A 55,103-nucleotide genomic window follows, 5' to 3' on the forward strand; every position below is an offset into this window, starting at 1 on the left:
TTGCAGAAAATTTCACGTCTCACAGATGGGCTGAACCTCGTTGTCAGCTGGATCGTCGGACTGTTCCTAGCGATCTCCAGCGCTGCGGTCTTCGCACAGGTCCTAATCCGCTTTGTCTTGCCGTCCTTCGGAATCATCGTTGCGGCACCGTGGACCGAAGAAATTTCTCGGTACCTCATCATCTGGGTCGTCTTTCTCGGCGTCGCCGTCCTGTGCCGAAACTTCAGGCTGATCGCGGTCGAGATCCTAGCACTAATGGTACCGCGACCCATTGGAAACGCTTTCAAATTCTTCTCGATCGCCGTGAGTCTCTGCTTCTTCGCGCTTACAGCGAGCATCGGACTCTCCTGGACGCAGATGAGCGCGATCGAGCTTTCGCCGGTGATGCGTTTCCCAATGAACTGGGTCTACTTCGCAATGCCGGTCGGCTCTCTACTGGCCATCTTTAATCTTCTCGTACTCGCTGCTGAAGCCATGACCGGACAACGAGACCTTCTGGAAGCTCACCCGGACGCGGAGGATTAAGACCGATGCTTCTCGCCCAGGTTCTCTTCGCGCTTCTGGCCCTTCTGGCGTTGACCGTTCCTGTCGGCATTGCGATTGGCATGCTTTCTTTCGCCGGCCTCTATGCACGGGGGCTGCCGATGGTCGCTTCGGCGCAGACCGTCTTCGAGAACCTCGACTCGTTCTCGCTGATGGCCGTGCCCTTCTACATCCTCGCCGGCAGCATCATGCAGGCAGGCGGTATTTCGCAGCGGCTCGTCAATCTCGCGAATGCGATGATCGGCTGGCTTACGTATCACACCGCTAGAAAGAGTAATGCACCATGTATGATCTCGACGACGAGACCAAGCTCATCCAAAACACGGTCCGCCAGTTCGTCACCGACGTCGTCATGCCCACGGCTGCCGACATTGATATCAAAGACGAGTTCCCCCGGGAGATCTATCGGAGTCTCGGCGAACTCGGTCTGCTTTCGATGACGCTTTCCGAACCTTATGGCGGTGCAAATGCATCGACGTTCGCCTGGTCCGTCGTGCAGGAGGAACTCGCCAGAGGTTCCGCAGCAGTTGCCGACGCGCATATGGTCAACAAGCTTATGTGCGACGTTCTCCTGTCTAACGCAAATGAGGAGGATCGCGAGCATTTCGTCCCGAAGATGGGACGTGGCGAGGTCATTTGTGCGATCGCACAGACGGAGGCCGACACTGGTTCGGACGTTGCAGCGATCAAGACAGCGGCGAGAAAAGTTGATGGTGGATATCTGCTCAAAGGTGCGAAACAATTCATCACTTTTGCGGGCATCTGCGATATCGCGATTGTCGTAGCAACCATCGACCGAAACCTGGGTCGTAAGGGCATTGGCCTCTTCCTTGCTGAAGCCACATCAGAAGGCTTCCATCGCGGCGCAAAAAACAAGCTGATGGGGACTAGGGGTCTCGAAACAGGCGAGCTTGTTTTTGAAGATTGCTTCGTTCCCGACCACCGCATGATCGCACCCCCGGGCGAGGGCATGAAGCGCTCGCTTAGCTCCTTGAATTCCGGGCGCATCGGAATGGCCGCCCAGTCGATCGGCATTGCCCAGGCCGCCTTCGAACTTTCACTACGATTCGCCAAGGACCGCACTGCGTTCGGAGGTCCGATCGCGAACCTCCAAGCGATCCAGTTTATGCTGGCCGACATGTCGGTGTCGATCGAGGCTGGACGCCTCATGACGCGCCGTGCCGCGCATGCACGTGACGCAAACCGCCCTCTAATCCGAGAAGTCGCCGAGGCTAAGCTCTTCGCTTCGGAACTTGCCGCAAAGGTTGTGGACGATGCCCTCCAAATCCACGGGGCGCATGGCTTCTCCCAAGAGGCGACGATCGAGCGTCTCTACCGCGACGCACGCGTCTACCGGATTTGGGAGGGAACCAGCCAAATCCAAAGGATCGTTATCGCGCGCCAGCTTCTCGCTGCTTGACACACGATTGCCCCGTGATGGGTGGGAGCCATCAAACTCACAGGAACGACTGAAAATGAGGATGACATCGAACGACCCGCAGGCACCGCGCCTCTTAGAAGGCATGCGGGTCCTGAGTTTTTGCCATTACCTGCAGGGCCCGGCCGCAGCCCAGTATCTTGCCGATCTCGGCGCCGACGTCATCAAGGTCGAGCCGAAAACCGGCGCCTTCGAACGCCATTGGGCGGGCGCTTCGACCTTCATCGAGGATGTCAGCGCCTTTTTCCTTTCTGCAAACCGCAACAAGCGATCCATCGCGATTGACCTGAAACATCCCAGTAGCGCCGAGGTGCTGCGGAGGCTAATCGAGACCGCCGACGTCATCGTGGAAAACTACCGACCCGGCGTCATGGATCGGTTGAACCTTGGCTACGAGGCGACAAAGGCGATCAAGCCGGACATCATCTACGCCTCGGCGACCGGGTTTGGCGCTGACGGGCCGTTGCGCGACCGGCCTGGCCAAGACCTTCTCGTTCAAGCGCGGTCCGGACTGGTCGCCGCGTCCGGCGCGACGCCGACCGTCACCGGTTGTGCGGCGGTCGACCAGCACGGCGCAGCCCTGCTCGCCATGGGAATTGCCGCCGCGTACGCGTCAAGACTCCAGAACGGCAAGGGCACGCGAATCGAAGGAAGCCTGTTCAACGCCGGCATCGACCTGCAAGCCGAGGCGCTGACGCTGTATTACTCCGGCAACCGCTCACGCGAGCGGTTTCAACGCGATTCCCATCTTGGAACGTGGTTTCACGAGGCACCTTACGGGGTCTATCAGCTGAAGGATGCTTTCGTCGCCGTGTCGCTGACTACCGTGGAGAAAATTGCTGCGGCGCTTGCCAGCGACCGCCTCGCCGAGCTTGCCTCCAAGGATCCCTATGCGGAGCGAGACCTGATCGCTGCAACGTTCGCCGAGGAGCTAGCGGGTTGGACTTTTGACGATCTAGAGAAAGTCTTCGAGGCCGCAGGGATTTGGCACGAGAAAGTGAACGATTACGACGATCTTCTGGTCGATCCGCAGGCCGTCCACAACGGGATCTTCCGCAGGATTCCGGTTCGCTCGGGCGAGGCGACGATCGTAAACCACCCCCTGAAATACGACGGCATGGTGCCCGAGCTCCGAACGTTGCCGCCAGACGTGGGAGAGCATAGCGAGGAGATTCTTCGGTCCCTCGGCTTCACTGTGACGGAGATCGCAGCGTTCTTGGAAGCAGGCGCCCTAATCAGTTCACCCTATAAATCCAACCAGAACGGAGCGTCCCGATGAACTATATGAACGTAAAGATCGGAGAAAGCGTCCGCTTCTCCAAAACGGTGTCCGAGAGCGATGTTTACCTTTTCGCTGGTATCACCGGCGATCTCGGCGGCAATCATGTCGATGAAGAGTTCATGCGTACGTCCCACTACGGGCATCGCATCGCCCACGGGGCGCTGATGATCGGCTTCATGTCGACGACATCATCGCTGCTGATCGAGCGCAGCCTCGAACGAGGTATCGATTCGACGCCGGTCTCGCTCGGCTATGACCGAATCCGGATGCTGAAGCCTGTTTTCTTCGGCGACACGGTAACAGTGTGTTACACAGTGGCGGAGATCGACGAGGATCGGCTTCGCACGCGCGCCAAGGTCGAAGTCAAGAACCAGCACGGCGATGTCGTGACAGTTGGCGAGCACATCCTTAAATGGGTTCCGCGCGTCGAAATCGCTGCCCCGGAACCTGCGGGAGGACCGCGATGACCGACGACGACCACAAGCCGATGATCGAGCTTGCGAACGACGGTCGGGCAGCGCTCGTCGCACGCATCTGTCAACGGCGGAGCAAACTCCGGCCACGTGGCGGCGTAAAAGTCGGCCACCTGGCGTCGCAAGCGGGGAACGTCGGGAGGGCGTAGCCCGACCAGAGTTTCGCGCTTGCGGCGTCGGCGAGTGTCGTGAGGGTTTTCAGCCGGCTCTTCGGGCTCGGCTTTGGGCGAGACGATAGCTTTCGCCGTTCATCTCGAGGATGTTGACGTGGTGGGTGACGCGGTCGAGCAGCGCGCCGGTCAGGCGTTCGGATCCGAACGTTTCCGTCCATTCATCGAATGGCAGGTTGCTGGTGATCAGGGTGGAACCGCGCTCGTATCGTTGCGAGATCAGCTCGAACAGCAACTCCGCTCCGGTTTTGGAAAGCGGCACGAAGCCCAGTTCGTCGATGATGAGGAGCTTGTAGCCGGCCATCTGCTTCTGGAAGCGCAGAAGTCGCCGTTCGTCGCGGGCCTCCATCATCTCACTGACCAGGGCGGCTGCGGTTGTGAAGCCGACGGACAGGCCCTTCTGGCACGCCGCCAGGCCGAGACCGAGGGCGACATGCGTCTTGCCCGTGCCGCTGGGTCCAAGCGCGATGACGTTCTCGCGGCGCTCGATCCATTCGCAGCGCGCCAGTTCCAGCACCTGCATCCTGTTCAGCTTGGGGATGGCGTCGAAGTCGAAGCTGTCGAGGCTTTTGACGACCGGGAACCTGGCCGCCTTGATGCGCCGCTCAACCTTGCGGCGATCCCGCTCGATCATCTCCCGCTCGGCCAGCCGGGTCAGATAGCCGACATGGTCGACACCCTCGGTGGCACATAGCCGGGCCAGCTTCTGATGTTCGCGCTGGAAGGTCGGCAACTTAAGGGTTTTGAGGTAATGGGAGAGCAGGATCTCGGGAACCTCGGCGTTCATGCTGCTTCTCCCGCATCCGATGACAGGAGACGCATGTAGGCCTTCGCCGACGTCTTCTCGACCGTCGCCCTCGGCAGGTAGGGGTAGATCGACAGGTCCAGCCGTGGCGGCCGGCGTTCCACCCGGCACAGGAGAAGATGTTTGACGGCGTCGAAGCCGATGGCCCCGAGATGCAGGGCCTGCTTCACCGCCGCGTGCAGATCGCCAATGTCGAAGCTTTCCAGCAGCCGCAGCACCTGCACATACTCGCGCCGGCCGTGCTTTGCCATGCGCGCTTCCATCAGGCGACGCAGCGTGGCGAACTCTCCGGGCAGGTCCCAGCCCTGGAGAGGAGCGGCCTGATCCAGCGCATTGATCTTCTGCTCGAGCAGCGGCAGATAATGGATAGGATCGAAGACGACGTCTTCCCGCTCCCAACTGCGGGGATGACGAGCAATGATCTCGCCGCGGCAGCCGATCACCACTTCATCGACATAGCCCCGGACCCAAACGTCCTGATGGCCATAGGCGACGGGGACGGAATAATCGTTGGTCTTGTAGCGGACCAGAGATTGCGCCGTGACACGGGCGCTGGCCTGGTCGCAGGCATCGAAGGGGGACGCCGGCAACTGGCGCATGGCGGCGAGATCGCGTTGCAGCCGCTCCCCGATCGTCTCGCTCTCACCGCGCAATCTGTCGCGCTGGCGCTTGCGGCATTGCTCTTCCAGCCAGGCATTGAACGCACCCCATGTCGCAAAGTGCGGGATCGGCACCATGAAGTTGCGCCGGGCATAGCCGACAAGCCCTTCGACGTTCCCCTTGTCGTTGCCTTTCCCCGGACGGCCATAGCGATCCCGGATCAGGTAATGGGACAGGAAGCCGCTGAACAGCGCCGCCCGCTTGCGCGTGCCGTCGGGCAGGATCTTCGCCACCAGGCAGCGGTCATTGTCGTAGACGATCGACTGCGGAACCGCCCCGAAGAAGGCGAATGCATGGATGTGGCCATCCACCCATGCCTCCGACACCGCCGCCGGATAGGCCCGCACATAGCAGGCGTCGCTATGCGGCAGGTCGAGCACGAAGAAGCGGGCCTTCTGCTCGACACCGCCGATCACCACCATCGCCTCGCCAAAGTCGGCCTGGGCGTGGCCAGGCGGGTGCGACAGCGGCACGAACACTTCCTGGCGGCGCTGCTCGCGCTCGCGCATGTAATCCTTGATGATCGTGTAGCCGCCGGTGAACCCACGCTCCTCGCGAAGACGGTCGAACACCCGCTTGGCCGTATGGCGCTGCTTGCGCGGAACCTTCAGATCCTCATCAAGCCACTGCTCGATGGTCGAAACGAATGCGTCCAGCTTCGGCCGACGCACCGGTGACCGCCGCCGGTAGCCCGGAGGCGTCGAGTAAGCCAGCATCTTGGAAACGCTGTCGCGCGAGATGTTGAAATGCTTCGCCGCCTGGCGCTGGCTCATCCCTTCCGAAACAGCCAGGCGGACCTTCAGATAACGTTCCACGGTATAGATCCCCTGTCCCTCCTGCGCTCGTTGCAGAAGGAAAATAGGTGGCCGGATTTTACTCCGCCCGCAGCCGGACTATCCCGCCGCTACCGTGGCAGACTTTCTCACCGCCGCTCTCAGTAGCTCTTGAAATGCTCAAGGATTCGCTTTCGCGACGCTCCTTGGGAGGCAATTATGCCCACGAGCGAGTTGAACTCATTCACCACAACTCGGGGAAGGCCTCCGGGCGAGTCGTATCTCCAGGCCGCGTCGAACTGCATGCCGATCCCCGCTACGGCGCTCGTGGCGCGGGATCGATTGGAAAGAACCCGTATCGGCCCGTGCCTTCGATTTTCGTGAACTTTAGGGTCTGCGCTGATGCCTGAATGTTGGCCGGAGGATCGGTATTTTCGACAACCAAAACCTGCCTATCGTCATCGAGCTCAGCCAGATATTCGAAGAAATGAGTATTGAGGTCCGTACCGCTGAGGTCGTCGCCATCTCCTTCCGGCTCTCGGTATGAAAGCAGCGGCGAGTCAAGAACGATAAAACCGGGATGCGGCGTGTCGGATTGCCTGCAATATTGCAGAAGGCTGACGGTGAATGCTGCTTGCGTAATGGCGCGTAAGCCTTTGCCGAACGAGATTCGGTTCTTGCCGTTGATGACAAGGTCGCGCGTCTTGGCATCGAAGTGGACACGGTCGATCTCCGGAAAGTGCCAAGCCTTCAGAGTGTCGAGGACGATCGTCGCAAACTTGTCTGCGGTGCTGCTGGGAAGGTCGACATCGCTGAGACTATTCCCGCCATCGCCCGACTGATCGCCTTCTCGCTCGAGCGCGGCCTTTCTGTTCTCAAGGTCCGACAGGCCGCGATAGATCGCGAGCGCTTCGCGCACTTCTCCATCCTTGTCGGCCAATTGTCTGTAAGCTGTTCTGAGCTGACGTAGATTGGGAGCTACGATACGGTCTATCTCGCCCGACACTGAGGCGAGCTGATCCTCAAGAACCGGAAGGCGCCGCTCGAAGCTGACGGCTTCTTTCCGCAGCGTTTCAATCGTCCGTGTCAGTTCGCTTTGCCGCAGTTCAATCTTTCGAATCTCGGACTGGGCGGCGGCGACCGCCTTGTCGACGTCGAAATCGCATTCTGCCTTTCGATGATGTTCTGGAGCTGATCCGCAGAACGGACAATTGCCGGCACCAAGAGCGGCAAAAAGGCTGCCGGCCTCCTCAATCCCGCGCAATCGTTCCGTATCGGAACGATAATGTGCGTCGAGCAAAGTGAAGCGGTCCAGCAGGGCGGTTATTTCGGTGAGCCGATCCCTTCCTTCTTCAACGCGGCGCGCGATACCTCTGCGGCGTCCGGCGGCATCCTTGAACTCGGATTCCGTGACCGCGAGAAGCTCGCCTTGCGAGCGCATGGAGTCTTCAAGCCGCTCACGCTGGGCTTCCAGCTCGTCCGGCGGACCGGCGAGCTCTTTGACCTGGCGGCGGTGGCTTTCGATTAACTGGTCCAACAGATCGAGCTGGGCGCTGCGGCTTTGTTCTTCCGGGGTGCGCGGCTGGGTGGTCGAGATCGTCGAGTCGTCAACCCCGGTCAGCAGAAGCTTGAAGACGGACGTGTTGGTCGTGTCGGCCGTGTAGTTGCCGTCCGACAGCGGCGAGCGCTGCTGGATGATCTCTTCTTCGTTGATGATCACAAGGCGGGCAAGATTGCGAAAGCTCAGGCTGTTTGTGTCGCCGCGCTTGTTCCGTCTCACGCGTCTGTGGGCAAGGTCCAGCTTTGCAAGCAGGTAGGCGGAAAGGTTGTCCTCATTCCTCTCGTTGTGGACATCCCCAAGCGTCTTGCCTTCGCCCTCGGGAAGCGTGTCTGAATAGAGACCGTCGAAGAGACGAAACGCTCCGCCCTCGGTACTTCTCACCAATGTGAATTGTTGCCCTTCCAGCGTTTCCATTGCGAGCAGGATCTTATCGTATCCAACCCGTTCCGGAATATCGCGCAGCGGCCCCTTGCCGCCGAGCATGAAGTCAATGGCGTCGACGATGAAAGACTTTCCGGTGTTCGAAGCGCCATGGATGACATTCAGTCCAGCGCCAAAGGCGATGGTGGCGGGCTTTCGCGCCGGGCCATGGAAACTGAGATGCCGCAGGCGCACCCCCTTTGTCATGCGCGCGCACCGAGGCTCCGTTCGATATTCTGGAACTCCACGACCCAGGTATCGAAGAACTTGCGCATCAACGCATCGAGCGCTGAATCCGTATAGTCGGCGAGATGATAGACGAGCCAGTCCGCACGGCTCTTCAGGGCAGTGAGATACGGCCTTTCCAGCGAATCGAGAAACATCGCGGCCGACTCACCGGCGCGATAGGAGATTCCGTTCTCGTCGACGACGCGCACGACGAGATCGCGGGTCATCATCAAGTGCAGCGCATCCTGAACCACGCGGCGCCGAACTTCCGTTGCCGGCGTCTGGATCGGTGTTGCCGGATGAAGATCGTCGGGTCCGCCCAGCTGATGCGTTCGGACCAGAAGATAGTCGAAAGCCGTCAACCGCTGGATGTCGTAGGCGCGAGGAAATGCAAAGCCCAGGACCGCAACCGCGCGAACGCCCGCCTCAAGGGGGCCGTTGAATGTCAGCGAAAACTGGTCGCGGGCTACTTCGTCCATTTAAGGCGGTCTTCGTTGGCAAGCTGGTGGCAGATCCCGCGCTTGTCTTTTACGAGGGCGCTCGCGCCCAGCGGGTGAGCGTCGAGCGAAACATTCTGCGCCGCCTGTGTTACAGCCTTGACCCGCTCAAACCCGTCAGCATGGTCGCTCTCTGCGGTGTCCGCTACACCATGATAGATTTCATCTTGCAACCCTTCGAATGTGCCGGGCTCCACTTTGTCCCGAACAAAAACGCGCAAAGACTCAGCGTGATAGAAGCATTCGCGCTGCCGCTTGAAATGATCTTCAAGGGGTTTCCAGGCCTTCAGCGCGGCAAGGCCCGCAACTTCTTGCTTGGTATGATCGGCATAGGCCGCGAGCAGGCGCGCCACATAGACGCTCTCGTGATCAGCAAGATCGGTCGGCGGCGCGCCAACGACAGGGCGCGGCGGCAGTCCGTCGCCGAAACGCGCGACGAAATACCTCGTGGCGCGATGTTGCTCGATGATTTCTCGCGGTGACACGGGCTGGAAGATCGAGAAGTCGAAGGCGTCGACATATTCGGCGAAATTGCCTTCGAGCTTCACGAGCTGCGTTGCGGTAATCTTGTCGGCAACGGCTTTCGGCCATGCCTCGATCAGAGCTGATTTTAGCGCGGGAGCATTTGTGAGGTATTGAGTGAGCGTCGTTCCGGTGCCGCGCGGGGCAACGAAGTAATAGGCGCGGGGTGGAGCGAAGTCGCCGCGAAACGAATACCAGAGCATCTTGCCGATTTCCGGCCACGCCGTGCCGGGCGTGATGGCGTCACGGTAGTGCTTGCACTGGTAGTTGTCCCAAACACCTTGCAGAAAACTCTTGTCTTCGAACCCGGCGACATCGATCCCGCGATCGTTCGCACCGGTGTAGCGCAGCACCTTATGGTACTTGGTTTTGAGCGATGAGACCCATTCGTCGATAAAGGTCTCCCATTGCGCGGGATCATAGGTGACGATGCGAACCAGCGGTTCAATCGGCGGCCCGCTTTGAATCTGGCTCGGAGAAAGCATGGTGGGGCTGGCAGGCGTGGCCAAAACTTCCGCAAAATCTGTAAGCCCGCCACCCTTCGAAGGCGCGTCGATATCGTGACGTGCAGCGTAAGTTTCTGAGTCGCCCACCATGCTTCTATAGGAAGTCTACACTAAGTTGTTGTCAACAATCGTTGATTTCGGTCGGCCTCGAAATACGGGAGTACATGTGGCCATCGTAAGGTGATCCACGGCGGTGCGATAGATTAGAGCTCGCAGCGAGCGGAAGCAACGTCGGCTTTAAGGCCTGTGATAGGTCTCTCGTTACGACCGAAATGGGGGCGCAAACCTGCTATGAGGACGATGCCAAAGCGTGTCACAGGGATTGCCTTGTGGTTCGGTGACGATCTCCATTGTCCGTCGCAGCTTCATGCCTTTGAAGCGTTGAGGAATTTCTCAATTGCTTCGATGCTCGCCATAACAGCCTCGAAAGATGGCGGCGTGCCGAAAATCATTGCCGACATCCGCTCGTAATCGGCGGTTAGTCGAAACCCTTTGCCGTCTTCGACGCGATACCGTTTGACGACATCAGCAGGCAGCATCAGTCATTCCTTTGCCAAGGCTATTGCGCAGGCATAAAAACGATTTTCCAGTCATTTTTCATGTCGACGATCGTCCAGCCCTTTTTCGTTCCCTCGTCGAGCGCCTTGTCCAGCTTGCCAATGTGCGAATTCCGATCATAGGCCCATTCCCGTTCGGCGTAGGTGTGGTGGACGATGCCCATGAAGCGAGCCCCTTCGCCGGCAGCGGTCCACTCCAACATCTGCTGGTCGCCGTCCGAATTGCCAAACGCGAAGATCGGAGGGTGACCGATAAAGCGGTTGATCCCCACCGGCTTGCCGGGGCCATCATCCACAAACTCCACCTTCGGCTCCTTAATCAGCACCGGTGTGGGGGTATCGAGTGCGATCCGCTGGATCGCCCGGGCGAAGATCGGCGAGTTGTCGCCACGCCCGCAGGGCCGCAAGGGCGGCTCGCGGCTCGATGCGTATGCGGACTTCGTCTTTAGCATGATCGATGAGCGCAAGGACAATCACGCTGAACGAGATGGTGGAACCGTCTCGAGGCGGAACGCTCGATGCGCATCGGCCGCAACGCCCTGAGCGACTGGCTCTGCGGCCATGGCTGGACGTTCAAAAAAAAGACCGCACACGCACTGGAGCAGGACCACCCCGACATTCTGAACCGGCGGCGGGACTGGTTCGACGGCCAGCTCGATCTCGACCCGGCAAAGCTGGTCTTCATTGACGAGACCGGTCTCTCCACGAAGATGGCGCGGCTGCGCGGGCGAGCGCCGCGCGGCGAGCGTTGCCGGGCCGGCCTGCCGCACGGCCATTGGAAAACCACCACCTTCACCGGCGCGCTCAGGCTGACCGGCATGACCGCGCCCTTCGTCTATGACGGCGCCATGAACGGCCATGTGTTCCTGGCCTATGTCGAGCAGGTGCTGGTGCCCACCCTGGCGCCAGGCGATGTCGTCGTCATGGACAACCTGCCGGCCCACAAGGCGGCCGGCGTTCGCGACGCAATCGAGGCGGCCAGCGCGAGCAGCTTGCTCTACCTGCCGCCCTACAGTCCCGACTTCAATCCGATCGAGAACGCCTTCTCGAAGCTCAAGGCGCTGCTGCGCGCAAAGGCCGAGCGGACAATCGCCGCCCTTTGGGACACCGTCGGCTCTCTCATCGATCTCGTCACGCCGACCGAATGCGCAAACTACTTCAAAGAAGCAGGCTATGATCCCGAATAAACCGGACACACTCTAGATGCGCGACAGAAATCGTCTCAAGCTAAGGCTTGCGAACAAAACATAGGGAGGAATGGAGAGCGAATAGTGACCACAGCTCAATTCCAGAATATTTAACTTCGCTCCAGCGCCCATCAGCCTCTCTAAGAAACTCTCCGATATCGCCGGCAAAACTACTTTGTCCCTCTTAGCCAACACGACGTGAAGATCGAGACCAAGCCGTGCCAGACTATGCGCAAAGTTCTCCAAGTTTAGGGGACCCCAAGCCCTTCTGAGGTCCGTCAGACCAATCGCTGGCTCAAGGCTATCACGTATCGATCGTGTTGCGCGCCCAGTCCAAACCATATCCGCGAGACTACCCGCAGTCAGAAACAACGAGGCTTTGGACACCGCGAGGTCTTGCGCCGCGATTATTCCTGCGACCCAGGAACCTAAGCTCATACCGAGAACCGAAATGTCTCGATAGCCTTCGCGCTTCAACCAGCGAATGAGCTTTCGACCGTCCAATACGGCCTGCCTTACGGATTGGATCGTTCTTCCAAGGTTAGCGCTAAGCATATAATCGGCGTGCAGGGATCCGGGTCGGCTGCGCTCGAAATGATACGGCATGGCAATCTCGACAACCGTGATGCCACGTTTCGAGAAAAAGCTGGCTATCTGGCGATTCCGCGCTCTCGCATTCCAATGGTGGAAAACCACCAAAGCCTGATCTAGGGACCCGCTGTCTGTGATACTTGCCCAGACAACATTGTTCTCTTCGACATCAGTTGAAATGTCCGATGGAAATCTGAGCCATTCACCTTGTCTTTCAAAACCCTGATCATCTCCGCTCAGATTATCGAAAAAGGTTGGGTCGGCGGTGGCATCGTCCGCGAGGACACAAAATTCTGCGATACCTGCTACAGTTTTCGCATCCGGAAAGGCACGCTCTGCGTCAAGTTCGAAATCGGTCGCCTTCTTCCCTTCGTCACCGCGCCGCGCCCGCTGCTCATCCCATCGATCAAGCCAACTATGGTACACTCTGATCGCTTTCTGCTACGTTTGATCTACCGAGCCTAGGGTCGAACAGGCTGAATATCCCAAGCAACGCTGCTAAGCCCAGAAGAATTGAAAAGCCTGTAAATGCGTCGGTTAATACGTAGGCGGCGAAGAGCATAGCCACGACCGCCGACATCGCCCAATAGCCGGTATAACGTGGGGATGATCTCCCACCTAAGCGGACGGAGGCATCCACAAAAACGAAGCAGGCGGAAAGGGCGACAAGAAAGCTACTATAGTGCGTCGGACTTCGATAGCTCATTCTGGCATCGACGTTATCGTGTCCATAGAAAGCTGAAGACGCATCGCCGGCCAGCCAAGCTACAATGTCTTCTCCTCGCGATAGCAGATAAGCGCTTTGGAGCTTCATGGCTATGGCGATCAGAAGCCCCAAGATCGTGCATCGAAAAATTGCATGCATCACCCTGTGACCGACTTTATGGAACGCGTCGTGCTGCTGAACTGACTCCGACCAGTGCTTCGAATCTCGTCGAATTTTCCATAAATCGTGTGCCACTGTATAAAGCAAAATGAAGCCTACAAAAAACAGATAAAAACACAGACACATGTAAAGGTAAGCAAATCCCGTGAATGCGACGGCTACGGGCACCGATATGACCTCAGGGCGCACAATCGCTATTTTTCCCCAATCGATAGCGTAGTTTCCACCACCCTCTAGGAGTGGAACCAAGCACACGCCAACCCACTGAAGAAGACCGGCAAACAGCACACAGATCAAAAACACCGCCCAGTACGAATACGCCGACGATTCGACGTTGCGCGCCCATCCGTCGTCGCTTTCCAATCGGTCGACCTCGGGCAAGAGCGTTACACGCCCTTCTTGTTTCCAAAAGGTGACCAACTCGGCCACGACAGCAACAAAGAGTGGCAAGAACGCCATGAAGACGAATGTCCAATTCGCTGTCCACAGAAACCCAACCTGCTTGAGGACGCCGTCGGCCCGGGCATGCGTCACGCTGTGAATTCCTAAAATGTAGGACAAGAAACCAAGGGCAGTGAAACCCGCAAACACCGACGCCGGCAAGTTCAATGGGGATCCGCGGCTAAAGAGCGCCTCAGATCTCTGCGCCAAACCAAAACGCCGCGCGGCCCCCTTTGCATCAGTATCCTGCTCCGGTGAGTGGCCTGACTGATCTACCAAGCTCGCAGATGTTGATAGCTCTGGAACCGACCCGGCAACGCCGGCGCCGGCGTTCTTCAATTCTCGCCTCTTCGCCGTCAGCTTCGATTGTGCCGCGCTCAGTTCGATCTGCCATTGGCTGGTCGCACCCGGATCATCGCAGCCGCAGACCCTGGCAAGCCAACGGATATTGGCAGCGCTGATTCCCTTGTCGTTCTCCTGAAACCAGAGCTGAACCGTCCGGAGATCGACCCCAATCCCATTGGGTTCGATCCGAGAAATTGCCTCCGCAAGAAGCTCCGGCGTCCATGGACCTGCAGGAAATCCATCGCTGCCCAACGGCCGCCCCGCTCCCGCAGCGGCCAACCGCTTGAACAACTCCTTAAAGTCACTCCCATCCTGCGGCGGCGGGAGAAATAACTTTCCGTTTAAAAACAATATCTTACATGCTCTGATTTCGTTCCGTTTCGCTACTCTTCATATCGTATCGTGTCATCCGTCTCGATCAACGATTTTATGGTGCCTCGATTGGCGGTGGGAAAGGATCGAATCAAGGGACGGGCAAACCAGTCCAACACTTCCAGGAACGAGAAAATGGGCGGACGTTTCGATGCCTCGGAAAGCACGATTTCGCCGATGATCGAAAACCATAAACGGGCACACGCTCAACGGGCAGCGCTCGAACAACGCGGATGGCTCGGCCGTTCGCTTCTATGTCGCCCCATGTTGGTCTTTGTGCGATGGCGCGAGCGAAGGGCTTTGGCGAAACTGGTCGCCATCGTTCCATCGACTGCGGAAGACGCTCGCTGCAAGCTCATTTACGTTATGGCCAACATGATCGCGGATCGATCCACAGGGCAAATGGAAGATGTCGCGACCGTTATGGAAACGCTTCGTCCTCACAAGCACAGTCTGATCCGCTTCCTCCGCAAATGAGATGCAGGGTTCATCGAGTAAGTCGCAGTTCCGGCAGTTGGGAAGCTAACGCGATGTTGTGGGAGGATGGAAACACAAGTCGCGTCCGGGGCGGCTAGCGCCTAAGGTTGAACCAATGGCGCGTGAAATTGCCGGCGTCGTCCCGAATGTCGAAATAATAGGGATCTTCCCGGAGTGGGCGGGGCATCGTCACGGTTTGCTCGCAACCGTCACGCCGGCCGAAGCCCGCGGCGCAGGTATTGCGAACCTGCAAACAGATATCACCTTGGCCACCGCCATGATCCTGATTGCTGGATCCTGCGCCCCAACCTGCGGGACATTCGTCGTAAGCTTGGTGGCCGGGTTTGCCGGTCCCGGCCTCGGGGCAGGTGGGCCACGAAAACGCCCAGCCCTTCATCGCCGAGATCAGCCGATACATCGGAGGGTGACAGGCCGGCACACCTCGCCAAGCCGGGTTTGAGGATGACGCGCACAGGAGCACCTCGCATCCCCACTCGCTCGCCTCAGCACGATCCGTAAATGACATCCACGTCGCCGCGGAGAGGATTGTTGCTGTCGCGATCAGCCTGACGCTCATGGGGTTAGCTCCTTCGATCAGCCTATCGGTCTGTTCGCTTCGGGCGCCGACGCGCGTCGGCGAAAGGCGGTGAGATCTCGCTTTCACGTTCGGTGAGCAGGTTGAAATCAGCGATCGGTCGTCTTGCGAGCGTCCGGTCCACCGCCTTCCGCCGCCACTCCGGCATGTCGAGCACGTAGGTTGCCCACATGCCGTGCCGGGCCGACACGGCGTAGTTCTGCCAGGTCAGATATCCGACCGGCGCTGGCGTGGTCACCCGGGCCCAACCCACGCGCACCATCTCCAAGGCCAGATCGCGGCCGCGCGCCGAGCAGTGGCCGAGGAGTGCGCCGTCGGCATCATGATTCCGAACGATACAGGTCACTTGTGCGCTGCCAACCGTGCGCTTCAGCCACGCTTTTGCGAGAGGCCCGCACGGCACCGGCTTCGGGATTTCGCTCCCGCCGTGGCGACGAGGATCGTAGGACCATTGCGGCAGTTCACAGGCGTCGATCGAGGCCAGCAGCACCTTGTGTCCGCCGTTTGGGAACCAAAGCGTTCTGCCATCGATAACAGATGTCCGGCCGACGATTCGTATCGTCTCGCGCAGTTCGAGAACGGAGCTTGCTTCGACGGAAGATTGTCCTTGACCGCGGACGACGTCCGCGGAATGGCCCGGATAGGATAGGGCGGTCAGCAGCAAAGCCGCGACTTTCGACCTGACGGCAACCGACGTCATGGCGAGGTCTCCCCACCGGCTGCACGCTGAGTGAGCAGGAGCGCCGGATGCTGGACATCGTCGAATTGCCAGAGACCGACCTTCTTTTCCCGGGCGGCCTGCTCCACCACCGCGTAGGGCGTGTGGAGTGGCAGGCCGCGTTCGTCCAGGGAGGCAAAGGCAAAGCCCGAGGAAATCAGCAAATTGGCGAGATCGAGCCGGTCGGTGCCGATCGGGGCGTAGCAGGACACAAAGACCGTTCCGATCGCTTGAGCCACCTGCGCACAAACGGGACGGGTATCTGCGATGTAGGCCGCCAACACGGCCAAAGACGCCTCGCCACAGTCGCGACGAGTGCCCGACCTATCGGTGTAAAATGTTCCGCGCAGGCAGGCCTGCACGCCGAAGAGACGGAAGTGTCGGCCGCCGTGCTGCCAGCTGTCTCCGCTTTCGAGCGTCACGCCTGGTTTCAGCTCGAAGTAGCCGTCAGGCGGCGCGGCCGTTGTCGGCGTCAAGCTGACGGTCAGCGAGATGAAGAGGGCCGGGGACTTCATCGGCCCGCAACCCTTGGATCGGCCCACATGCCGTAGCCGCGGCGACCGATGTCCTCGGCCTCTTTCAAATCGGCCCTTGTGGGTGTCCCGTCCGGCCACTTTGCAACGCGGTGAGTGCCGAGCGAAACCAGTTGCTCCTCGAACATGTCGATCGAGTCGAGGCTGCCCGGGTAGTTGTAATAGCCGTAGCAGGTTGCGTCCTGCGCCTGCGCGCCGGTCTCGCTGACAAACGCACGGCAGTAGATCACGCGGGGCGACTGGAGCAGCGTTGCCAGACCCTGGCGAGCATAGTCGTCGCAGGATCCGGCAAACCCTTCCTTGCGATTGACCATGTCGCCCGTGCAAGGCTCGATGCCGTAGAGGTGCACCGTCAGATTGGCGTCGACGCGGAAGTCAGTAGGCGACACCGCCTTGAATCCGGAAGCCGACGCATAGCCTTTGCGCTCCGACACGTTCCCCTGACCGTCATAATATTCCATCACCAGAACGGTCTTTCCGGGCGCCGCGAGCGAACGGACATAGGCCTCGTCCACCGGTCCGGTGGCATAAGCCGGCAGGCATGCGCAGATCGCCGCCATGAATCCGGCTGCTTGTCTCATTTGTAGTCGCCTCCAAGTTGTCACATCGGTCCACATTGGCCTGCCTCCTCTTTCCTTGCAAGAAAAATCACATTCAAATTGACATTGTTTTTTCTGTCGCCTAACCATTCGTGCATCTGTCGCGTCAAGGCTTTGGATGCGGACCCATGGGAAACCAAGCAAAATCACCATCGATAGCGCCGCTTCTGGCCGTGACAATCCTCACGAGCATATGCATTGTCCCGGGCCTGGCAGCATTGGCGTCCGAACTGGCTGCATCCACACCTCTCAGGCATCAAGAGGCTGGAAAAGATCGGCAAGAGGATGACGTTCCGTCCTCGGCCGACACGGTTGCCGAAGCCCGTTGGGCGCGGATGCCGGACGACTATGTGTTGGGTGATGGTGGTCAGATCGTTCCTCGGCACCAGGGGATCGAACCGATCGGCGTACCGGCATCTGAGGCCGCCGCCCTTGGGCAAAAAGACGATCAGTTTGATAGTGCCTCTCCGTCCGGGATGCCCGAGTGCGGGCCGTCGCCGGCAACGCCTGCTGAGATCACCCGCCTCGTCATCGAAGCGACGCAGCGGCATGATGTCGACGCGGAATTCGCCGTCGCGGTTGTGACCGCTGAAAGCAGGCTCGACCGGCTGCGCAACTCGCCCAAGGGCGCGCGCGGACCGATGCAGCTTATGCCGGCGACGGCCGAGCGATTCGGTGTGACCGATATCTGCGATCCGGAAGAGAACATCGATGGCGGGGTGCGCTATCTCCGCGAGCTCACCGACGAGTTCCGCAATCCGCTTCTCGTCGCCGCCGCCTACAACGCCGGCGAGGGACGTGTGCGTGAGCATGGCGGCATACCGCCATTCAAGGAGACTCTTCGGTACGTCGCCGAGGTCGTCAACATCCAGATGGGCCTTGAAGGAACTGGCGCGACTGCGACCAGGGCGCGTGATGTTGCTGACGAGCAGCAATCAACCCCCCCTAGCGGAGTCATCACATCGCGCGAACGCCGCCAGTGGGTCGGCGGCGTCATGCATTTTTAGCCGGAGGCCATCATGAACAACGTTTCCAATTCTCTCGCTGCTCGGCCAGTGCCGATGCCGACAGCCTTCGCCACGATGCTGGCCATCTGTATGGTGTTCGCAGAGCCGGCATTCGCGCAATCCTCTGGCGCTTTTGCGCCGCTGGAAACCGCGGTCCAGATGATCGTGGATTTCATCACCGGCCCGTTCGGACGGCTTCTCGCGATCATCGCGGTGATTGCGCTCGGCTTCCTCGCTTTCGCAGGACGCCTCTCCTGGTTCACCGCCGGTGCGGTGGTGCTGGGCATCGGTCTCGTCTTCGGCGCGCCGGCGATCGTGGACGAAATGATCGCGGCAGTGGGGAACTGAACGATGGTCGAGTTCACCGACGAAAAGCCCAATCTGACCCCGCTCGTGATCGGCCTCACCCGACCGCCCATGATGTGGGGGATACCTCTCAACGCCTTTTACATCATCGTCGGGTTCACGCTGATCGCCTTCCTCGTCAGCACGAGCTTCTGGTCGGCGCTGATCGCACCGCTGATCTATCTCGCGCTCTTCGCGCTTTGCAGCCGTGACATCCGGATCCTCGATCTCGCCCAGGTGGTCGGCCGCCGCACACCGCGCACGCCAAACCGGCTGTTCTGGCGCACGAATTCGTACGGACCCTGACCATGTTGAACGTCGTCGCCGAAGAGCTGGGATTTGGCCGCGAGCGTCGGCGCGAACGGCCGATGTCGAACCACATTCCGTATCTGCGCCATGTCGCCGACACCGTGATCCGGCTCGAAAGCGGTGCAATCCTTTCGGTGATCAAGCTGGACGGTTTGTTCTTCCAGACTGAGGACCAGGCTGAGCTCAATATGCGTGCGGCCGTGCAGAACACGCTGATCCGAGCGCTCGGCTCGAGCCGCTATTCACTCTGGTCGACGGTGATCCGCAAGGAGGTCAAGCCCTCGATCGGCGGGGCCTTCTCCGACCCATTCTGCGATCTTCTGAACACCCGCTACATGGCATCGCTGCGCGACAAGCGCATGTTCACCAACGAGCTCTACCTCACGATCGTCCGTTCCGGGATGCGTGGCGCGCTCGGCGCCGCCGAAGGCTTTTCGCGACTGCTCGATCGCTCCTCCGGCAGAGAAGTCCTTGAGCGACGACTGCACGAACGTATCAACGAACTCGAAGAGATCGTGGGCAACGTCACGCGTGAACTGCAAAAATACGGCGCGCGTCCCCTCGGCGTCGTCTACCGCGACGGCGAGCCGTACTCGGAACCCTGCGCCTTCATCAACACGTTGCTCACCTGCGGCGTTTCGCGCGAGATGCGCCTGCCGCGCATGGGTATCCGCAGCTATGTCGGCACGTCGCGCCTTCATTTCTCGAAGCGGACATTGCAGGCTCAGGGTCCCACCGAGGCGGAGAACCGCTTCGGCGCGATGCTGTCGATCAAGGAATATCCCCCGTTTTCCGGGCCTGGGATGCTCGACGGGCTCCTGCAGATGAACCACGAGTTCATCTGCACCCAGTCCTTCACACTCGCCGACAAGCCGATCGCCCAGGAACGCATCTCGCGACTGCAGCGCCAGATCCACGCGTCGGACGAATCGGGCAGCACCATCGAGACTGATATCGACTTCGCGCTGAACAGCCTGCTCAACCAGGAAGCCGTGTTCGGCTATCACCATTTCAGCCTGTTGTGCCTGTCGCGCGACCTCGCTGGCCTCGACAAGGCCGTCGCCGAACTCGGCTCCTGTCTCACCGATATGAACATCAACTGGCTGCGCGAGGACCTCAACATGGAGGCCTCGTTCTGGGCGCAGCTGCCCGGCAACCACGCCTACATCGCACGCTCCTGCATGCTGTCCAGCGCGAACTTTTCCGGCTTCTCGTCTTTGCACAATTTCGCGACCGGCTCGGTCAGCGGCAATCACTGGGGACTGCCGATTTCGATCCTCGAAACGACATCGCAGACCCCCTACTGGTTCAATTTCCATCAGCGCGACATCGGCCATTTCTTGGTGACCGGTCCGACGGGCTCGGGCAAGACCGTTGCCCTGACCTTTCTGCTCGCACAAGCATTCCGGATCTCGCCGGAGCCCCGCGCGGTGTTCTTCGACAAGGACCGTGGCGCCGAGATTTTTATACGTGCCGTTGGCGGCGACTATGAGGTGCTCCAGCCGGGCGTCGTTACCGGATTCAATCCGCTGCAGCTCGAGAACACCGCGACCAATCGCGAGTTCCTGCATCGCCTCCTCAAGGCAATGCTCGACCCGGCCGATGGCCACGGCTTTTCCCAGGAAGAAGAGGACACGCTGGAGCGCGCGATCGGGCGCATTTGCCAGGAGCCGGTCGAACAGCGCACGATCCCCAATCTTTCCGGCTTGTTGATGGGTCGCGCGCGCTCCGACGCCAACGATCTGCAGTCACGCTTGCGTCCATGGTTCGAGGGCGAAAAGGCTTGGCTCTTCAATGCGCCCCAAGACCTCCTGTCCTTCTCGGGCCGGCGGATCTTTGGCTTCGACATGACGCACATCCTCGACAATCAGGACGTACGCACTCCAGCGCTGATGTACCTTTACCACCGGCTGGACGAACTGCTTACGGGCGAGCCGGTCCTCATCTTCATGGATGAAGGCTGGAAGCTTCTGCAGGATCCGGTCTTCTCCAACTACATCGTCGACAAGATGAAGACGATCCGCAAGCTCAACGGGATCGTCGGGTTCGGCACGCAGTCGGCGGCCGACATTGCTCGTTCGCCGCAGTCGCACACGCTGATCGAGCAGTCGGCCACCAATTTGCATTTCCCCAATCCACGCGCGGACGAGGAGAGCTACATCCGGCGCTTCGGGCTGACCGCCAAGGAGTACGCCTTTGTTCGCAACACGCCGCCCGAGCGGCGGACATTCTTGGTCAAGCACGGCAACGACTCCGTCATCGCCAGGCTCGACCTCACCTCCATGCCGGATCTCGTTCGCGTGATGTCCGGCCGCAAGGAGACGATCGAGCAGTGCGCTGCGCTTCGCGCGCAACTCGGTGACGATCCGAAAAAGTGGTTGCCTACTTTCTGCGGCTGGGAGATTCCAGCATGATCAAACGTCTTTCTCTCATTCTGGTCTTTACGGCATCGCCTGCGTTTGCCGATATCCCGACCATCGACGGCACCGTGCTCGACGAGCGCCAGGATCGCGACAAGAAGACCGCCGAGATCGAGAAGGTCGACGAGGAGCGCTACGTCAACAATCAGAGCGTCACCTGCTCGATGCACCGGCCAGGCCGGAAGGATGATCCCGTCGCAGCCGCGAATGCCAATCCGGCGATCGCCGGCCTGGTCCGCCGGATCGCGCGGGAGCAGGGCGTCGACGAAAACCAGTTCCTGGCCCTTGTCTACCAGGAGAGCCGGTTCAACCCCTGCGCCAAATCTCCAGCGGGCGCGATCGGGCTTGCCCAGCTGATGCCTAGCACGGCTGGCGACCTCAGCGTCGATCCCTACAATATCGAGCAGAACCTTCGTGGCGGGGCACGCTACTACAAGCAGCAGCTTCGGAAGTACAACGGCAACGTCTCGCTGGCACTTGCCGCCTACAATGCCGGCGCGGGCAACGTGAACAAATATGGCGGCATCCCGCCGTTCAAGGAGACGCAGGGCTATGTCGCCAACATAACCCAAAAATGGCTTCCGGCCTTAGGCGGCTCCGACAAGTCCGGCATTCCCCTCAACTATGGCGGTGGCGGCACCTATGCGGGCGCCCGAACCAGCACCATAAACGCCATGGGCCTAACCGCGGCGATCGGGGAGGGCTCCGGCGATGTCTCCTCCTGGCTGACGCAACTCGGCGACATGGGTGCCGGCACGATCCAGGACAGCTGGGATCACAATTCGGGCACGCGCAACGCCAACATCGAGCTGATCAACCGGCTGATCCTGCTTTCCACGGCTTTCGCCGATCTCACCAATTCCAGCAACGCCATGACGCTTGGAGACCTGTCCGGCGCAAACCGATCGACCCGGTACGATGCGGGCAACGAAGACGATGATCGGCCGGTGGGCGGCTTCTGCGACGAGCGCGAGGGCTTCGTCTGGGATGCCGACGCAAAGGCATGTGTCCAGCGCATCAATGCGCAGGCGGAACTGCTTCTCGAGACTCAATGATGGAGATCGACATGAGACGTTCATTGGCAATCCTGGCTTTCGTCGGCGCAGGCGTCGTGCCGGCCGCGGCAGATATCCCGGTCATCGACAAAACCAACTACGCGGTGGCGCGGGACACGGCCGAAAAGACCGGAAAGATTCTCGACACCAACAAAGAGATCCTCACAACGGTCGAGGAGACCCTGAAAGCCGTCACCGGCGATCGCGGCGGCGACGCGGGTCCGCTGAAGGATATCGCGATCGGCAACGGCTTTAGCGTCTCCACCCTGCCGTCCTTCGACAGCCTCCTCAAGGGCGGGATCGCCGATTTCGGGTCGCTCGATCGTAAGGTGGTGGAGGCCGCGACCCTGTTCATAAACGGCCTGCAGCTCGTGCGTTCTCTCTCCGGCAAGGACAACAGCTCGCTGGCGAGCGACAAATCCTATGAAGAGCTCATGAAGACGGTGATGGGCGTCTCGGCTCTGATCACCGGTTCCCAAGCTGCGGTCGAAACGCGCCGCTCCGCGCTTGAAACCGCCGGCGGCGACATCGGCAAGGCCGAGGACATCAAGGGCTCGATCGACCAGAACACGCAGCTTCAGGTCCAGACGGGCCTGACGTTGAACGAGATGATCGGCGTGCTGAATGCCGGCGTTCAGTCGCTGCACGCCGAGAACCAGCGCAAGCTGACCGACATGTCGAACACCAAAAAAGCGCTGCGGTACGAATGAGAGGGCGGCAGTGCATCTCGAGCGCTCTGGTGTTCGCACTGGCCGTTCTTGCCAGCGGGTGCGGCACACCGCACGAAAAGACGGCGCCATGCAAGCGACCGGCCAATCTGTCCGGCTATGTCAGCACGGGGGACGGATGCGGTCCGATGAGGTCGGTCAATGCGGACAGCGCCGCTGCATTGGCGGCGATCCAGGACCTGGCGCCGGCGGAAGAAGAATAGGGCAGGGCGGTGGACGACTTCATTGGCGAATTGCTGGATCGGATCGATGCGTCGGGGCAGAATTTTTCCCAGAGCGCCTACGAGGCGCTAAGCCAGGATCTCGAGCCGCTACTTCGCCTGCTCTTCGTCCTTGCGGTCCTGTTCTATGGCGTGCAGCTGTTCCTCGGAACGTCACGTCTCAGTGTTGCCGAGATCGTCGGCCGGCTGGTCCGCATCTTCGTCATTCTGATCCTGGTCGGAACCTGGTCCAATTTCAACGATCTCGTCTATGACTGGCTGACGACGGTGCCGGAGGCGGCAGGCCGCGCCATCCTGGCGGCATCGGGCACGGGCGTGACGGAACCCACCAATGGGCTTTCGCAAATCTGGAAGACCGCGAACACCGCCGCAGCGGCGTTCTCGGAGCAGGCGGGTTACCTGTCCGTTCTGCCCGCTTTGATCGGCATCGTCATCATGTTGTTTGCCGGCATCTTCGTCGCAATAGCCTTGGGCATTCTGGTTCTTGCGAAGGTGATCCTCTGGGTTCTGCTTGGTACTGCGCCGATCTTCGTTGCCTGCTTCTTCTTTGATTCGACCCGCAACTATGCCGTCGGCTGGCTGAATCAGTCGCTGCTCTATGCAATGATTCCTCTGTTCGTCTACGTGATCGCCGCCTTCCTGATCGCGGCGATGGAGCCGGAGCTGACGACGATCGACAGCATCTCCGGCAACCGCGAATTGAAGCTGAGCGATTTTGCGGCGTTCATCATGTTGTGCATCGCCGGCGCGTTCGTACTTTTCCAAGTTCAGTCCCTGGCGCAAGGCATCGTGGGAGCATTTGCGACTGCGATTGGCCACGAGTCACGCCGTCACGCGTATCGCGGCGTTTACCTCGGCCGCGAAGCGATCGGCCAGTCTGCTCGCCAGACGCAAGCAGCGGTCCATCGCGTCCAGGCTCGACTTCACACACCACGGCAGAATGGGGCGGGTGCCTCCATGCAGCGCGCGATCACGTCCAATGGCACGCCTCGGCAGACGTGACGTCAGGTTGATGTTGGATCCCGACGAAAAAGAAAAGGGCAGGGATGGCAGACAAATCCGAATCCGCGCTGCGGTCCTATTTCCAGCAAGGCGACATATGGGAGCAGGAGATCATCAAGCGGGCGAAGCGCTCGGCGCGCGTTGCCTGGTTCTTTTCGATCGTCTTCGCCGGGATCGCCCTCCTCAGCCTGCTCGCCGTGGTGCTGATGCTGCCGCTGAAGAGCTTCGAGCCCTATGTCGTCACCGTCGACCAGACGACTGGCTACATCGAGGTGAAGTCGGGCCTGACGCGGCCGGCAAATCTCACCGAGCAGCAAGCGATTACGCAAGCCAACGTCGTGCGATACATCCGTGCCCGCGAAGGCTACGATCCCTATGCCATCACCGAGAATTTCGGCATTGCCGCACTCCTTTCAGCGGACGAGGCGGCGCGGGAACTGCAGACGCTTTACAGCGCGCCCAATGCGCAGAACCCCACAAAGGTTTATGGCCGGCTGAAGCGAGTCCTCGTCGAGATCAAATCCGTCACGTTCCCGAACGCCAGCACGGCTATCGTCAGGTTCTCGACCAACGAACGCAGCGACACGGAATCGGTCGTCCGTCATTGGATCTCCGTCGTGCGCTTCCGATACACGGACACGCCCGTCCGCAACGAGTGGCGCTTCGAGAACCCTCTCGGCTTCCAGGTCTATTCCTACCGACGGGATCAGGAAACGGTCACGCCCGGAGATGCGCAATGAGCGGCCGCTCCTGGGCTGTGATGCTCATGCTGTGCGGTTCCTTCTGGCCGGCCTTTGCCGCGCAGACCCCGAAGGGCGGTTCTCTCGACGCGCGCGTGACCAGCGTCACCTACCAGGAGAACAACGTTGTCCAGGTGTTCGCGACCTACGGCATCTCGACCATGATCATCTTCGACGAGGACGAGAAGTTCGAAACGATCTCGCTCGGCGACACGGAAAGCTGGCAGGTCGTTCCAGCCGAGAAGGGCAATATCCTCTTCGTCAAGCCGATCGCCAAGGACGTCGTGACCAACATGAACGTCGTCACCGACAAGCGCATCTATTATCTCGAACTGCACGATTTCGCGCCCGAGGCCGGCCGGAAGGTCTTTGGCATCCGCTTCCACTACCCGGAGAAAGATCTGAATGCCGCCTTGCGGCAAGAGGCCGAACAGCGCGCCGCCTGGCCGAACATCTCCGGCATCGACAAGGCCAACGTCAACATCGACTATTCGTTCTCCGGTGATGCCCGCCTGAAGCCGCTCATGGTCTTCGATGACGGCAACAAGACCTTCTTCAAATTCGACGGCCGTGTTCCGGCGATATTCGCGGTGAACTCGGATTTCTCCGAAACGCTTCGGAACTTCCGCAGGGAAGGGGAGCATATCGTCGTCGACGGGACGGCGACCCAGTTTACCTTGCGGGATGGCGATCAGTGGATCTGCATCTTCAATCTGAGGAAGCCGGATTTCGCGGCACCCGATCCGGCAATCCTCGGGCCGGTCGAAGATGACAAGGCCAAGCGCCGGCGTCGGAGCGGAAACTGATGAAGCGCTCCCCCGAACTCGAGGCTCTCGGTCAGGGCGACGATCCGGTCATTGCCGACAATGCGGTTCGTCGTAAGCAGCTCGTCGGTGGCGCAGTCATGCTGCTACTCGGCCTGGTCGCCGGCTATCTGGTTCTCGCCGGAAGGCAGCCACCGGTCCGCGACATGCTCGACGGCGACGAGGAGTTCACCACCACGACGTTTCGTCCTCCGTCCTTCGTGCGCGAGGGCGAGCCCGAGCCGGAACCCCCGGCGCCGGAAGTTGTGCAAATACCGCCGCCGCCGCCGCCACCACCGGCCGAAGAGGTCGATACCACCGAGTTCGACGTCCCACCGCCGCCCGTGCCAGGCGCACCTCCACCGCCACAGCAGGCGACTGAGCCGCCGGTGGAAGAGTTCCCAGAGCGCTTCCGTTCGAAGCTGGTGGTCATCGACAATGTCTCCGCCGGCGAGCAAGGCAATTTGACTGGGAACGGAGGGGAGGGGCTGACCGTCGCCGGTGAGGATGGCAGCAGCAAGTTTCTAGCCGCGGCATCCAGCATTGGGGACCGTAGCGCCAAAGCCAGGAAGATCGAACGCATCGACGCACTCGTTCCTGAGGGAACGCTGATCCCCGGGATTCTCGAGACGGCCATCGTCAGCGATCTGCCGGGCCAGGTGAGGGCGATTGTCTCGCGGGACGTTTATTCCTTTGACGGCCGGCGCATTCTGATCCCAACCGGCACGCGCCTCATCGGCGAGTACCAGTCCGAGATCACGCGTGGCCAAACGAGGATTTTTGTCGTCTGGACCCGGATGTTGCGCGATGATGGGGTATCTGTGCGACTGAATTCGATCGGCGCCGACAGTCTGGGCCGTGCCGGCCTGACCGGACGCGTCGACAAGAAGTTCCGGGAGCGCTTCGGGGCGGCCATTCTGTTGTCGATCGTCGGCGCCGGCGCCAGTTACCTGACCGGTTACGGCAGCGAGGCCGCGGCCGGAGAGTACGATGATGCGCAGAATGCTGAGGAGCTGGCCCGCGAGACCCTCGCGCAGACCTTCTCCGACATGGCCAACCAGGCATTGGGAGATTCCTTGCGAATCCCACCGACGATCAGCGTCAGCCAGGGCGAGCGCATCTTCGTCTTCGTCCGCCAGGACCTCGATTTTTCCGCGATGTACGAGGATCCCGTCACCGAGGCACTGAGGGAGATCCGTCGTGAACGTAATCTCGACTAGCTTCGCGGCAGAGCAGAAACACCATTTCCTGAACCGCGCGCTTGAGCCGCTGCGGCCATTTCTCGATGACAGCCAGGTCGTCGAGATCTCTATCAACTCCCCCGGCCAGGTCTATGTCGAGCGGTTGGGTTCGGCCCACATGGAACACTATGAAATAGCCGAGCTCAACGCCGATGAGATCGTCAACATTGGCGAACGCGTCGCCGCTACGACCAATCAGTTTGTAAACCGGTCGAGTCCGATCCTTGGCGCCGCCCTGCCCACCGGCGAGCGGATACAGGTCGTTCTGCCGCCTGCGGCAGCCGACGGCGGCGCCGTTTCCATTCGCAAGCAGGTCATCAGCAACTTCACACTCGATGACTATCGCGATCAAGGATCGCTTGATCAGGTCACAGTCGCCGTCGGTGGTCTCAGCGAGACCGATCATGCGTTGATCGAGCAGCTGTCTGCCAGGGATATCTACGGCTTCCTTCGAACGGCAATTCTCAATCGTGTGTCCATCCTGATCAGCGGCGGCACCTCGAGCGGCAAGACAACGTTCCTCAATGCTTGCCTCAAATCGGTCGACCCGCATGAGCGGATCATCACGCTGGAGGATACGCGGGAGCTCTTCCCGCCCCAGAACAACGCTGTCCATCTCCTCGCCTCCCGCGGCGACCAGGGGACGGCCAGCGTGACGATCCAGTCCCTGCTCGAGGCCTCGCTCCGCATGCGACCCGATCGGCTCTTTGTCGGGGAGGTCAGGGGATCGGAGGCGTTTGCGTTTCTGCGTGCGATCAATACCGGCCACCCGGGCTCAATGTCGACTGTCCACGCCGACACGCCGCTCGGGGCCTATGAGCAGCTTGCCATGATGGTCATGCAGTCTGGACTGGCGGCGGCCTATCCAAAGGCGGACCTGATCTCCTACATCCAGAGCGTCATCCCGATCGTGATCCAACTGCGCAGGGAAGGGGGCCGCCGTGGCGTTTCGGAAATCTTCTTCGCGCGCGGCCGGACGGATGCGCCATGACCGGGACGCTCCGCGTCTTCTATTTCGGCTTTTGCCTGACCGTCGCCATTGCCGTCTGGCTGCTGGTCTATGGCCTCGGTTTGCAACTGCTGTATGGAGACGGCAGAATCCTGCAGGCGACCATCACCACGAATCCCTTTGCCCCGTTCCAGCAGCTGATCGCCTATGGGGACAGCGGCGTTCTGCGCGTCGTGGCGTTTGGGGCTATGGTCCCTGCGGCTCTTGTCGCAGGAATTGTCGCCTATGTCGGTCTTCGACCGAACGCGAGCCCACTTGGTGACGCCCGGTTCCAGACCGCCATGACGCTCCGCCGTGATGGATGGTTTAGGAGGAAGGGCAAAATCCTCGGCCGTTTCGGTCGTCGGATTCTTCGCGTGGACGATGATAGGCATCACCTGATCATCGGCCCGACACGCTCGGGGAAGGGAGCTTCCTATGTTGTCCCCAATGCGCTTTTGCATGAAGGCTCCATGATCGTCACCGACCTCAAGGGTGAAATTTTTCGTTCTACGGCCGGCTATCGCAAATCGAAGGGCAGTCAGGTCTTCCTGTTCGCGCCGGGATCGGAAAGGACGCACCGTTACAATCCACTCGACTTCATCCGGTCGGATCGCGGTGACCGCACCACCGACATCCAGAACATCGCCGCCATCCTCGTCCCGGAAGTCGCCGAATCTGAGAACTCGATCTGGCAGGCCACCGCCCAGCAGGTCATCGCCGGCACCATCAGCTACGTCAACGAAAGCGTGCATTACAAAGGTCATCAAACGCTCGGCGAGGTCACGTCGTTTTTCAACAGCGGCGCGAACCTGCAGGCGATGATGACGCTGATCAAGGAGCGTGAGCCTTATCTGTCGCGCTTCACGATGGAGAGCTTTAACGCCTACATCGCCCTGTCCGAGCGCGCCGCCGCCTCAGCACTCCTCGACATCCAAAAGGCTTTGCGACCGTTTCGCAACGAACGCGTCGTGGCAGCGACGTCGGTTACAGACATGGACCTGCGGGCCTTGAAGCGCCGCCCGATCTCGATCTATCTCGCGCCCAATGTCACCGACATCACGTTGTTGCGACCGTTGCTCGCGCTGTTCGTGCAGCAAACGCTCGATACGCTGATGCTCGAGCACGCGGAGGGCTCGGTACCGGTCTACTTCCTGCTCGACGAGTTTCGTCAGCTGAAGAAGATGAGCGAAATCACGACCAAGCTGCCCTACGTCGCCGGCTACAATGTGAAGATGGCCTTCGTTATCCAGGACCTGAAGAACCTGGACGAGATCTATGGCGAGACGTCTCGCCATTCATTGATGGGGAACTGCGGCTACCAGCTGGTTTTCGGCGCCAATGACCAAGTGACAGCGGAGGCCGTCTCGAAGGGCCTGGGCAAGCGCACTGTCCGATATAAGACCGAGTCCCGCACGATCGAGCTGATGGGCCTGCACCGTCGTACCAAGGTCGAGCAACTGCGGGAGCGCGACCTGATGATGCCGCAGGAGGTTCGGCAGATGCCCGGAGACAAGATGGTCATCCTCGCCGAGGGACAAGGGCCGATCTTCGCCGACAAGCTACGGTTCTTCCGGACAGCGCCCTTCCGGGAGCTGGAAAAGTTCTCACAGACATATGTGCCAGATGTGCCAGCAACCGAGTTTCTGCCACCGCGGCCGGTTCCAGCGACAACCAGCGCCTATGTTGGCGAGCACAACGACGCTTCCAAGCCGGAGGAACTGAAAGCCGACCTCGAGAATCTGGCGGGGCCGGCTGTTAGGAGGCGATCTGCAGCTTCAAACGTTCCTGCCGGGACGGTCGAAGGCCAGGTTTCGGCGACAGCCGTCAGAAAGGCTGCGACGAGAGGCCGTGCAAACGGCGCCACACCGAGCTCGCTCGACGCGGATTTCGTGAAGGCTGCACAGCGGTTGAAGTCACTCGCAACAGGGCCGGTCAAAGCCGGCAAGCCGCGCGACAAATCAGGCAATTGGGGACAGATTTTCGATGCTACCATACCTGACGAGCTTGAGATCGTTGAGGCGGAGGCTGTGTGACCAGCAGCGGGCAAGTCGTGGCCCGAACACATCTAGCCAAGCGCACCCACCGTGATGGCCCTGGTTCATCTTTCGACGGCGGACACAGTTTGGTCGACCAGCAAGCAATACCCATATGAGCCCCTCAGACGATTGAGGAAGGAGCCATGCGGAACGTTCCGGGTATCACCATGTTTGAGCCGGCCGAGATCGATGATCTTCAGAGCTGTTTCGACACCATCCTCGAACGACGCGGAGTTGCGAGATCGAGTGTTGAAGCCGAAGCTATCGCAAGAGCACTTATCCTCGCCTACAAGCGTGGCGTCGTCGATCGCCACGAACTAATTCGTCTTGCCGATATCGCCGTTGATGGGTAACCGCTAGAAAGCTAAAATAGTAAGCAAAATCAATCATTTAGTTCCATAAACTAAGTTATGCGACTCAAGGTTGCCATCCGTTAGATAACTCTATCTTAGGTAGTAGAACGGTGATTGCAGGAATTGCGGACGCCGCCCTTTTTGCACGAGCCATGCGACGAAGCCCTCTTGCATCTTCGGCAAGTTGCCTTAAGTATGAGAGGCAGATTGCCGGAGATTGAATATGGCCACGACCGCAGCAGTGATCGAGAATGTCGTCCGCAAGCTTGGCGGTACGCCGGTCCTGGGCTTGGACATACGGTCCCAGGCCGAGCTGGCCATGGCGGTGCAGCGCCGGTTGCCGTTGGCGTCCCTGAAGGGCCTGTCCTTGGCCGGGCTGAGCGAGCAGGAAATCGAACGGTTCGTCATTCCGCAGCGGACGCGGCGGCATCGCGCCGAGAAGAACCAGCCGCTCACGGTGGAGGAATCCGACCGCGCAGTCCGTCTGGCACGCATCCAGTCGCTTGCCGAAGAGACCTTCGCCGACGCCGGCAAAGCCAATCTGTGGCTGCGCAAGCAGCTCGCGGAACTTGGCGGTGAGACGCCGCTCAATGTGGCGCAGACCGAAGCCGGCGCGCGCGTTATTGAGTCGATCCTTGGCAAGATCACCTGGGGCGCTGCCGCCTGATGCGGCTCTGGCGGCTTTCGAGCCGTGAATTCGCCCAATCTTTCGACGGCGGCTACGGTTTGAGATTCGACGGCCGATGGAACACGGTCGGCCATGCGACGACTTATGTCTCAACGTCGCCGTCGCTCTGTGTTCTCGAAAAGCTGGTGCATGTGGAGGACCCGAACTTGCTGCCGGCGCTCGATATGGTCGTCTACGACGTCCCCAACGCCGTGCCGGTTGCTCGGTTGACGCTCGCCGATCTTTTCGACGACTGGCGCCGGCGCGAGGCCGAAACGCAGCAGATCGGCGACAAATGGCTGTCCGGTATCGAAGCAGCCGTGCTTTTCGTGCCGTCCGCGATCGTGCCCGTGGCAGATAGCCCGGACGAGAACGCGATCATCAACCACCGCCATCCAGCGGCCTCGACCATCCGGATCGAGCGGACACACCCCTTCGAGCTGGATATCCGGCTGTTCTAGCGGGTTCATCAGCCGGCGCACTTAACGCACCGATATCGTTCTTCTTTGAGGGGGACGGCCCTCAGATCGACGAGCCCGAGCAACCGTTCATCCACGGGAGCAACATGGTGATTGCGCAGGCGTTGGCGAAGATCGAGGACCGCAAGGTCCGCGCAGCGTTTCGAACCCTCATTCGGGCATTGGCACCGGAGTGACCAAGAGGCGCAAGCTGTTCGCGAAGTCTTCGCGCTAGGCCTGCGAGATTGCCCAGCCTGATTCGTCGATCGTGATCAGGTCGCTTGCCGCATAGCGATCATTGGCGAGAGCCATGCGGGTCACGCTTTTCCCGTGCTCTACCTTCTGCGAGTAGTCGGCGCGAGGACGTGCTACTTCTGCACCGTCACAAGCCCTGGCGATGTGTTGGTCGCGCACGCCGGACTGCCGGGCGATCTCCGTCATGGGCATTGACCAGACCAGATCGTGCAGTTGCTCGCGGGTCATTTTCATTGGTTGTCGTCGAGTTCCTAGCCGAACACAAGCTCTCTGACGGGAGCCATCCAACGATCGACCATACGGTAGAGATCGACAATCCACGCTTCGACGCTGCCAAGCTCGGGACCGAAATAGATGAGTGGGGCGATCACCATAAAGGCGAGCAGGAGGCAAGTCCCTGGCCAGCCGCTGTCTTTTTCAGACAAATCCTCCGGAGGAGGACCGTACTTGTATGCCCAGTTGTCATTCTTCATGACCAACTCCTACCTTTCCCGATCGTCGCGATCGCGATCCTGTCGCTCCTCGAGTTCCAGTTCGATCTGCCGAAGACGCGGTACATGCTGCTGCGGCGGATCCGATCTGGCAAGTTCCGCGTCGAGGGCCGGCTGCCTGTCGACGGACCTATCATCAGGATGCCGTGTTCGCGGCTCGGACGGCATAGTCATCTGCTGTTCGACGATCTGGTCATCGTGCTCCGGCGTCGAACGGACCTCTCGAACGGCGTCGCGATGTTGCTCGGCTTCGGCAACATCCTGTACCCCACCCGGCGCGCCGTCGATCCGACGGTTTGCACCGACGTCAATTGAAACAGCGTTCTGATCGCTGTCTTGGCCCCTGTCGCTTCGCGCTTGCCCGCCGCGGGACAGTTCGATCTGGTCGATCGTCCGCTGCAGGTCCCGATCCGATTTCGCGGCTTCGCGCATGTAGTGGTTGTCACCATCGACTGCGATTTCGGCCGCGAGGTTGATTTCCCGCTCGAGCCCTGCCCGGTAGCTCGCCATGAATGACTGCGGCAGCTCGCCCGCTTCGATCCGCTCAAGCCCCTCGCGATAGTGACTGACCTGAACGAGAACCTCGTTCGCTGTTTCCACAGCCTCCAGTCCGAACCGCGCCACGGCCGCATCCCACTCAGCATTGGGATTCTCAAACCGATTGTCGCGCGAGCCGCGCAATTCCTGCCCACCCTCGCGTTCAACGTGGCGTTCGGTGAGATCGAGATATTCCCGCCGGATGTCGACCACTTCCCGCGCCGCTGCCGCGATCTCGTCGAAGTCGCCACGATCCGCTTCATCGAGTGTCTGCTTTACAGACGCAAGGACAGCCTCTACACGGGTTTCGTAGGCCTCGAACTCCGGACGCGTCATCTCTCGCATCTGTCCATCCTCACCGTTTCCGAACTCCGTCAACTCTATCATATTGGTTATGTTTTTGACAGGATCGTTCGCTATTTCCGTAGAAAAACGCTCATTTTGAATGTTCTCTGTCGATCGTTCCAGACGACCGCTCTGACGTAGTGCAAAGGCGCCTTCGCGAGATCCGCCCGCCTCATTGGCGAGATCGCTCCAGGCCTCGGCTGCTGTCGCAACATACTGCCGGCTGCGATCGGAGGTCGCGAGGTTGACCTCATTCGAGCGCTTGGCCCGATAGCGGCTATGCGCGGATGAGCTCGTACCTTCGTGTTCGGTGCGGCCGCGATAGCTGACAGGTCGAACCTGGTTGCGCGTGTACGCCGGTGCGCTGGCAAACTCGCGACGATCAGTCAGCTCCATGTCGATGCCCTGCTCTCGCGCCTTCTCGGCCATCACGGAGCGCCATTCCCGGAACATCTGCGGACCGGTGACGATCCGGTCGCCGGTCTCAGAGCGCATGGTCACGATCGCGTGAGCATGGATGTGCGGCCGCTTGCCGCCTTCCGCCATCTCCTTCGGATCCAGCGCCGGATCGTGGACGACGAACACATAGCGATGGCCCGCAAACTGCTCGCCAAGGAATTCACGCACCGCAGCTTCGAATGCCGCCCCGTCCGTTCCCGCACGTGCCGACACGATCAGATGCATGACGTCCCGGCCCTTGCGGCTGTGCAATTCATGGCGCCATTCCTTCTGGACGAGATCGCCGGCCTGCGTGGCGTCGCCGATCAGCTCGCCAGTGTTGTCACGGACCTCTGCCTCCGCTCCAACAACTATCTCACGAACACGCGCCGTGCCCCATTCCACCCCATTCCCGTAGCCATGGAATCGGAACCGGGCCTCGACATCCCGACCGGCATCGGAATCGTCAAATCGCTGCTGGACGATCTCGGCGGCCTTCTGGTCGCCGGTCAGCCGCTCCCCGCTTCCGTCGCGCAAGACGACGACACCGGAGACATCAAGCTCATCCGGAGATCGTTGCCGCGCGGTATAGACGAACCGCCGGTCGTCAAATCCCGCGCGGATGATTTCGCGGAGCTGGTCGTCCTTGTCGACATCATCGCGCAACGATTCCGCATCGAGCGAAACATGGAAGACACCGAGATCCCGGCTGGCGCTGCGGTTGTGGAAGAGATGCTCCCACTCGGCCCGCTGTTCGGCGAGTGCGTCCTTGCCGAGGACCTGCTCACCGCGCTCGTTCTCGACCGCCAGTTCCCCGCCCCGCGATGTGTAGTTCATCATCGCGCCAGCGCGCGCACCGCCGCCATAGGAGGCAAGCTTGACCACGGCTGGTTGACTGCCGCGTGCCAGCTCACCAAAGCGAGTCCGCATCGAGCGGCCGGCACCACCACGCGACCACCGCGCACCGCTTCCCCCCTGCCTCTGCTTCGCCCGGCCGAAGCCGCCCAACCCGTCATCGCCGGTCCGCGCCACCCCTCCCCTTCGCGGCTCATCCCAGTCACTCTTTTCGGTCTGGCCGAGTTTCATCTCGTGCATCAGGATGGCGCGCCGACGCTCCCACTCCCGCTCGAACGCGCCAGGGAAGAACTCCATCAGGCGTCCTCCCCGCGTCGGGCAGTCGAGGCGCGCCGTGTCATGTGAGCCAGCTCCGACGCGAGCGCGGTCGCCACGCTGTACGCATCCTTGATGCTGCCCGCAACATCAGCCTCCGCTGGTACCTTGCCGGTGTTGATGGCGCGCACGATCTGATTGAGGTTGCCGCCGATTGCCCGCATGCCGTCGGCAAGCAGCGCCAGCAAGGCGCGATCCTCCTCCCCGAGGAACGGCCGCACGCCGGCGCCTTCCATCGAAAGCGACCGCACGAAGGCCGAAACGGTCATACCGGCTGCGCTCGCGGCCGCCTCCAGCGCCTCGAACTCGGCCGGCGAGAAGCGGATATGCGCCACCTTCTCCTTCCGTTTCGATGCTTCGGAAATGCTGTGAACCATCGCCAGCCACACCTCTGATCGTCGGGGTTGCGGCCGCAGGCCGCGGATCGAGGGCCTGTCCCTCGATCGTCAGGAAAAATGTATCACGTTTTTCCGTATCCTGCCAACACTAATAGCAGTGATTTTTCCCATACATGCGATACAAGAGTGTTTTTCCATATCAATATGATTGCATTTTTCCATGTTCGTGTGTCTGTATGTCGATGTGAGTCCACGTCCACACGAATATGGATTCATGTGTGAGTAGAAACACATTTTTGTGGAGACCAGCCGATGACCGTCGTGATCGCCGCCATCAACGGCAAGGGGGGCGCGGGCAAAACCACCGCGCTGATGAACATCGCCGGCGAATATGCCTTGCGTGGCGGACGTGTCGCCATGATCGACATGGACGCCCGCAACAATTTGATGAAGTGGTGGACGGACTGCCAGGAGAAGGATGCGCAGCCTGAAGGCATCGAAGTCTACAGCCACAAGACCGCGCGGGGATTGGAGCGCTGGCTGATGGATAACGCTGACGCGTTTGATCACGTGTTGATCGACACCCCCGGCGAGGATACCTCAATCGTCGATCCGGTGATCGCATCTGCCGACCTTGTGATCTCGCCGATCCAGCCGTCCAAGCGAGAAGTGCTCGGCGCCATCGACAGTTTCGAAAATGTGCTGCGGGTCAACCAGACTCTGGGAAAGACATGCCGGCATGGCGTCCTGCGAACCCGGATCACCGTGACGGTCCGCCATACCGAACTGTACCGGAAGATCAGGCCGATCATCGAGGACACGGTGAAAACCTATCTGTTCCGCACCGAGGTTTTCGAGCGCAATGTCTACAAGGACATCCACAACGGCATCGGCACGCTTCAGATGCAGGAGGTGACCGACGCGATCGCCAAGGCGCGACGGGAGACGCAGGCGCTGGTTGCCGAAGTGGACGAACTGCTCGCCAACGAGGCAGCGACCGGACGTGCGGCATGAGCGGGAAGGAGAGCCTGTCGCTCGACGAATTCGCCACCGCGCCGCGCAAGCCACGGTCAACCCCGGCCTTGCCGGCGGGTGAGCAGGTCGAACGCCCGGTCGCGAGTGACGTGATGTCGGAACCGGTGGCGGGCGCGGACGGGGAGAAGGGGGAAATGTCGAGCGAGGCGAGCAAGGCGCTGCGTCAGATGAAACGGGCGCGCATGAAAGGGGCCAGTCATTTCGTCAACGTCAACCTGGATCGGGACACGAAGCGCCGGTTGAAGCTGGCGTCCTTCAACATGGAGACGTCCATGCAGGTCCTCATGGAAAGGGCCATTCGGCAGTATCTCGACGCGAACGACTACTGAAGCGGAGGCGGTTAGATCGAAAGACGAGTTGAACTTGAGTCCGAATCCCTGCTACGAACACCATCGTTTTGGCTCTGTTTTCTCGGGGATTTGAGCCACTTCGGGGTGTTTCCCGTCTTTTTTGGCGGGGATTGGGCAGCAATCGGATTTCAAGCGAGCCAGTCAATGGCCATCAAGGACGTACAGACTTACATCGACAGGCGCGGGCTTGTCGAAACGGAGGATTCCGAGGTCGACAAGCCGATCTGGCGCAAACCCGGCTTCAACGGCGTCCGTAGCCTGCGGGAGATGGAAGAGGACCTCAGTCGCTTTCTGCGGGAACGTCGCGATGCGTTGAATCTCAATCGCGAACAGGTCGGCATGATGGTCGGACTTCATCCAGAGATTTATGCGCGGCATGAGCGAGCCGGCGCCAAACTTCGGGCAACGCGGCTGTTCCAACTCGCCGAATTGCTGGACTTCTCGCCGATCGAGGCCATCTATGCGGCAGCGCCGCAGTTCTTCGGCGACAGCGAACAGGAGGCGCAGGTCAAGCTGAAGCTCATGATGCGGATGCTGGACCTCCCCTCGTCTACGGCTCAACACCTTCTGATGATGATCGAGGAGTTGTCGCCGGACAGCGTTACCGAGGGCACTCCAGCGCCGGGCGAGACAAAACGTCGGGTTTGACGCAGGCGCCATCAGACTGGCGCCATCGATCGTACTGCCGGCGCCGACATGTCGGATCCCGCTTATCTGCGAAAATAGAGGCGGCTTGCACCGCCTCGATCTTTGGCCTCATGAACGGCCGGGTATTGCGAAAACCTCGTCCGGATTGGCTCCGGTGCTTTCCCACCATGCCGCTTCGGCTTCGGCCTCGCTGTAATAGACATTCTCGACACTGAACCTTGCGCCGCTGATCTCCTCGATCTCGGCGATGATCTCGGCGAGACCACAGAGCTTGGCGGCCGGTACCGGCACCGCGATCGGAACCGCTCCGTCGCGGTTATGCCACTCACCGGTGCCGAGATCGAAATATTCGTTCGTAAGATCGTCGACCAGATAATCGTCGAGAAGCGCGATCCTCTCGATGAGCCACGTCTCGTACCAGGCGGTCTGATAGTGGTGCAGGTCGTAGAACGCATCCTCTTCATCGGCCGTTCCGCGCGCGACGACAAGCGCCCGCTCCGCGGCGAGGATCCTGCGCTGCGCCTCGATCATTCTCGCGAGCGTCACAGCGAGGGTGTCGTGGACTTGGCGTGCCAGATCGGTGTCGCAACCGAGGCGGTTGGCGAGAACCGTGATGCGCAAACCGGAGAGCTGCGCGATACGCATGAGAGTGTTGTGTGCCATGTCATGGTCTCCTTCATCTTGATGACGGAGGCTCCGCGACGGGCAAGTCGAGCATCGGGTCAAGGAGCGCGCAGCGACCGCCGGAGGCGGCGCGTGGGGGTGCCGATTTTCTGGCGTCGCCCTCCTTCAGGGCGACGCCAGAAAATTGGGGGCACCGCGCGTCCTTGAGGCGATGGGAGCGGCCAGTAGACTGCCAAGTCAGAGAGATAGAGACCCGCATCCCCGCCGGGGGATGCGTCCCTGTCCGGCGACCAGCCGGCGGGGTGCGCGAGGGGCTGCCCCTCGAGGCATCGGGGGCCGGTCGATCCGGTCCTCGATGCCCCGCGAGATGGGATCGTTACCGGAGGCGGAGACCGCGAAGCGGGCTCCGTGAGCGGCGCACAGCGACGCGAGTAGAGCCCGGTCGGCCGCAGGCCGGCTCGCCCAGCAACCATTCATTCAGCCGATTCATCAACTGCCTGAATCGCTCTGGTCGGACCGATTCACAATACTCGTTGGACGGCATGCATTACGCGCGCGACATTCCCATCATGCAGAACGAAGATGTGATCCACCTCCACCGTATCGATCCCGCACGTAACATGGCACGGTTCTATCGGCTGTCGTCCGCACCAAGCCTGTTCGGCGACATTTGTGTCGTACGCGAGTGGGGACGGATTGGCCAGCCAGGGCGGAGGCGCATCGACCTCTACGAAAAGGTCGAGGAAGCCACTGCTGCGCGGCTTGTGCTCGAACGATCGAAACGGCATCGCGGCTACTGCGACGTCGGCGGCATGGGATGAGATTCGACCGTGGCGATCAGGACGCGCAAAGAAGAGGTCCGCGCCGTATGACTTCCGGCGCGGGCCTCTCCTCTTGGGCTACTTCGACTGCAGATGCCGCAGCAACGCGTCGAGCGGCCGGCCATGCGGTGCGCGGTCAGCCTCGCGGGCTTGATCGGCGGCGAGCTGCTGGGCGACGTCGTCTGGAAGCGGCAAGAAATCGTAGCCATGTGCAAGCGCAGCCGCGTGCAGCGCGTCGAGCGTTTCGTATTCGCGGTCGGCCGTGCCAAGCCACAGAGCGAGATCGTCGTCGCTCTCGTCGGGAAACGCCTGCAGGAAGAAGGTACGCAGCGGCGGATCGTAGCCGATAACGGCGTCCGGATCGGTGCGGTGGTTGTTGTGGACGGTGATGGTGTAACGGCTCATGGAGACCTCCTGTTGTGGAGCAAAAAGAGAGCCGGCCCCTTGTGGGGCCGGCTCGCTGCGGTTCACTGCGGGTTGTTCCACAGGATCACCTTCTTGTTTTCGTCACCGCCGGGGGCGGGCGCGAGGTTGCCGAAGATCACGCCGATCTCGGGCGCTTCCAGCTTGACCGACAGGTATTCCTCGCCCGAACGCTGGGAGGTGCGGTGCCAGCCGGCTCCGATCTCGAAGCCCGTGCGCTTGTTGACGATGCGGTAGTCGGGGGCATCCTCGCGGGTCTTGTTGGCGTTCGGGATCAGGGTGATCGGGGCGTTGACCCGCAGCGTGGCGAACACGCCTTCCATCGAGCCGTCAGCCTTGGCGGTGAGGTTTGCGATCGTGGTGGCCATGGTACTTCTCCTTCGGTTGCATCGGGACCATTCCCGATGGCGCCAAAGGAGGGGGCCGTCCTGCTGCGGTCACTCGACAACAAATTCTGGAAAATTCTATTTGCCGAAAGAAGCGGGCCGCACTTTCACTGGGCCCCGCTTGCGGGAAGGAAAGTGCCTGGCCCGCAAACAAAAAACCGAAATCGAATTTTTCTGAATTTTTGTCGAGCGTACCCCCAACGGGGGTTGACCGCAAAAGCAGGCGGTCCACTACAAAGGCGACAAACCCAAGGGAATGGTCCGGATGTGAACTAAGGCGATGCCCTCCGGCCACCATCGCAGATCCTTCACGCCTCGGGCTCTGCTCGCAGGCATGGGTTTGTTCCACCTGCGGAGCTGCGTCAGCATCGCCCATCCCACCAACGACCCACTCACGGAGGCCCCCTGCCCGTCGGCCGTCACGCGCCCGGCTCGGCGGCCGAGGCTGGCAGCTGACAATCTCTTCCCGCGGCCGCCGGGTAGTTTCGGTCAAGCTGGCAGCTGCCGGGAACGGGTTGCCCGTTCCGCAACGGCCCTGCCCTTGCGCGACGGACACGGGGAAAATCTCGGCACTCACGGGACCCGTGACGGGCCGGGTCCAGAAGGGGTCGGCTTGGGGAGAGTGTGCGAACGATCACCGTGGACGGCGCAAGCGTCGGGGTCGGCCTCCGGCCGGATCACGACGAGCGGTTCGTGACCCGCTCCCGGCAAAGCCCAATTCGATCAGGCCGACAATGCGAGGCGCTCGTCCGCCGTCATCCGGGCTTCCACACCACTGCGAACGTCGGCATCGGCGTGATGGAGCATTGCGCACCAATCCGCGACGGTATGGACGGTTCCTACCGTGCCGCGCATCGTGTCGTAGACGACGCAGGGGCTGCCGATAAGGGCGAGGCGCAGCACGTTGAGGCAGGTGCCGGGCGATGCGCCGTCCCAGACCATCATGCCGAAATTCGCGCGGCGCGCCATCTCGCGGTCCTTTTCGGCGTAGACCGCAAAACCCTTCGCGCCGGCCGGTGGTGGGATGTAGTAGGCGGCCCAGTCCCCGAGATTGTTGCGCGGTTCGGCGCCAGAATGGAACACGCCAACATGCTCGTAGTTGTACCCTGCCAGCAGCCCTTGCATCTCGGCATCAGCGCCGGGCGCATCGCCGATCAGCACGCCGTGCTCCTGTGCGACGATCGCGCCGATTCGCTCGATCGCCGACGTTGGAAGTTCGAATATGTCGCGTGAGCCTCCGAGGAATATCATCGCCATGGCCGCTCTCCTTTCTCTAAAACGCAGCTGCCCGCGCCCAGCCTGCCTCTCCCCCTCTCCCGCGCTGGTTCGCGTGGCGCCGGTCGTTTGGTGTTTAGCCCAGCGATGATCGGGCGATGCGCGCGGGTGAACCCGCCCGCAAGCGGGCGGGTTCGGTGAAGCGGAGAGAAGGAAACCGGCGCTCACGCGCCGGGCTCCGTGAAGCGCCAGACCGGGATGCCGAGGCGACGTGCCTTGTCGGCAAGGTTCTCGGTGATGCCCGAGCCGGGGAAGACGATCAGCCCGTACGGCATGACCGAGAGCAGCTGGTCGTTGCGCCGGAACGGGGCCGCCTTGGCATGCCGGTTCCAGTCCGGCTTGAAGGCGATCTGAGTGACCTTGCGGTTCTCGGCCCAGCAGGCGGCGATGCGCTCGGCCCCGCGCGGGCTGCCGCCGTGCAGCAGCACCATGTCGGAATGTTTCTCGCGGGCCTTGTCGAGCGCGTCCCAGATCCGGTCGTGCTCGTTGCAGTCGAGGCCGCCGGCGAAGGCGATCTTGGTGCCGGCCGGGACCAGCACCTCGGTCTCGGCGCGGCGGCGCGCGGCGAGGAAGTCCCGGGAGTCGATTACCGCAGCCGTCATCGCCTGGTGGGAGACCTTCGAGCCGGTGCGTGGCCGCCAGGCCGATCCGGTCTGCGCTTCGTAGAGGTCGGCAGCCTCGTCGCGCATGATTTCCAGCACGTTGCGGCGCTCGATATAGGTGATGCCTTCGGCCGTGAGCCGCTCCAGCTCGACGGACTTCACTTCCGACCCGTCCTGCTCCCCCTGGCTGGAGCGCTGCGCCTCCTCGTTGCGATCGAGGGTGCGTGCGACGCGCTCGGCGGCACGGTGAAAGACGTTGGTGAAGGACCAGAGCAGATCGTCGAGATCGGGTTCGAGCCTGGTGTCGCCGAGCATGTCGGCGAAGGTCTCGACAATGCCTGCAAGGCCGGACCGGATGACCTCGTCGTCGGGCAGCGGCCGGGGATCGGGTTCGTCCTGATGCGGGCGATGGCCGTACATCTGCAGCTCGAGGATGACGCGGTCGGTCGGCGATGAGGCGTGGTAGGGCTCGTAGCCGTCATCGAAAGGAAGTTCGTAGGTCATGGCTGTCTCCGTCGGTTGTGGCCGCGCCCACCGCGGCCTGACAGCGAAACCCGGCCGCGCGCCGGGCGCGGCCGCACCGAAGGCTGGAGCGAAGCGGAGGACGGCGCAGCCGTTGCGGCCGTGACCGGGGGGTGGCAGGGATCGCCTCTCGGGCAGGCCGCGGGCGCGGCCTCTCCGATGGAACCCCGGCCATGCCTGCGCGGCTTCCGCGACGCCGCCCCTGCCCGCTTGCCTGCCCGGCCCCGGTCAGCCGGGCGGCAGGAAGCGACGGGCATCCTCCGGGGCGAGCTGATCGCCGAGCCATGCCGCAAGCTGGGTCGGGCCGAGAAGGCGCAGATCGTCGTTGAAGTCGCCAAGCTGCGGGCGAAGCACCATGGCGAGAATGCCGGCCTCGCCTGCGCGCTGGCTGAGACGGTGGATGCCATGCCGGCCGGCGGCGTCCGCATCGGCTGCGATGTAGAGGCGACGGCAACCAGGCGGGAAGGTCAGGCCGGCAAGGTGATTGGCCGAGGTGGCGGCAGCCACGGGCAGTGCCGGCATCACGGTGCGCAGCGAGGCCATCGTCTCGAAACCTTCGCCGGCGGCCATGACCGGTACAGGAGCGCCGGGCTCGAGGCCGAGCCAGATGGCGTTGCCGAGAAGATTGCCGAGCGAACGGCGCGGATCCGCGAGCTGAGCCTTGCCATTGCCTGAGGGATCGAGCCAGGTGCGCTGCAGGCCGGTGATACGTCCGCCAAGATCGGTCACAGCGGCGATCAAGGCAGGAAAGGTCAGTGTCTCGCCGGTAACAAGCTCGTAATAGTAGCAGCCGGGGTGGTAGCGCAGGGCGCGCTCGCGCGAGGTCAGGAGGATGCCGCGACCAGCAAGATAGCGTTCGGCCAGCGTGCCGGCGATCGGCAGCGACATGGAGAAGAGGCGCCGCGCAGCCTCGGGGGAACCGCGGACCGCGGCGGACTGGCGGTCGATGCCAGAGATTTGCGGCTGCGGCTGCGGCATTGCGAGGAACCGCCGGGCCTCTTCCGCGACATCGCGGAACTCGACAAGGCCGCAGGTTTCGCGGATGACGTCGAGCAGATCGCCGAATTCCGAGTTCGCCTCGTCGACCCATTTCCCTGCAGGTCCCTTGGCATTCGCCTTGAGCCTCACATGCATGGAGCGGCCGCGGGTGTTGCGGACATCGCCGACGATCCAGTGATTGCCGGAGCGATGTCCGTTGGAAAGGTATTCGCGGCACACCGCCTCGGCGTAATCGCCAAGGCGGCGTGCCAGCTCGGAAGCCGAGCCGGTCATGATTGCCTCCCCTCAAGCCGCCGCGCGGTCGGTGACGCCGACCAAGGGGTGGCGCTCGCGAAGCGAGGCGAGGATGGCGCAGCCCTGCCCACTGGTCGGGATGAACAACCTGAGCTTCCAGGAGATGATTTCTGAAATCAGCCCCAGCGCCTTGAGCCGTGGCACCATCGCCTCGGTGAAGCCGATCAGCTCGACGCGCCAGTCATTCATGACGCGGCTACGGCGCACGACCAGACCGTCGGCGAGTTGCAGGCCGATGCGACCGTCGATCAGCCCGGTCCAGGCGTCCTCCCGCGCCAGTGTCGGCACATGATCGATGCCGAGATTGCGCAACATGGTGGCGACCAGCGTCGGCGCGATGTGGCGGCCGATGATGCGTTCGCCCGCATCGGTCTGGATGCGGTAGACCTGGCAATCATGGTCCGGAAGGCGCCGCCAGATCGGCAGCAACAGGCCGGTGACAATGTGAAAGGTGCTGGTCGTGAATTCTGGGACGGCGGCAACTTCCGCCTGCCACAGTTCGCTGAACAGTTTGCGGTCGACCGGCTGCCAGTGGGTCTCGGCGAGGGCGTCGAGACCGAAGCGCAGTTCGTCGGTCGGCCGAAGGAGACGCACGCGGTGCTCGATCGCGCCGTCGTCGAGCATCAGGCTCGCGGTCGGCAGTTGGACCGCCGCGCGGCTCGACCTGGTATTGACCAGCAGGACCGATTGCGGATCGGCGCGCATGATCGCCAGCGCGTCAGCCAAGCCGAGAGGCCGGATGCGGTCCTTTCGCGCAACAGTCAGCACGTGCGACTGAGCGCCGGAGACCGGATGGGTGTAGATTGTCCGACGATCGGTGACAGTGATGCTCTCGGCCGTGATCGTCTCAAGCCCCTTGTCGAAGGTGCCGGCGGCGATGGCGCCTTCGACCTTTGCCGCCATCAGCTGCTCAAAGACCTCGAACAGCAGGTTTTGCGTCTCGATGCGTAGCGCCAGAAGCCGGTTCAGCCAGGTCGTGATCGGCGGCAGCTCGTCGCGAAGGCCGCCCTCGTCGGTGGTCAAGGACAGGCCGGTGACCGCCTCGAAGGTCGTCAGCGAGCAGCCCTCGATCTTGCCCTGGTGTAGCAAGTAATAGAACTGGCGGAGCGCTGCTCGCGCATAAGGGCTTTCCAGATTGTCCTCGGACCGGAACAGCCCTGCCCCGCCGGTCTGGCGCTGACCGCGCGTGATTGCACCCAGCGTGTCGAGCCGCCGCGCGATGGTTGACAGGAAGCGTTTGCCGGCCTTCACATTGGCGGCCATCGGTCGGAACAGGGGTGGCTGCGCCTGGTTGGTTCGGTGCGTGCGTCCGAGACCCTGGATGGCGTTGTCGGCGCGCCAGCCGGCTTCCAGCAGATAGTGCTTACGCAGCCTTTGGTTCCTTGCTCCGAGATCGGCGTGGTAGGAGCGGCCGGTGCCGCCGGCGTCGGAAAAGATCAGGACGCTCTTGTCGTCGTCCATGAAACTCTGCGTCTCGGCGAGATTGGCTGAGCCCGGCCGGTTCTCGACGGCGAGCCGGTCGATGCCGTCGCGGCCAGTCTTCCTGACAATGCGGCGGGAGCGGCCGGTTACCTCCGCGACGATGTCGGTGCCGAAGTGGTGGAGGATCTGGTCGAGCGCGCTGCTGACCGGTGGCAATATGGCTAGCTTTTCGACCATCTCGTCGCGGCGGCGAACCGCTTCTCGGCATAAGACCGGGTTGCCGTCCTCGTCGTGCACGGGCCGGGAATAGACGTTTCCCTCCGCGTCCGAGTATTCCTCGAACAGCTGCGTCGGGAAGGAGTGCATCAAGTACCCTCCTACGTACTCCCTCGGAGTGACATCGACGTGGAGGTCCGACCATTCCGCGGTGGGAATTTCTGCCAGCCGCCGTTCCATCAACGCTTCGCCGGTCGAGACGATCTGCACGACGGATGAACGACCGTCGGCACGGTCCTGCTCGATCGCGCTGATGAGCGTCGGCGTCATCATCGAGGTGATCAGGTGCGAGAAGAAACGCTGCTTTGTGCTCTCGAAGGCGGAACGTGCCGCAGCCTTGGCGTTGCGGTTCAGCGTGCCGGTTTCGCTGGTGATGTTGGCAGCCTCGAGCGCGGCGGTCAGGTTGTTGTGGATGACCTGGAAGGCGTCAGCATAGGCATTGTAGATGCGAATTTGTTCCTCGGTCAGTTCGTGTTCGAGGAGGTCGTATTCGACGCCGTCATAGGAGAGCGAACGTGACGTGTAGAGCCCGAGCGACTTCAGATCGCGGGCGAGCACTTCCATGGCAGCGACACCGCCATCCTCGATCGCAGAGACGAATTCGGCGCGGTTGGCGAACGGGAAATCCTCGCTGCCCCAGATGCCGAGACGCTGGGCATAGGCAAGATTTTCGACAGCCGTAGCGCCGGTTGCCGAAACATAGACGATGCGAGCATCGGGCAACGCATGCTGGATCCGTAATCCGGCTCGACCCTGCTGCGACGGTGCGACGTCGCCGCGCTCGCTTTTGCCGCCGGCGGCGTTCGCCATGGCGTGAGCTTCGTCAAAGACAATGACGCCATCAAAACCCTTGCCGACCCAGTCGATAATTTGCGCGATGCGGGACTTTTTGCCGTCGCGCTCTTGGGAGCGGAGGGTGGCGTAGGTCGTGAACAGGATGCCTTCGGCAAGGCGGATCGGCGTGCCCTGCCGATAGCGCGAGAGCGGCTGGACAAGCAGGCGTTCCTGGCCGAGTGCGGACCAGTCACGCTGAGCGTCCTCCAGCAGCTTGTCCGACTTCGAAATCCAGATCGCACGGCGGCGGCCTTGCAGCCAGTTGTCGAGGATGATGCCAGCGACCTGCCGTCCCTTGCCGCAGCCCGTGCCGTCACCCAGGAACCATCCACGACGGAAGCGGACGGCGTTCTCCGCGCCGTCCGGAGCGGCCGAGACCACATCGCAGGTCTCATTGACGGTCCAGGCGCCGGCGAGATGGCCGGAATGGGCTTCACCGGCATAGATGACGCTTTCGATCTGGGCGTCCGACAGCAGGCTCTCGTCGATAACTCCATCAGGCAGGAGCGGCCGGTAGGATGGTTTTGGCGGTGCGACCGCGGCCATCGCCGCCGACTGGACCAGCGGCGTCGGATGAGGTTTGGCACGTGGGATGTCGATCGACTGGAGCGCGTAGGGCTCGTAGATCGTGTCGGAAAGCCGCCCGCCCTCTTCCGGCATCCAGTCGCGCGGTTCGTAAGCGAGTGGGACGACGGAGGTGCTAACCGGGATAGCCGGACGGGCGGGCTTCGCCCGGGCAATCGTGGGGACTGGCCGCGGCTTGGGGTCCGAGGCCGTGGCAGCGATAGACGCTCCCGCTGCTACGCGTGCCGCCATCTGCATGGTGGCATGGCGCAGGATCCCGCTCGACAGTGCGCCGATCGAATCCGGGAACCCGCCCGGCGTGCGGGGTGGGAGGTCGGAGATCCAGGAGAGCAGCGTCTCGACATCCAGCGCCTTCCCCGGTGATGCCGGGAATGAGGTCGGGTCGGACGCTGGCGTCTTGTCGATGATGGTCAGGCGGGTTTCTGCCGTCGTCCCATGACGGGTATAGACACGCCCGTCGATTGCAGCGGTGAAAAGGACCCTGCCCTGCTGCTGCAGCCGTTCGAAGGCGGGCCGCCATTTGGGGTTTTCGGGAGAGAGGCCGGTGCTTGTGATGGCGACCAGGCGACCGCCAGCGCGCAGTCGCGCAAAAGCCGAAGAGAGATGCCGCCAAGCCGCATCGGCGACATGCCCGTCGACGAAGGCGCCGACCGTGAAGGGCGGATTCATTAGTACGACGGATGGTGCAACGGCTGGATCGAGATGATCATCGATATGGGCTGCGTCATGCCGGGAAACCGCAGCGCGCGGGAACAACAAGCCGAGCAGATCGGCGCGAGTTGCGGCAAACTCGTTGAGCACGAGCGAAGCCCGGGCGATGTCGGCGTGGACGGCGAGAAGGCCGGTGCCGGCAGAGGGCTCGAGAACGAGATCCGACGTTGAGATCGCGGCGGCGTGAGAGGTGACAAAGGCGAGCGGCAGCGGCGTCGACAGCTGCTGCATGGCCTGGCTTTCGTCGGAGCGCCGTGTGTGCGTAGGGAGGAGTTCGGCGATGCGCTTCATCATCGCCAGCGCCGCCTGTGGCGACGATGAGCGAGAGAGGATCGCCGGGCCGAAACGTCGGAGGAATTGAACCTGGGCAGCTTCGAGCGCCTCATAGGCATCCTTCCAGACCCACAAACCTTGCGCGTCCGTGCCGCCGAAGCTGTCCGTCATGGCGCCGCCAAGGACTGCGGTGGTAATGGGTTTGCCCTGTTCAAGGAACGGCAGAAGCTGGGCCGCCGCTTGGTAAATCGCTTGGGCGGTGTCGATACCGCGTGATGCCGGCGCGGCGAGGGGAACGGGCGTGCGGGAAACAGTCGATGTATTCGTAACAATGTTCATGGAGATGTCCTTCGAGCGAGAGTGTCCGCCCTGCCGGCGCACTCTCTCCGCCCCGGCAAGGCCGCACTCGTCCCGGCCTCCCTCTCCCTCCGGTGCCCTTCCAAAGACGGCTACCAAACCGCCCAGAGTGGGTCGCGACAACTGATCACGATTGTGGACGCGGGGCAGGTCGTTAGAGCTTGCGTAAAGCTTGCCGAGCGCTGCTGGACCCCAAGGTGTGATCGAAGTAAACGAACTTCGATTCAGTGACCGGAGCAGAAGATTTTGCCTTGGAAGCGGGCTTGCTCAGCTGTCGTATCGATCATCTAACTAACTCCGATCTTCTTGGGTTGTAGGCCTTTGCGACATCATGGTCGGGCAGGTCTGGACGGCATCGGATGTTCCGAGCCAAGCATCGAACTCGGCCTTCTGGCGGGTCCGCGTTTGTCGGGCGACTTCGGGCAAGCCGCGGGTCGGTACATCGGCGAGCCGGTCTGCGGCGGCCTCGATAGAGACCATGTTGAGATAGCGGTGGAGATTGGCGGCCAGACGGGCGTTCTTTTTCGAGCGGCGCAGGATCACCGTCGCGACTTCGTCCCCGTCATAGTTTTCGAAGCAATTGTCGAAAGCACGGGTCGGACGTCGTCCGTAAGCAATGACCTGAGCGGCGTAATTGACGCGACCGCGGAAATTCTCCGGATCGTTGAGGCGTGACATTGGGTTTATCCCTTGTTGGAGGACTTCGTGAGGTGGCTCGAAAAATGGAATAGCCCGGCGGGACCGGGCTTCGGGCGATGGTGCAGAGAAACGTCACGTTTGCCGCAGAGGTCAGATCCGCTGATCGTTCGAGGACTGGTTGATCATGTCCTCGAGCCAGTCGGTCGCAGAGCGTATTGCCCGATCGATGCTATCGCTTCTCCCGCAGCTTGTCGGTCGTGAAGCCTGAAGAGCGTTGCGGGCCGCGGCCGGGATCGCGAGGATCGCGTTCATCACCTCATGAGCGGCATCCTTCGAGACGAAGTCGCCGATCGCGGAGGTGGTGTTCCGGTCCACCCCATAGAGCGACCAGAATGCACGGAACTCTCGCCTTGCCTGCGGTGACCTGGCAAGTTCAGCTTCGAACTCGTCCTCGTCGCGGTAGGAAGTTACCTGGCGATCACGCTCGATGCAGGGTCTCACCTCGTAATATTCGAAGGCCAGTGTTTCGCGCATCGTGGGAAAGAGCTGGTCACGGAACGATGGTGAGTCACCCGCAGGCGGTTTCGCGACGTGATTTGACGTCGCGCTGAGATCGGCACCGCAGTCAGCGCCGATGTCGTCCTCATGCTTTCTGTGGTTCGTGGGGCAGGTCTCTGGCGTGTGCACGAGTCGCGGGTTGGGTGCGGGTTGATCGCCAGAGAGATAGTCGACGGATATCGGACCTCGCTGACAATGATCGGCGATCAGGTCGGCGGCGGAGTTCCAGACGATGATGTGCGAAACGCCGGGCTGCTCACCGAAGCCCGACTGGGCGAGATCCGCGGCAACGAAGTGATGGTCCACGGGCCCGGGCTCGGGCGTATAGTTGTCTTCATCGATGATGAAGGCGGCAAAGAATGCTTTTCTGGCCATAGTGTTTTCCTTTCAGGATGAGATCGCGTGCTATCGCGCTCGTCGAATGAGCATTGATCGGCTTGACGTCGCTTTGAGTGCGGGGACAGGTGCGGACAAGCCGCAAGCAGCGGTTCGCCATGAGTTCTGATCGGTGGAGCTAGCCGATCAGGATGGTACGGAAAGGAGGGGTCTCGACCGATCGGCCACGGTCGACAACGAAGACCTCGTCCTCATTCGCCTCGAATAACATCAGGATGCGGTCGCCGATCGCGACACACTCGTTGATCCATTGGCGATCGGTATCGCGGTACTTTGCGGCGCGCTCCGGCGGCACGTAGACGATGGTAAAATGGGACAGGGTCTCGCCGGTCGGCGCGGAATAGAAATATTGCTTCACCTCGGTCACAATGCCGCCGGTGCTATAGGAGGTCGAGACCGTACCGCCGGGTCGTACCACGTCGGCGACGGTCGGGGAGCCAGGCAGTGTGCGCCGGTATCGGCGCCTATCGGGAACGCCAAGGTCAGCGGTGTAGGTTGAGTGCGCCTCCCAGGTCGACTTGTCCATCGGTGGCGACGGTTTACGATGGTTCCGCATCGTTGCTCCGTCTCCTCGGCCGCGCGCGGACGTCGGGCATGCGGCTGTCGATCTCTTCGTCGGTCAGATCGTCCAGAAGCTTGAGGGTGGTGCCCTGCCCAGGAATGTAAGTGAGGATCGTCCGCTTGCCATGATGCTCTGGCAGCCACGCGTCAAGGTTGGTCTCGCCGGCAATGCCCTTGAAGTCGGCATGCGTCGCGGACCAGATCGCCTCAAGCTTTTCCTCGCGCGTCATGCTGTCGAGCGCACCCGTTTCATGGGCGATGATCGCTGCCCGCATGGCGTCGGGACTGCGTTTGTCGGAAAGGTCGCAAAATCCGTGAAACCACCGCTCGCGGCCGCGGATCCTGATCGCAAAGAAGACGCTGGTGACATTGCCGGCCTTGTATTCGGACATGCCGAACATACCGGTTCGCTGGAAGAGCGGCGGCAGAAGTCCAAGCATGAAATAGTATTCGCTGGCCGAGATCTCGAACCATTCCGACGCGTATGGCATGCCGGACAGGCGGTCGACACCGGGCGTATCGCTGTGGCGATTGAAGAGCGTAAACATCTGCTCGCGCGTTGCGACGCCCTCGAACACCTTGCGGAACGGAGGATGGATAGACATGGCATGTCTCCGGAATGGCCGAGCCTCCCGCCGTGCGGCGGCGCAGCGGAAGACGGTCGGCTAATGAGGTGATTGGTGGCTGATCAGGCGGCGCGGCGATCGGCGGAATCTGCAGCGGCGCGCCCGACACCGGTAATGGCGCGGACGGCCGCGGCAAGCGCCGGAATGTCGTCGAGCATGCTCAGCGCGACGAAGTGGTTGGCCCCGCCGGTATAGTCCTTGCGCCCCCTGCAGGTGCGGATCAGGATGCCGTGGCCGGAGGACATTCCGAACTGACCGACCTGGATGTAAACGGCGGTGTGGTGCAAGGTCACTTCGCCGGAAACGGCGATGCCGGCTTTGTTGGAACGCAGATCAAAGCTGCCTGATGGCAGAGCAAGTTCCGCAGCGAGCTTTTTCAGCCGTGAGCGTGCTGTCGTGTGAAAACGTCTTTTCTGCTGCTCGTCATAGGAGCAGCTTCTGGTCCAGTCGAACATGTCGATCTCCATGAAACGGAACAGGCCCGGCGATCGCTTGCGCGATCCCGAGCCTGTCGATGGTTGGTCTGTGAGGTTTGAAAGTCAGGCGGCGGAGCGGTCCTCGATCACGTCGGCGCCGACCTCGTCGGCGGTGACCTCTTCGAGATAGGCGCGGCTGTACGGATTGTTGGCGAGCCAGCGCTCGGCCGCCTCGTGGTCCCTGGCGAGATGCAACAATTCCGGGCTGTCGCCGAGATCCTTCAGGACGCGGATCATGCCGATCGAAGGACGTTCGACGATCTGGAAACGCAAGTCGCTCTCGACAGAGTACGTCCGCCGAACCGAGACGACGACAGTCCCGCCCTCACCGAAATCGCCCTCATGCAAGGTAAAGTACGCCGGCGAGCTAAAGGTCGCACGCGACCGCGGCGGCTCCTTCTTCACCAGGCGGCCGGTACCGTTGCGGCCTTCCCACGCAGAGAGCTTCTTGCTGAAGCGGGAAGGCGGTTTGGGCGTTGAATCAAAGTATCGGATGACGCTCCCGAGCGGAGCGGTATCGTAAACGAGATGAGCGGACATACGGATCTCCATCCATGACGCAAATGAAAGGGCCCGGCGGTGATGCCGGGCCCGGTGCGGAGTGGGAGGCCGATTACTCGGCGGCCTCAAGGTGGTCTGTGTCCCCTTCGGTCACGGAAGGTTCCTCCGACGCTGGGTCGGCGAGGAAGGCGGGTAGCTCGGCGGCATCACCGTCGAGAGCTGCTTCGTCCGTCACATCCTCGGGTAGGGCCTCACCCGAGTTGACCGACATGTCGTCACCAGCGAGTCGCAGCGGCTCGGGCAGCCAGTTCGACCCTTCGAGAAGACGGGCGGCCTCGCGGGCCATCAGGTCCTTCTTCATGTGGTCTATCAGCTGCGCGGAGTCCTCGCCACGGCCCTCGCGCACTGCCTGCACGATCCGGGCTTTGGTGACCCGGCCGAGATAGTTGTCGACAGTCGGTGACCACCCTGCTTCCACCATGTCGAAGCCGAGCGTGGCGGCAAGCGCATCGGCATGGGCAAGGGCGCCCGGACGCCTGTTCCAGGGCTCGACGACGGCGTTGAGTGAGAGCGACGCGCAGTGCGCGAACAGCGCCTTGCGGCTCGCTTCGTCCAGACCGAGCAGGAACTCCCAAAGTTTGTCGCTGTCCGGCATATCGCGATCCCATGCCTCGTGACGCTCGGCGATCTCCTTCGCCCAAGATGTCTCGGCGAGACCCTGGACCTGGCCGAAGCTGTTGCTCGTCAGGTTGATCTCCAGGCAGCTGTCCTTGGCGAAGCGGTAGAATACCTGGAGCACGAGGGCATGGAGGACGGTGACGAAGGCGATGTCGACGTCACTCGCCAGCGCGTTACGCAGCGCCAGCGTCTTCTGCGCGGTGAGATCGAAGACAAGCCGTTCGGGCAGCGGCTTGATGCCTTCTTCCTCGGGCTCTTCGGCCGCATCGGATCCGCCGCTCGTGGACCGGCCGTTGACGACGACACGATCATCGCGGTCCTCGTCGGACCGCGAAGGGTCTCCATCGCCGTCGTTGGCCTTTTCGTCATCATCCTCCGCCTCAGCCCGAGGCTCATCCTCGGGGCGGACGAAACCCGCTTCGACCTGAAGCTGGCCGTTGGCGCCGAGTGTGATGAACGCGCCGGCGATGGCCTTCTGCTCCGGGTCGTAGACCTGCGGACGATCGCCAAAATCGTCGAGTTCGGCGCCAAGCTGATCGAGCTTGTCCTCAATTTCCTGGTCGGCGTCCTCCATCTCGGCATATTTGGCGTCGAGGGCATCGTACTCAGCCTTCACCGCATCGTAGCGGGCGATCTCCTCACCGCTCATCTCCGCCGGTTCGGCATAGACCCGCCGCATGCCGGAGGTGTGGCCATACGGGAAGCTGATCGCCGCTTCGACCCACTTCCAGCCGTCGGCGCGGATCGTTTCGGCGTCGAGCTTGAGCTTGTCGAAGACCAGTTGCTCAAGGAGGGCCGCATCCTGGAACCAGCCACCGGAATCCTGCTCGAACAGGTCGCGCAGGATGATACCGCCGGCGGCTTCATAGGCCTCGGCGCCGACATAGACCGCACGGCGATCGTCGGCACGAACCGTTGTTTCCGTCAGCAGGCGCCGGATGTAGAACGGCTCGTGCATGTGCGGGTTGCCGGAAATGCGCTCCCAGACCTGCTCCTGGCGGGCGTGGTCGTTGGAGATCGAGAACGCCATGATCTGCTCAAGACGTATCTCGTCCTTCTCGTAGAGTTCGAGCAGCTTCGGCGAGACGGAGGCCAGTCTCAGCCGCTGCTTGACCGTCGCAGCCGAGACGAAGAAGCGAGCTGCGATTTCCTCGACATCGAGCCCCTGCTCCTTAAGTGCCTTGAAGGCGCGGAACTGGTCGAGCGGATGCAGGTTCTCGCGATGCACGTTCTCGGCCAGCGAGTCCTCTTCCGCCGACGTCGTTCCGCTGCGATTGACGATGCAAGGGATTGGCTCATTCTTCGCCAGGCGCTTCTGCTTGACCAGAATGCCGAGCGCGAGATAGCGGCGGCCGCCGGCAGGCACTTCGTAGGTGCCGGTTTCCCCGCCGTCTCCGTCGAGGACGGGACGGACATTCAGGCTCTGCAGGAGCTTGCGCCGCCCGATGTCGTCGGCGAGCTGCTCGATGGTGACGCCGTCCTTCACCCGGCGAACATTCTGCTGCGACAGGACAAGCTTGTCGTAGGCGATGTTCTCCGAGGGGTTCATTGCGATCTTCTGAATGGCGCTTTTTGCCATGGTCAGGGTCTCCATGACGGGCGGCCCAGGGTCTCTCCCCGAACCTCCAAACCCGTCAGGAACCCTCCCCTTCCGCCCTCTGCCTCTCGCAGCCGCCGCGCCGGCGAAGGCCGGCGGGATCAACGCGGTTCCGCGACATCGACCCGTCCGGATTTGCGCAAGGCCTCGAGCATGCGGGCATGATCCATAAGGATGTGGATGAGCGCCTGCCGATCGACAATGACCGTCTTGCTGGTGCTGCGCGTGCGGTCGTGGCGTTCATGCAGCGTCTCGAACTCGACCATGGTCGTGTAGAGCTGGAGAATGGGACGACCGCTCATGGCGCGGGTCTTCGATTGGCCGGCGTGGGCATGGTCTCGACGCCGGGGATGTTCGAGACCTCCGCGCCGGCGGCTGCGTATCGGGCCGCGACGACGTGCAGCGGCGCATAGGACAGGCCTTGCCAGGGAGCTGGCTCGGGCTCCCGGCCGACGGCGACCAGCGGGCCTTGCAGGGTCAGGTACACGACGACATCGAAGGCCACACACCGGCTGTCGATCACCGGCAGGCCGGCGGCGATGCATTGGGCCTTAATTGCCTTGCAGCCATAGCCGGAGAGCATCGCGCCGTTGCGATAGTGGAGCGTGAAGCCGCCGCGGCCGATGGAGAGATGACCGCCTTGTGTCGTCAGGGCGGCGTCGATGTCGGCGGAATAGTCTGGAGTGGATTGCAGCATGATGGGATCTCCGCGACGGCTGGCGGCAGGGTTTTCCGCCTGGGAAGCCGTCACGACGAAAGCCACCCCCTCGGTCGAAGGGATGGCTGGAAACCAAGAGCACGCTGACCTGTGCGATGACTCCGTCACCTACAGGCGTGTGAAAACAGGACGCTGAGCGTTGACCCGGTATTTTCTGCGCAGCGCTTCGATCGCAGCATCCTGACGCTCGATCTTGCGCCGCAGCCGATCGAGGATGCGCAGATATGTTTGTTCGTCCTTGTCCGCGAAGAGCGGCAGCGCCTCGCGTTCGAGGCGCTGCTTGCGCTTGAAGACGGCGCGTTTGCGTGACGTGTCGTAATAGGGTTCGGGTTTGGGCCAGGGACGGAAGCGCATCACGCCCCCTCCCCGCGTTTGGCCCGAGCGGCGTTGGAGAGGATGCGGATGGCCGCGGTGATGCTGCCCGTCTCATGAGCGGCTTCGGCATAGGCCGAGATCGGGAAAGTGCCGGTGAAGAAGACGTCGCGCTCAATGTTCATGCTGAACGGCAATTCGAGCGTGGCAAGTTCTTCCAGGCTGAAGGATCCGAGTTCCGGGAAGCCCAGGTCGGCGAGGCCGAAGCAAGTATCGTTGTCCGCGTCAAGCTCGGTTGCGAGCCAGGTGCCGATGCCGACGGGATTGAAGAATTTGACCACTGGGACGTGGTCGCCGCCGGGCTGGCGGCCATTGGCAAGGAGCTGATCGCGCTGGTCAGGCGTCAACAAGGGTATGGGAGTCTGGGAAGGTTCATTCATCGGCTTGCTCCGCGACGGGCGACCGCAAGTGCTGT

General features: G+C 61.6%; 60 protein-coding genes and 3 pseudogenes. 28 read left to right on the forward strand and 35 right to left on the reverse strand.

What is annotated here, in order from left to right; genetic code table 11:
- The 6 genes and pseudogenes from H5P29_RS31085 to H5P29_RS31105 all read left to right on the forward strand — a co-directional run bounded on the left by H5P29_RS31085 (position 1) and on the right by H5P29_RS31105 (position 3,885).
- The gene (locus tag H5P29_RS31085; RefSeq protein WP_185910456.1) at positions 1-525 is read left to right on the forward strand and encodes a TRAP transporter small permease; all 525 of its coding nucleotides are present in this window, start codon (positions 1-3) and stop codon (positions 523-525) included.
- 80 nt (positions 526-605) lie between these two features.
- Positions 606-737: pseudogene (locus H5P29_RS33025) on the forward strand (TRAP transporter large permease subunit); the annotation flags it as partial.
- An 89-nt stretch (positions 738-826) separates the two neighbouring features.
- On the forward strand, positions 827-1,963 hold the full coding sequence (locus H5P29_RS31090; protein WP_154387615.1) for an acyl-CoA dehydrogenase family protein: 1,137 nt from the start codon (positions 827-829) through the stop codon (positions 1,961-1,963).
- 61 nt (positions 1,964-2,024) lie between these two features.
- Positions 2,025-3,260 (forward strand): CaiB/BaiF CoA-transferase family protein, encoded by a 1,236-nt coding sequence (locus H5P29_RS31095; protein WP_154387614.1) that lies wholly within the window; start codon positions 2,025-2,027, stop codon positions 3,258-3,260.
- A complete protein-coding gene (locus H5P29_RS31100; RefSeq protein WP_154387613.1) occupies positions 3,257-3,730 on the forward strand; it encodes a MaoC/PaaZ C-terminal domain-containing protein in 474 nt (157 codons plus the stop codon). Before H5P29_RS31095 ends, H5P29_RS31100 begins: the two co-directional genes overlap by 4 nt.
- On the forward strand, positions 3,727-3,885 hold the full coding sequence (locus H5P29_RS31105; RefSeq protein WP_185910473.1) for a hypothetical protein: 159 nt from the start codon (positions 3,727-3,729) through the stop codon (positions 3,883-3,885). Before H5P29_RS31100 ends, H5P29_RS31105 begins: the two co-directional genes overlap by 4 nt.
- 49 nt (positions 3,886-3,934) lie before the next feature.
- Here the strand turns inward: H5P29_RS31105 and istB are convergent, their stop codons facing one another.
- From istB to H5P29_RS31140, 7 genes and pseudogenes are all read right to left on the reverse strand, one after another.
- A complete protein-coding gene (istB, locus tag H5P29_RS31110) occupies positions 3,935-4,693 on the reverse strand; it encodes an IS21-like element helper ATPase IstB (RefSeq protein WP_185910457.1) in 759 nt (252 codons plus the stop codon).
- Positions 4,690-6,144 (reverse strand): IS21 family transposase, encoded by a 1,455-nt coding sequence (gene istA, locus H5P29_RS31115; protein WP_154387132.1) that lies wholly within the window; start codon positions 6,142-6,144, stop codon positions 4,690-4,692. The genes istB and istA overlap by 4 nt, the downstream gene beginning before the upstream one ends.
- A gap of 316 nt (positions 6,145-6,460) precedes the next feature.
- Positions 6,461-8,332, reverse strand: coding sequence for an AAA family ATPase (locus H5P29_RS31120; RefSeq protein ID WP_154387074.1), 1,872 nt, complete (start codon positions 8,330-8,332; stop codon positions 6,461-6,463).
- Positions 8,329-8,832 (reverse strand): ABC-three component system middle component 2, encoded by a 504-nt coding sequence (locus H5P29_RS31125; protein WP_154387075.1) that lies wholly within the window; start codon positions 8,830-8,832, stop codon positions 8,329-8,331. Before H5P29_RS31125 ends, H5P29_RS31120 begins: the two co-directional genes overlap by 4 nt.
- Positions 8,820-9,968 carry an ABC-three component system protein gene (locus H5P29_RS31130; protein WP_246670898.1) on the reverse strand — a complete coding sequence of 383 codons (1,149 nt, stop codon included), beginning with the start codon at positions 9,966-9,968 and terminating at the stop codon, positions 8,820-8,822. The genes H5P29_RS31125 and H5P29_RS31130 overlap by 13 nt, the downstream gene beginning before the upstream one ends.
- A 275-nt stretch (positions 9,969-10,243) precedes the next feature.
- On the reverse strand, positions 10,244-10,417 hold the full coding sequence (locus H5P29_RS31135; RefSeq protein ID WP_371818669.1) for a hypothetical protein: 174 nt from the start codon (positions 10,415-10,417) through the stop codon (positions 10,244-10,246).
- A gap of 20 nt (positions 10,418-10,437) precedes the next feature.
- Positions 10,438-10,764 (reverse strand): annotated as a pseudogene (locus H5P29_RS31140) (haloacid dehalogenase-like hydrolase); the annotation flags it as partial.
- Between H5P29_RS31140 and H5P29_RS31145 the strand changes: the two are divergent.
- A pseudogene (locus H5P29_RS31145) lies at positions 10,712-11,622 on the forward strand (IS630 family transposase). The pseudogenes H5P29_RS31140 and H5P29_RS31145 sit on opposite strands and share 53 nt — an antisense overlap.
- A 12-nt stretch (positions 11,623-11,634) precedes the next feature.
- Here the strand turns inward: H5P29_RS31145 and H5P29_RS31150 are convergent.
- Both H5P29_RS31150 and H5P29_RS31155 read right to left on the reverse strand, forming a co-directional pair.
- The gene (locus tag H5P29_RS31150; protein ID WP_185910459.1) at positions 11,635-12,639 is read right to left on the reverse strand and encodes an RcgR family putative quorum lactone hydrolase; all 1,005 of its coding nucleotides are present in this window, start codon (positions 12,637-12,639) and stop codon (positions 11,635-11,637) included.
- Positions 12,629-14,236 (reverse strand): RcgA family putative transporter, encoded by a 1,608-nt coding sequence (locus tag H5P29_RS31155; RefSeq protein WP_154387076.1) that lies wholly within the window; start codon positions 14,234-14,236, stop codon positions 12,629-12,631. Before H5P29_RS31155 ends, H5P29_RS31150 begins: the two co-directional genes overlap by 11 nt.
- Before the next feature lie 156 nt (positions 14,237-14,392).
- Between H5P29_RS31155 and H5P29_RS31160 the strand changes: the two genes are divergently transcribed.
- Positions 14,393-14,734, forward strand: coding sequence for a hypothetical protein (locus H5P29_RS31160; protein ID WP_154387077.1), 342 nt, complete (start codon positions 14,393-14,395; stop codon positions 14,732-14,734).
- 94 nt (positions 14,735-14,828) lie between these two features.
- Here H5P29_RS31160 and H5P29_RS31165 read toward each other — a convergent pair whose 3' ends face one another.
- Genes H5P29_RS31165 through H5P29_RS31180 form a run of 4 tightly spaced genes read right to left on the reverse strand, consistent with a single transcriptional unit; the run spans position 14,829 to position 17,140 of the window.
- Complete coding sequence (locus H5P29_RS31165) at positions 14,829-15,311, reverse strand: hypothetical protein (protein WP_154387078.1); 483 nt, start codon at positions 15,309-15,311, stop codon at positions 14,829-14,831.
- Between the two features lie 22 nt (positions 15,312-15,333).
- Positions 15,334-16,029 (reverse strand): thermonuclease family protein, encoded by a 696-nt coding sequence (locus tag H5P29_RS31170; RefSeq protein ID WP_154387079.1) that lies wholly within the window; start codon positions 16,027-16,029, stop codon positions 15,334-15,336.
- Positions 16,026-16,562, reverse strand: a complete 537-nt coding sequence (locus H5P29_RS31175; RefSeq protein ID WP_154387080.1) for a thermonuclease family protein — start codon at positions 16,560-16,562, stop codon at positions 16,026-16,028. The genes H5P29_RS31170 and H5P29_RS31175 overlap by 4 nt, the downstream gene beginning before the upstream one ends.
- Entirely contained in the window at positions 16,559-17,140 is a 582-nt protein-coding gene (locus tag H5P29_RS31180; RefSeq protein WP_185910460.1) for a hypothetical protein, read from the reverse strand. Before H5P29_RS31180 ends, H5P29_RS31175 begins: the two co-directional genes overlap by 4 nt.
- Positions 17,141-17,307: 167 nt before the next feature.
- Here H5P29_RS31180 and H5P29_RS31185 point away from each other — a divergent pair, with 167 nt between their 5' ends.
- The 16 genes from H5P29_RS31185 to H5P29_RS31255 all read left to right on the forward strand — a co-directional run bounded on the left by H5P29_RS31185 (position 17,308) and on the right by H5P29_RS31255 (position 31,558).
- Positions 17,308-18,186 carry a lytic transglycosylase domain-containing protein gene (locus tag H5P29_RS31185; protein ID WP_246670899.1) on the forward strand — a complete coding sequence of 293 codons (879 nt, stop codon included), beginning with the start codon at positions 17,308-17,310 and terminating at the stop codon, positions 18,184-18,186.
- A gap of 54 nt (positions 18,187-18,240) precedes the next feature.
- Positions 18,241-18,534, forward strand: a complete 294-nt coding sequence (locus H5P29_RS31190; RefSeq protein WP_210252533.1) for a TrbC/VirB2 family protein — start codon at positions 18,241-18,243, stop codon at positions 18,532-18,534.
- A gap of 3 nt (positions 18,535-18,537) precedes the next feature.
- Complete coding sequence (locus H5P29_RS31195) at positions 18,538-18,837, forward strand: type IV secretion system protein VirB3 (RefSeq protein ID WP_154387083.1); 300 nt, start codon at positions 18,538-18,540, stop codon at positions 18,835-18,837.
- Positions 18,838-18,839: 2 nt separating this feature from the next.
- Positions 18,840-21,254, forward strand: coding sequence for a VirB4 family type IV secretion system protein (locus tag H5P29_RS31200; RefSeq protein WP_154387084.1), 2,415 nt, complete (start codon positions 18,840-18,842; stop codon positions 21,252-21,254).
- Positions 21,251-22,315: a lytic transglycosylase domain-containing protein gene (locus H5P29_RS31205; protein WP_154387085.1), complete on the forward strand. Its 1,065-nt coding sequence runs from the start codon at positions 21,251-21,253 to the stop codon at positions 22,313-22,315. Before H5P29_RS31200 ends, H5P29_RS31205 begins: the two co-directional genes overlap by 4 nt.
- 11 nt (positions 22,316-22,326) lie before the next feature.
- Positions 22,327-23,025 carry a type IV secretion system protein gene (locus tag H5P29_RS31210; RefSeq protein WP_154387135.1) on the forward strand — a complete coding sequence of 233 codons (699 nt, stop codon included), beginning with the start codon at positions 22,327-22,329 and terminating at the stop codon, positions 23,023-23,025.
- Positions 23,022-23,246: a hypothetical protein gene (locus H5P29_RS33030; RefSeq protein WP_371818670.1), complete on the forward strand. Its 225-nt coding sequence runs from the start codon at positions 23,022-23,024 to the stop codon at positions 23,244-23,246. The genes H5P29_RS31210 and H5P29_RS33030 overlap by 4 nt, the downstream gene beginning before the upstream one ends.
- Before the next feature lie 9 nt (positions 23,247-23,255).
- Positions 23,256-24,266, forward strand: a complete 1,011-nt coding sequence (locus H5P29_RS31215; RefSeq protein ID WP_185910461.1) for a type IV secretion system protein — start codon at positions 23,256-23,258, stop codon at positions 24,264-24,266.
- A gap of 44 nt (positions 24,267-24,310) precedes the next feature.
- Complete coding sequence (locus tag H5P29_RS31220) at positions 24,311-25,006, forward strand: virB8 family protein (protein WP_154387086.1); 696 nt, start codon at positions 24,311-24,313, stop codon at positions 25,004-25,006.
- On the forward strand, positions 25,003-25,812 hold the full coding sequence (locus H5P29_RS31225; protein WP_154387087.1) for a TrbG/VirB9 family P-type conjugative transfer protein: 810 nt from the start codon (positions 25,003-25,005) through the stop codon (positions 25,810-25,812). The genes H5P29_RS31220 and H5P29_RS31225 overlap by 4 nt, the downstream gene beginning before the upstream one ends.
- Positions 25,812-27,029: a type IV secretion system protein VirB10 gene (gene virB10 / locus H5P29_RS31230; protein WP_154387088.1), complete on the forward strand. Its 1,218-nt coding sequence runs from the start codon at positions 25,812-25,814 to the stop codon at positions 27,027-27,029. The genes H5P29_RS31225 and virB10 overlap by 1 nt, the downstream gene beginning before the upstream one ends.
- A complete protein-coding gene (gene virB11, locus H5P29_RS31235; RefSeq protein ID WP_185910462.1) occupies positions 27,010-28,041 on the forward strand; it encodes a P-type DNA transfer ATPase VirB11 in 1,032 nt (343 codons plus the stop codon). The genes virB10 and virB11 overlap by 20 nt, the downstream gene beginning before the upstream one ends.
- On the forward strand, positions 28,038-30,074 hold the full coding sequence (locus tag H5P29_RS31240) for a type IV secretory system conjugative DNA transfer family protein (RefSeq protein WP_154387089.1): 2,037 nt from the start codon (positions 28,038-28,040) through the stop codon (positions 30,072-30,074). The genes virB11 and H5P29_RS31240 overlap by 4 nt, the downstream gene beginning before the upstream one ends.
- Positions 30,075-30,220: 146 nt before the next feature.
- Positions 30,221-30,430 (forward strand): hypothetical protein, encoded by a 210-nt coding sequence (locus H5P29_RS31245; protein WP_154387090.1) that lies wholly within the window; start codon positions 30,221-30,223, stop codon positions 30,428-30,430.
- A 223-nt stretch (positions 30,431-30,653) separates the two neighbouring features.
- Positions 30,654-31,097: an antitoxin Xre/MbcA/ParS toxin-binding domain-containing protein gene (locus tag H5P29_RS31250; RefSeq protein ID WP_154387091.1), complete on the forward strand. Its 444-nt coding sequence runs from the start codon at positions 30,654-30,656 to the stop codon at positions 31,095-31,097.
- Complete coding sequence (locus H5P29_RS31255) at positions 31,097-31,558, forward strand: RES family NAD+ phosphorylase (RefSeq protein ID WP_154387092.1); 462 nt, start codon at positions 31,097-31,099, stop codon at positions 31,556-31,558. The genes H5P29_RS31250 and H5P29_RS31255 overlap by 1 nt, the downstream gene beginning before the upstream one ends.
- A 228-nt stretch (positions 31,559-31,786) precedes the next feature.
- Here the strand turns inward: H5P29_RS31255 and H5P29_RS31260 are convergent, their stop codons facing one another.
- The 4 genes from H5P29_RS31260 to H5P29_RS31275 are packed head-to-tail and all read right to left on the reverse strand — an operon-like array spanning position 31,787 to position 35,180.
- Positions 31,787-32,044: a hypothetical protein gene (locus H5P29_RS31260; protein ID WP_154387093.1), complete on the reverse strand. Its 258-nt coding sequence runs from the start codon at positions 32,042-32,044 to the stop codon at positions 31,787-31,789.
- A gap of 17 nt (positions 32,045-32,061) precedes the next feature.
- Complete coding sequence (locus tag H5P29_RS31265) at positions 32,062-32,283, reverse strand: hypothetical protein (protein ID WP_154387094.1); 222 nt, start codon at positions 32,281-32,283, stop codon at positions 32,062-32,064.
- A 9-nt stretch (positions 32,284-32,292) separates the two neighbouring features.
- Complete coding sequence (locus tag H5P29_RS31270; RefSeq protein WP_154387095.1) at positions 32,293-34,773, reverse strand: hypothetical protein; 2,481 nt, start codon at positions 34,771-34,773, stop codon at positions 32,293-32,295.
- Positions 34,773-35,180 carry a plasmid mobilization relaxosome protein MobC gene (locus tag H5P29_RS31275; protein ID WP_246787061.1) on the reverse strand — a complete coding sequence of 136 codons (408 nt, stop codon included), beginning with the start codon at positions 35,178-35,180 and terminating at the stop codon, positions 34,773-34,775. Before H5P29_RS31275 ends, H5P29_RS31270 begins: the two co-directional genes overlap by 1 nt.
- 261 nt (positions 35,181-35,441) lie before the next feature.
- On the opposite strand from H5P29_RS31275, the gene H5P29_RS31280 reads away from it, so the two are divergent.
- The 3 genes from H5P29_RS31280 (at position 35,442) to H5P29_RS31290 (ending at position 37,162) form a co-directional block, all read left to right on the forward strand.
- On the forward strand, positions 35,442-36,143 hold the full coding sequence (locus H5P29_RS31280) for a ParA family protein (protein WP_154387096.1): 702 nt from the start codon (positions 35,442-35,444) through the stop codon (positions 36,141-36,143).
- Positions 36,140-36,493 carry a hypothetical protein gene (locus H5P29_RS31285; RefSeq protein ID WP_154387097.1) on the forward strand — a complete coding sequence of 118 codons (354 nt, stop codon included), beginning with the start codon at positions 36,140-36,142 and terminating at the stop codon, positions 36,491-36,493. The genes H5P29_RS31280 and H5P29_RS31285 overlap by 4 nt, the downstream gene beginning before the upstream one ends.
- Positions 36,494-36,658: 165 nt before the next feature.
- On the forward strand, positions 36,659-37,162 hold the full coding sequence (locus H5P29_RS31290) for a helix-turn-helix domain-containing protein (protein WP_154387098.1): 504 nt from the start codon (positions 36,659-36,661) through the stop codon (positions 37,160-37,162).
- 108 nt (positions 37,163-37,270) lie between these two features.
- Here the strand turns inward: H5P29_RS31290 and H5P29_RS31295 are convergent, their stop codons facing one another.
- Positions 37,271-37,825, reverse strand: coding sequence for a hypothetical protein (locus H5P29_RS31295; RefSeq protein ID WP_154387099.1), 555 nt, complete (start codon positions 37,823-37,825; stop codon positions 37,271-37,273).
- A 530-nt stretch (positions 37,826-38,355) separates the two neighbouring features.
- Between H5P29_RS31295 and H5P29_RS31300 the strand changes: the two genes are divergently transcribed.
- Positions 38,356-38,607, forward strand: coding sequence for a WGR domain-containing protein (locus tag H5P29_RS31300; protein ID WP_154387139.1), 252 nt, complete (start codon positions 38,356-38,358; stop codon positions 38,605-38,607).
- Between the two features lie 78 nt (positions 38,608-38,685).
- Here H5P29_RS31300 and H5P29_RS31305 read toward each other — a convergent pair whose 3' ends face one another.
- The 17 genes from H5P29_RS31305 to H5P29_RS31385 form a co-directional block, all read right to left on the reverse strand.
- Positions 38,686-39,012 (reverse strand): hypothetical protein, encoded by a 327-nt coding sequence (locus H5P29_RS31305; protein ID WP_154387100.1) that lies wholly within the window; start codon positions 39,010-39,012, stop codon positions 38,686-38,688.
- Between the two features lie 62 nt (positions 39,013-39,074).
- Positions 39,075-39,398 (reverse strand): DUF736 family protein, encoded by a 324-nt coding sequence (locus tag H5P29_RS31310; RefSeq protein ID WP_154387101.1) that lies wholly within the window; start codon positions 39,396-39,398, stop codon positions 39,075-39,077.
- 741 nt (positions 39,399-40,139) lie between these two features.
- On the reverse strand, positions 40,140-40,673 hold the full coding sequence (locus tag H5P29_RS31315; protein ID WP_154387102.1) for a hypothetical protein: 534 nt from the start codon (positions 40,671-40,673) through the stop codon (positions 40,140-40,142).
- A 182-nt stretch (positions 40,674-40,855) separates the two neighbouring features.
- On the reverse strand, positions 40,856-41,797 hold the full coding sequence (locus H5P29_RS31320) for a DUF2493 domain-containing protein (protein WP_154387103.1): 942 nt from the start codon (positions 41,795-41,797) through the stop codon (positions 40,856-40,858).
- A gap of 246 nt (positions 41,798-42,043) precedes the next feature.
- On the reverse strand, positions 42,044-43,087 hold the full coding sequence (locus tag H5P29_RS31325) for a toprim domain-containing protein (RefSeq protein WP_154387104.1): 1,044 nt from the start codon (positions 43,085-43,087) through the stop codon (positions 42,044-42,046).
- 12 nt (positions 43,088-43,099) lie between these two features.
- Positions 43,100-47,548 (reverse strand): strawberry notch family protein, encoded by a 4,449-nt coding sequence (locus H5P29_RS31330; RefSeq protein WP_154387105.1) that lies wholly within the window; start codon positions 47,546-47,548, stop codon positions 43,100-43,102.
- A gap of 309 nt (positions 47,549-47,857) precedes the next feature.
- Positions 47,858-48,244, reverse strand: coding sequence for a hypothetical protein (locus H5P29_RS31335; protein WP_154387106.1), 387 nt, complete (start codon positions 48,242-48,244; stop codon positions 47,858-47,860).
- A gap of 111 nt (positions 48,245-48,355) precedes the next feature.
- Positions 48,356-49,138: a hypothetical protein gene (locus H5P29_RS31340; protein ID WP_154387107.1), complete on the reverse strand. Its 783-nt coding sequence runs from the start codon at positions 49,136-49,138 to the stop codon at positions 48,356-48,358.
- Positions 49,139-49,277: 139 nt separating this feature from the next.
- The gene (locus tag H5P29_RS31345; RefSeq protein ID WP_154387108.1) at positions 49,278-49,685 is read right to left on the reverse strand and encodes a hypothetical protein; all 408 of its coding nucleotides are present in this window, start codon (positions 49,683-49,685) and stop codon (positions 49,278-49,280) included.
- A gap of 13 nt (positions 49,686-49,698) precedes the next feature.
- The gene (locus tag H5P29_RS31350; RefSeq protein WP_154387109.1) at positions 49,699-50,325 is read right to left on the reverse strand and encodes a DUF1419 domain-containing protein; all 627 of its coding nucleotides are present in this window, start codon (positions 50,323-50,325) and stop codon (positions 49,699-49,701) included.
- An 83-nt stretch (positions 50,326-50,408) separates the two neighbouring features.
- On the reverse strand, positions 50,409-50,801 hold the full coding sequence (locus H5P29_RS31355; protein ID WP_154387110.1) for a hypothetical protein: 393 nt from the start codon (positions 50,799-50,801) through the stop codon (positions 50,409-50,411).
- Positions 50,802-50,885: 84 nt separating this feature from the next.
- Positions 50,886-51,362 carry a hypothetical protein gene (locus tag H5P29_RS31360; RefSeq protein ID WP_154387111.1) on the reverse strand — a complete coding sequence of 159 codons (477 nt, stop codon included), beginning with the start codon at positions 51,360-51,362 and terminating at the stop codon, positions 50,886-50,888.
- Positions 51,363-51,435: 73 nt separating this feature from the next.
- Positions 51,436-53,580, reverse strand: coding sequence for a ParB/RepB/Spo0J family partition protein (locus H5P29_RS31365; protein ID WP_154387112.1), 2,145 nt, complete (start codon positions 53,578-53,580; stop codon positions 51,436-51,438).
- Positions 53,581-53,699: 119 nt separating this feature from the next.
- Positions 53,700-53,900 (reverse strand): hypothetical protein, encoded by a 201-nt coding sequence (locus tag H5P29_RS31370; RefSeq protein ID WP_154387113.1) that lies wholly within the window; start codon positions 53,898-53,900, stop codon positions 53,700-53,702.
- Positions 53,897-54,295, reverse strand: coding sequence for a hypothetical protein (locus H5P29_RS31375; protein ID WP_154387114.1), 399 nt, complete (start codon positions 54,293-54,295; stop codon positions 53,897-53,899). Before H5P29_RS31375 ends, H5P29_RS31370 begins: the two co-directional genes overlap by 4 nt.
- Positions 54,296-54,424: 129 nt before the next feature.
- Entirely contained in the window at positions 54,425-54,670 is a 246-nt protein-coding gene (locus H5P29_RS31380; protein ID WP_154387115.1) for a hypothetical protein, read from the reverse strand.
- Positions 54,670-55,044: a DUF2958 domain-containing protein gene (locus H5P29_RS31385; protein WP_185910469.1), complete on the reverse strand. Its 375-nt coding sequence runs from the start codon at positions 55,042-55,044 to the stop codon at positions 54,670-54,672. The genes H5P29_RS31380 and H5P29_RS31385 overlap by 1 nt, the downstream gene beginning before the upstream one ends.
- Between the last annotated feature and the right edge of the window lie 59 nt (positions 55,045-55,103).

The sequence above is a fragment of the Aminobacter sp. MDW-2 genome (genome assembly GCF_014250155.1).
Lineage (GTDB): Bacteria > Pseudomonadota > Alphaproteobacteria > Rhizobiales > Rhizobiaceae > Aminobacter > Aminobacter ciceronei.

Coding starts and splice junctions, on each gene's coding strand:
- H5P29_RS31090 (WP_154387615.1), top strand. CDS start 827: ATGTATGATCTCGACGACGAGACCAAGCTCATCCAAAACACGGTCCGC.
- H5P29_RS31095 (WP_154387614.1), top strand. CDS start 2,025: ATGACATCGAACGACCCGCAGGCACCGCGCCTCTTAGAAGGCATGCGG.
- H5P29_RS31100 (WP_154387613.1), top strand. CDS start 3,257: ATGAACTATATGAACGTAAAGATCGGAGAAAGCGTCCGCTTCTCCAAA.
- H5P29_RS31105 (WP_185910473.1), top strand. CDS start 3,727: ATGACCGACGACGACCACAAGCCGATGATCGAGCTTGCGAACGACGGT.
- istB (WP_185910457.1), bottom strand. CDS start 4,693: ATGAACGCCGAGGTTCCCGAGATCCTGCTCTCCCATTACCTCAAAACC.
- istA (WP_154387132.1), bottom strand. CDS start 6,144: ATGAGCCAGCGCCAGGCGGCGAAGCATTTCAACATCTCGCGCGACAGC.
- H5P29_RS31120 (WP_154387074.1), bottom strand. CDS start 8,332: ATGACAAAGGGGGTGCGCCTGCGGCATCTCAGTTTCCATGGCCCGGCG.
- H5P29_RS31125 (WP_154387075.1), bottom strand. CDS start 8,832: ATGGACGAAGTAGCCCGCGACCAGTTTTCGCTGACATTCAACGGCCCC.
- H5P29_RS31130 (WP_246670898.1), bottom strand. CDS start 9,968: ATGGTGGGCGACTCAGAAACTTACGCTGCACGTCACGATATCGACGCG.
- H5P29_RS31135 (WP_371818669.1), bottom strand. CDS start 10,417: ATGCTGCCTGCTGATGTCGTCAAACGGTATCGCGTCGAAGACGGCAAA.
- H5P29_RS31160 (WP_154387077.1), top strand. CDS start 14,393: ATGGGCGGACGTTTCGATGCCTCGGAAAGCACGATTTCGCCGATGATC.
- H5P29_RS31165 (WP_154387078.1), bottom strand. CDS start 15,311: ATGAGCGTCAGGCTGATCGCGACAGCAACAATCCTCTCCGCGGCGACG.
- H5P29_RS31170 (WP_154387079.1), bottom strand. CDS start 16,029: ATGACGTCGGTTGCCGTCAGGTCGAAAGTCGCGGCTTTGCTGCTGACC.
- H5P29_RS31175 (WP_154387080.1), bottom strand. CDS start 16,562: ATGAAGTCCCCGGCCCTCTTCATCTCGCTGACCGTCAGCTTGACGCCG.
- H5P29_RS31180 (WP_185910460.1), bottom strand. CDS start 17,140: ATGGCGGCGATCTGCGCATGCCTGCCGGCTTATGCCACCGGACCGGTG.
- H5P29_RS31185 (WP_246670899.1), top strand. CDS start 17,308: ATGGGAAACCAAGCAAAATCACCATCGATAGCGCCGCTTCTGGCCGTG.
- H5P29_RS31190 (WP_210252533.1), top strand. CDS start 18,241: ATGCCGACAGCCTTCGCCACGATGCTGGCCATCTGTATGGTGTTCGCA.
- H5P29_RS31195 (WP_154387083.1), top strand. CDS start 18,538: ATGGTCGAGTTCACCGACGAAAAGCCCAATCTGACCCCGCTCGTGATC.
- H5P29_RS31200 (WP_154387084.1), top strand. CDS start 18,840: ATGTTGAACGTCGTCGCCGAAGAGCTGGGATTTGGCCGCGAGCGTCGG.
- H5P29_RS31205 (WP_154387085.1), top strand. CDS start 21,251: ATGATCAAACGTCTTTCTCTCATTCTGGTCTTTACGGCATCGCCTGCG.
- H5P29_RS31210 (WP_154387135.1), top strand. CDS start 22,327: ATGAGACGTTCATTGGCAATCCTGGCTTTCGTCGGCGCAGGCGTCGTG.
- H5P29_RS33030 (WP_371818670.1), top strand. CDS start 23,022: ATGAGAGGGCGGCAGTGCATCTCGAGCGCTCTGGTGTTCGCACTGGCC.
- H5P29_RS31220 (WP_154387086.1), top strand. CDS start 24,311: ATGGCAGACAAATCCGAATCCGCGCTGCGGTCCTATTTCCAGCAAGGC.
- H5P29_RS31225 (WP_154387087.1), top strand. CDS start 25,003: ATGAGCGGCCGCTCCTGGGCTGTGATGCTCATGCTGTGCGGTTCCTTC.
- virB10 (WP_154387088.1), top strand. CDS start 25,812: ATGAAGCGCTCCCCCGAACTCGAGGCTCTCGGTCAGGGCGACGATCCG.
- H5P29_RS31240 (WP_154387089.1), top strand. CDS start 28,038: ATGACCGGGACGCTCCGCGTCTTCTATTTCGGCTTTTGCCTGACCGTC.
- H5P29_RS31245 (WP_154387090.1), top strand. CDS start 30,221: ATGCGGAACGTTCCGGGTATCACCATGTTTGAGCCGGCCGAGATCGAT.
- H5P29_RS31250 (WP_154387091.1), top strand. CDS start 30,654: ATGGCCACGACCGCAGCAGTGATCGAGAATGTCGTCCGCAAGCTTGGC.
- H5P29_RS31255 (WP_154387092.1), top strand. CDS start 31,097: ATGCGGCTCTGGCGGCTTTCGAGCCGTGAATTCGCCCAATCTTTCGAC.
- H5P29_RS31260 (WP_154387093.1), bottom strand. CDS start 32,044: ATGAAAATGACCCGCGAGCAACTGCACGATCTGGTCTGGTCAATGCCC.
- H5P29_RS31265 (WP_154387094.1), bottom strand. CDS start 32,283: ATGAAGAATGACAACTGGGCATACAAGTACGGTCCTCCTCCGGAGGAT.
- H5P29_RS31270 (WP_154387095.1), bottom strand. CDS start 34,773: ATGGAGTTCTTCCCTGGCGCGTTCGAGCGGGAGTGGGAGCGTCGGCGC.
- H5P29_RS31280 (WP_154387096.1), top strand. CDS start 35,442: ATGACCGTCGTGATCGCCGCCATCAACGGCAAGGGGGGCGCGGGCAAA.
- H5P29_RS31285 (WP_154387097.1), top strand. CDS start 36,140: ATGAGCGGGAAGGAGAGCCTGTCGCTCGACGAATTCGCCACCGCGCCG.
- H5P29_RS31290 (WP_154387098.1), top strand. CDS start 36,659: ATGGCCATCAAGGACGTACAGACTTACATCGACAGGCGCGGGCTTGTC.
- H5P29_RS31295 (WP_154387099.1), bottom strand. CDS start 37,825: ATGGCACACAACACTCTCATGCGTATCGCGCAGCTCTCCGGTTTGCGC.
- H5P29_RS31300 (WP_154387139.1), top strand. CDS start 38,356: ATGCAGAACGAAGATGTGATCCACCTCCACCGTATCGATCCCGCACGT.
- H5P29_RS31305 (WP_154387100.1), bottom strand. CDS start 39,012: ATGAGCCGTTACACCATCACCGTCCACAACAACCACCGCACCGATCCG.
- H5P29_RS31310 (WP_154387101.1), bottom strand. CDS start 39,398: ATGGCCACCACGATCGCAAACCTCACCGCCAAGGCTGACGGCTCGATG.
- H5P29_RS31315 (WP_154387102.1), bottom strand. CDS start 40,673: ATGGCGATGATATTCCTCGGAGGCTCACGCGACATATTCGAACTTCCA.
- H5P29_RS31320 (WP_154387103.1), bottom strand. CDS start 41,797: ATGACCTACGAACTTCCTTTCGATGACGGCTACGAGCCCTACCACGCC.
- H5P29_RS31325 (WP_154387104.1), bottom strand. CDS start 43,087: ATGACCGGCTCGGCTTCCGAGCTGGCACGCCGCCTTGGCGATTACGCC.
- H5P29_RS31330 (WP_154387105.1), bottom strand. CDS start 47,548: ATGAACATTGTTACGAATACATCGACTGTTTCCCGCACGCCCGTTCCC.
- H5P29_RS31335 (WP_154387106.1), bottom strand. CDS start 48,244: ATGTCACGCCTCAACGATCCGGAGAATTTCCGCGGTCGCGTCAATTAC.
- H5P29_RS31340 (WP_154387107.1), bottom strand. CDS start 49,138: ATGGCCAGAAAAGCATTCTTTGCCGCCTTCATCATCGATGAAGACAAC.
- H5P29_RS31345 (WP_154387108.1), bottom strand. CDS start 49,685: ATGGACAAGTCGACCTGGGAGGCGCACTCAACCTACACCGCTGACCTT.
- H5P29_RS31350 (WP_154387109.1), bottom strand. CDS start 50,325: ATGTCTATCCATCCTCCGTTCCGCAAGGTGTTCGAGGGCGTCGCAACG.
- H5P29_RS31355 (WP_154387110.1), bottom strand. CDS start 50,801: ATGTTCGACTGGACCAGAAGCTGCTCCTATGACGAGCAGCAGAAAAGA.
- H5P29_RS31360 (WP_154387111.1), bottom strand. CDS start 51,362: ATGTCCGCTCATCTCGTTTACGATACCGCTCCGCTCGGGAGCGTCATC.
- H5P29_RS31365 (WP_154387112.1), bottom strand. CDS start 53,580: ATGGCAAAAAGCGCCATTCAGAAGATCGCAATGAACCCCTCGGAGAAC.
- H5P29_RS31370 (WP_154387113.1), bottom strand. CDS start 53,900: ATGAGCGGTCGTCCCATTCTCCAGCTCTACACGACCATGGTCGAGTTC.
- H5P29_RS31375 (WP_154387114.1), bottom strand. CDS start 54,295: ATGCTGCAATCCACTCCAGACTATTCCGCCGACATCGACGCCGCCCTG.
- H5P29_RS31380 (WP_154387115.1), bottom strand. CDS start 54,670: ATGCGCTTCCGTCCCTGGCCCAAACCCGAACCCTATTACGACACGTCA.